This window comes from Micrococcus sp. MS-ASIII-49 (assembly GCF_000946635.1).
Lineage (GTDB): Bacteria > Actinomycetota > Actinomycetes > Actinomycetales > Micrococcaceae > Micrococcus > Micrococcus luteus.
The window spans coordinates 1-55,717 of record NZ_JXSP01000112.1 but is presented as its reverse complement, the minus strand read 5'-3'; the positions used below and the strand labels follow the sequence as shown (position 1 = coordinate 55,717).

Below are 55,717 nucleotides of genomic sequence, written 5' to 3'. Positions count from 1 at the left end.
CCCACCCTTCTCGTCCTTGGACGCGACGACCACGGTCACGTGGCTCGTGCGCTTGTTGATGCGGTACGCGCGGCCCTGAGCACGGGGCTGGAACCGCTTCATGGTCGGGCCCTCGTCCACGAAGGCCTCGGTGATGTAGAGGGCGTCCTCGTCGAAGGCCTGGCCCTCGCGGTCCGCCTTGACGCGGGCGTTCGCCACCGCGGAGGCCACCAGCTTGTACACCGGCTCCGAAGCGCCCTGCTGGGCGAACTTCAGGATGGCCAGTGCTTCGGTGGCCTGCTTGCCACGGACCAGGTCGACGACGCGCCGGGCCTTCATCGGCGTCACGCGCAGGTGGCGCGCAATTGCCTTGGCTTCCATTGCTTCTCTCTTTCGATTCTCGAGAAGGTCAAGCGTGCTGTGCCCTCAGGCTCAGCGGCGCTTGCCCTTCTTGTCGTCCTTCACGTGGCCGCGGTAGGTCCGGGTCGGGGCGAACTCGCCCAGCTTGTGACCCACCATGGACTCGGTGACGAACACCGGGACGTGCTTGCGTCCGTCGTGGACCGCGATGGTGTGACCCAGCATGTCCGGGATGATCATCGACCGGCGGGACCAGGTCTTGATGACGTTCTTGCTGCCCTTCTCGTTCTCGGCCAGAACCTTCAGGTAGAGGTGCTGATCGACGAAGGGGCCCTTCTTCAGGCTGCGAGGCATGTCTTCCCTGCTCCCTTATCGCTTGTTCTTGCCGGTACGACGGCGACGCACGATGAGCTTGTCGCTTTCCTTGTTCGGACGACGCGTGCGGCCCTCGGGCTTGCCGTTCCGGTTGACGGGGTGACGACCGCCGGAGGTCTTGCCCTCGCCACCGCCGTGCGGGTGGTCGACCGGGTTCATGACGACGCCGCGGACGGTCGGGCGGACGCCCTTCCAGCGCATGCGGCCGGCCTTGCCCCAGTTGATGTTCGACTGCTCGGCGTTGCCGACCTCGCCGATCGTGGCGCGGCAGCGCACGTCGACGTTGCGGATCTCACCGGAGGGCAGGCGCAGCTGGGCGTACTTGCCCTCGCGGGCGACCAGCTGCACGGACGCGCCGGCGGAGCGGGCCATCTTGGCGCCGCCGCCGGGGCGCAGCTCCACCGCGTGGATGGTGGTGCCCACGGGGATGTTGCGCATCGGCAGGTTGTTGCCGGGCTTGATGTCGGCGTTCGGGCCGGCCTCGACCACGTCGCCCTGCTTCAGCTTGGCCGGGGCCAGGATGTAGCGCTTGGCGCCGTCCGCGTAGTGCAGCAGCGCGATGCGGGCGGTGCGGTTCGGGTCGTACTCGATGTGCGCGACGGTGGCGGGCACGCCGTCCTTGTCGTGGCGACGGAAGTCGACCAGGCGGTACTGGCGCTTGTGGCCGCCGCCCTTGTGACGGGTGGTGATGCGACCGGTGTTGTTGCGGCCGCCGGTCTTGTGCAGCGGACGGAGAAGGGACTTCTCCGGCGTGGACCGGGTGATCTCTGCGAAGTCGGCCACGGACGAGCCACGCAGGCCCGGGGTGGTCGGCTTGTACTTACGGATAGCCATGTGTCAGTTCCTCGATTAAGTGGTCTCCGCACGCCGATCAGGCGAGCGGACCTCCGAAGATGTCGATGGTCCCGTCCTTGAGCGTGACGATGGCACGCTTGGTGGACTTGCGCTGGCCCCACCCGAAGCGGGTGCGACGGCGCTTGCCGGAACGGTTCAGGGTGTTGACCGAGGCCACGTCGACGTTGAAGATGCGCTCCACCGCCTGCTTGATCTCGGACTTGTTGGAGCGCGGGTCGACCAGGAAGGTGTACTTGCCCTCGTCGATCAGACCGTAGCTCTTCTCCGACACGACGGGAGCGATGATCACGTCGCGGGGATCCTTGTTGATGGAGCCGCTCACTGGGCATCCTCCTTCTTGGCGCCGGAAGCCTGGGCCACGTACGCCTCGTAGGCCGCCTGGGTGAACACGACGTCGTCGGAGACGAGCACGTCGTAGGTGTTCAGCTGGTCGGCGTACAGGGTGTGGACCGCGGGCAGGTTGCGGGCGGACAGGGCGGCGACGTCGTCGGCCCGGTCGATCACCAGCAGCACGTTCTTGCGGCCGGTGTTCAGGGACGCGAGGCCCGCCTTGGCGGCCTTGGTGGACGGGGTGGTCCCGGACACGAGGGCCTCGATGACGTGGACGCGGCCGTTGCGGGCGCGGTCCGACAGGGCACCGCGCAGGGCGGCGGCCTTCATCTTCTTGGGGGTGCGCTGCGAGTAGTCACGCGGGGTCGGGCCGTGGACGACGCCACCACCGGTCATGTGCGGGGCGCGGATGGAGCCCTGACGTGCGCGGCCGGTGCCCTTCTGCTTGAACGGCTTGCGACCGGCACCGGACACCTCGCCGCGGCGCTTCGTCTTGTGCGTGCCCTGACGGGCGGCGGCGAGCTGGGCGACGACGACCTGGTGCATGAGCGGCACGTTGGACTGCACGTCGAAGAGCTCGGCGGGCAGATCGACCTGGACGGTCTTCACGGAGTTCTCAGCCATGGTCTCAGGCTCCCTTCACGGCGCTGCGGACGAGCACGACCTGGCCCTTGGAGCCGGGCACCGCGCCCTTGATCAGCAGGAGGTTGTTCTCCACGTCGATGCCGTGGAGGGTCAGGTTCATGGTGGTCTGGCGCACGGCGCCCATGCGACCGGGCATGCGCTGGCCCTTGAACACGCGGCCGGGGGTGGACGCGCCGCCCACGGAGCCGGGCTTGCGGTGGTTCTTGTGCTGGCCGTGCGAGGCGCCCACACCGGCGAAGCCGTGGCGCTTCATGGCGCCGGCGAAGCCCTTGCCCTTGGTGGTGCCCACGACGTCGACCTTCTGGCCGGCCTCGAAGACCTCCACGGTCACGTCCTGGCCGAGCGAGTACTCGGCGGCGTCGGCGGTGCGCAGCTCGACGAGGTGGCGACGCGGGGTCACGCCGGCCTTCTCGAAGTGACCGGCCAGGGGCTTGGTCACGCGGCGGGGATCGATCTGGCCGTAGGCGATCTGCACGGCGGTGTAGCCGTCGGTCTCCTCGGAGCGCAGCTGGGTGACGACGTTCGGGTCTGCCTTGACCACGGTCACAGGGATGAGCTTGTTGTCCTCATCCCAGACCTGGGTCATGCCGAGCTTCGTGCCCAGCAGGCCCTTGATGTTCTGGGTGTTGGTCATAGTCTCTCAGCACCTCCCTCTCAGAGCTTGATCTCGATGTTGACGTCCGCGGGCAGGTCCAGTCGCATGAGCGAGTCGACGGCCTTCGGGGTCGGGTCGATGATGTCGATGAGCCGCTTGTGGGTGCGCATCTCGAAATGCTCGCGGCTGTCCTTGTACTTGTGGGGAGAACGGATAACGCAGTACACGTTCTTCTCCGTCGGCAGCGGCACGGGGCCGACCACCGTCGCGCCTGCGCGCGTGACCGTGTCAACGATCTTGCGGGCCGAGACGTCGATGACCTCGTGGTCGTACGACTTCAGCCGGATGCGGATCTTCTGTCCCGCCATGGCGTCACGCCTCTCTCGTCGGGTGTGCTGTTCCTGTCCCTGTGCGGCGGATCGTGCCCGCCTTCTTGTCCTCCACCCGCGCGGGGCGAATCCGGTCGGACCGGGTTCCTCGCCGCCGCCGGACTCCGGTCCACGCGGTCGGGCGTGTCGCATTCCTGGGAGGGCACACGCCTGTGGCGGGTCGGAGTGGTGACGTCACATCTGGGCCGAGCTGCCGCCGCGAGACACACGACGACAGCGCAATGGCGCTTGAGCAACCGAATCAGTATAGACAGAAGCGGGCCCAGTCCGCCAATCGGCGGGCCGGGCCCGGCGGTCCCCCGGGCTCAGCGGCCCCACTCGGTGGGCGGGCCGGCATTGAGTAGCAGGGTGAAGACGACGGCGACCACGGCGACCGCCAGGAGCGCGCTGACCACCGGATGGCGCAGCACCACGACGAGAAGCCGTTCGAGGGGCCCCCGCTCCCCCGGCGCGCGGTCCACGACCTGCCACCGCGACGCCGGCTCGCCGCGCCGCCGCTGGGCCCGCTCGAACGGGACCGTCATGAACGGGACGATCGTCGAACCGAGGCCGAGGAGTCCGCGGGCCACGGGCCACCGCCCATCGATCCACACGGCGACCGTCACCACGAGGTAGCAGAGGAACACGAAGCCGTGGACGCCGCCGGCGATCGGCACCATCCGCTCCGTGACTCCGCCGTACTTGAGGCCCATGGCGATCAGCAGACCGGCCCAGGTGAACATCTCGGCCATCGCCGTGACGGCGAAGAGGCGGCGCGGGCCGGGCAGGCTCATCGCTCCAGCTCCCCGCCGCGGTTCGCGCGCCGGATGCGCCGGGCACGGTCGATCTCGGGACGGAAGGTCCGCAGCGCCCAGCGCACGGCCACGACGGCCACGGCGAGCACCACGATGAGGATGAGCAGTTCAGGCATGCTCCCCAGCCTAGCCGCCGCCGCCGCGCCGTCGTCGGACACGGCGACGCCCCCGCCTCCGGGGGACCCGGAGACGGGGGCGTCGCGCGTCAGCGGCTCAACGGAGCCACGAGACGGGATGCGTCAGATCACTTGGTGATCTTGGTGACGCGGCCGGAGCCCACGGTGCGGCCACCCTCGCGGATGGCGAAGCCGAGGCCCTCCTCCATGGCGATCGGCTGGATGAGCTCGACCGACATCTCGGTGGTGTCGCCGGGCATGACCATCTCGGTGCCCTCGGGCAGCGTGATGACGCCGGTGACGTCGGTGGTGCGGAAGTAGAACTGCGGGCGGTAGTTCGAGTAGAACGGGTTGTGACGGCCACCCTCGTCCTTGGACAGGATGTAGACGTTCGCCTCGAAGTTGGTGTGCGGGGTGATGGAGCCCGGCTCCACCACGACCTGGCCGCGCTCCACGTCGTCGCGCTTCAGGCCGCGCAGCAGCAGACCGCAGTTCTCGCCGGCCCAGGCCTCGTCGAGCTGCTTGTGGAACATCTCGATGCCGGTGACGGTGGTCTTCTGCACGTCGCGGATGCCGACGATCTCGACCTCGGAGTTGATCTTCAGGGTGCCGCGCTCGGCGCGACCGGTCACCACGGTGCCACGACCGGTGATGGTGAAGACGTCCTCGATCGGCATCAGGAACGGCTTGTCCTTGTCGCGGACCGGGTCCGGGATGAACTCGTCCACGGCCTCCATGAGGTCCTCGACGGACTTGACCCACTGGGGGTCGCCCTCGAGGGCCTTCAGACCGGAGGTGCGGATGACCGGGGCCTCGTCGCCGTCGAAGTCCTGGGAGGACAGCAGCTCGCGGACCTCCATCTCGACGAGCTCGAGGAGCTCCTCGTCCTCGACCATGTCCGACTTGTTCAGGGCCACGAGCAGGGCCGGCACGCCGACCTGGCGGGCCAGGAGCACGTGCTCACGGGTCTGGGCCATCGGGCCGTCGGTGGCGGCGACCACGAGGATCGCGCCGTCCATCTGAGCGGCGCCGGTGATCATGTTCTTGATGTAGTCGGCGTGACCGGGGGCGTCCACGTGGGCGTAGTGACGCTTCTCGGTCTGGTACTCCACGTGGGAGATGTTGATGGTGATGCCGCGCTGACGCTCCTCGGGGGCGGAGTCGATCGTCGCGAAGTCACGGGCCTCGTTCAGGTCCGGGTACTTGTCGTACAGGACCTTCGAGATGGCGGCGGTCAGCGTGGTCTTGCCGTGGTCAACGTGGCCGATGGTGCCGATGTTGACGTGCGGCTTCGTCCGCTCGAACTTTGCCTTTGCCACTAGTTCCTCCTAAGAACTGGTTCATCGTCAAGAAGACTGCTCAGCCGCCTGCGACGTGCTGACAACTTGACTGAGTCTACTCGGATGGTGCGGGGTTGGGGAAATCCCGGCCTCACGAGGGCCAGTCCGGTTCCAGGCCGTCGGGACCGCCGGAAGCGGACCGGACCTGACCCGTCCTGATCGCGGACCGCCGCGCCGGGGAGGGCGGTCCGGTCGCCCCGGGCCGGCCGCGGCTGCGGCGGCCGACCCGGGGCAGGTCGTTCAGAGCAGGTGACCTGCGGTCACTCGCCCTGGGACTTCTGGATGATCTCGTCCGCCACGGCCTTGGGGACCTCGGCGTAGGAGTGGAAGGTCATCGAGTACACCGCGCGGCCCTGCGTCTTGGAGCGCAGGTCGCCGATGTAGCCGAACATCTCCGACAGCGGCACGAGGGCGTTGACCACCTTCACGCCGGTGGCGTCCTCCATGGACTGGATCTGGCCGCGGCGGGAGTTCAGGTCGCCGATGACGTCGCCCATGAACTCCTCGGGGGTGCGGACCTCCACGGCCATCAGCGGCTCGAGGATGATCGGGTTGGCCTTGCGGACACCCTCCTTGAAGGCCTGGGAGCCGGCGATCTTGAACGCCATCTCCGAGGAGTCGACGTCGTGGTACGCGCCGTCGAGCAGGGTGGCCTTCACGCCGACCATCGGGTAGCCGGCCAGCACGCCGAACTGCATGGCGTCCTGGATGCCCGCGTCCACCGAGGGGATGTACTCGCGGGGCACGCGACCGCCGGTGACGGCGTTCTCGAACTCGTAGACCTCGCCCTCGGCGGTGTCCAGGGGCTCGAAGGACAGCTGCACCTTGGCGAACTGGCCGGAGCCGCCGGTCTGCTTCTTGTGCGTGTAGTCGACCTTGTCGACCTTGCGCTTGATGGTCTCGCGGTACGCGACCTGGGGCTTGCCCACGTTGGCCTCGACCTTGAACTCGCGCTTCATACGGTCCACGAACACGTCCAGGTGGAGCTCGCCCATGCCGCCGATCTCGGTCTGGCCGGTCTCCTCGTTGAGGTTCACGCGGAACGTGGGGTCCTCGGCGACGAGCTTCTGGATGGCGGTGGAGAGCTTCTCCTGGTCACCCTTGGTCTTCGGCTCGATGGCCACGGAGATCACGGGCTCCGGGAAGGTCATCGACTCGAGGATGATCGGGTTCGCGGGATCGCACAGGGTGTCGCCCGTGGTGGTGTCCTTGAGGCCGATCACGGCGTAGATGTGGCCGGCGACCACCTCGTCCACCGGGTTCTCCTTGTTGGCGTGCATCTGGAACAGCTTGCCGATGCGCTCCTTCTTGCCCTTGGTGGCGTTGAGGATCTGCGCACCGGACTCCAGGCGGCCGGAGTACACGCGGATGAAGGTCAGCGTGCCGAAGAAGGGGTGCGTGGCGATCTTGAAGGCGAGCGCCGAGAACGGGGCCTCCTTCGACGCCTCGCGCTCCAGCACCTCCTCCTCGTCGTTCACGGCGTGGCCCTTGACGGAGCCGGCGTCCAGCGGGTTCGGCAGGTAGGCGACCACGGCGTCCAGCATCGGCTGCACGCCACGGTTCTTGAACGCGGAGCCGCAGAACACCGGGTAGGCCTCGGCGTTCACGGTCAGCTGGCGCACGCCGGCCTGGATCTCCTCGACGGTGAGCTCCTCGCCCTCGAGGTACTTCTCCATGAGCTCCTCGGAGGTCTCGGCGACGGCCTCGACGAGCTCGTTGCGGTACTCCTCGGCCTTCTCCTGGAGCTCGGCGGGGATCTCGCGGGTCTCATAGGAGGCGCCCATGGTGACGTCGCCCTTGGCGTCACCCGGCCACACGAAGGCCTTCATGGAGAGCAGGTCGACGACGCCCACGAAGTCGTTCTCGGCGCCGATCGGCAGCTGCATCACGAGCGGACGCGCGCCGAGGCGCTTCACGATGGTGTCGACGGTGAAGTAGAAGTCCGCGCCCAGCTTGTCCATCTTGTTGACGAAGCAGATGCGCGGGACGTTGTACTTGTCCGCCTGGCGCCACACGGTCTCCGACTGGGGCTCCACGCCCTCCTTGCCGTCGAACACGGCGACGGCGCCGTCGAGCACGCGCAGCGAGCGCTCCACCTCGACCGTGAAGTCCACGTGGCCGGGGGTGTCGATGATGTTGATCTGGTGGTCGTTCCAGAAGCAGGTCACCGCGGCGGAGGTGATGGTGATGCCGCGCTCCTTCTCCTGCTCCATCCAGTCCGTCGTCGCGCCGCCGTCGTGGGTCTCGCCCAGCTTGTGGTTGACACCCGTGTAGAACAGGATGCGCTCGGTGGTGGTGGTCTTGCCGGCATCGATGTGGGCCATGATGCCGATGTTGCGGACCTTGTGCAGGTCGGTCAGCACGTCCTGTGCCACGGTGTCTCCCTTGGTCGGGTGGAATGGGGGGGCTCGTGAGGTGGATGCGGTGGGTGGCCCGTCCGAGAGGACGCACCTGCGGCCCGAGGCGCGGATCGCGCGCCCCGGGCCACACGGATCACCAGCGGTAGTGGGCGAAGGCCTTGTTGGCCTCGGCCATCTTGTGGGTGTCCTCGCGACGCTTCACGGCGCCGCCCAGGCCGTTCGAGGCGTCCAGGATCTCGTTCATCAGACGCTCGGTCATGGTCTTCTCACGGCGGGCCTTGGAGAAGCCGACCAGCCAGCGCAGGGCCAGGGCCGTGGAGCGGCCCGGCTTGACCTCGACGGGCACCTGGTAGGTGGCGCCGCCGACGCGGCGGGAGCGCACCTCGAGGGCCGGCTTGATGTTGTCCATGGCCTTCTTGAGGGTGGCCACGGGATCGGCGCCGTTCTTGGCACGGGCGCCCTCGAGCGCGCCGTACACGATGCGCTCGGCGGTGGACTTCTTGCCGTCGACGAGCACCTTGTTGATCAGCTGCGTGACCAGCGGGGAGCCGTAGACGGGATCGACGACGAGGGGGCGCTTCGGCGCAGGACCCTTACGAGGCATTACTTCTTCTCCTTCTTGGCGCCGTAGCGGGAGCGGGCCTGGCCGCGGTTCTTCACGCCCTGGGTGTCGAGGGCGCCGCGCACGATCTTGTAGCGCACGCCGGGCAGGTCCTTCACACGACCGCCGCGGACGAGCACGATCGAATGCTCCTGCAGGTTGTGGCCCTCGCCGGGGATGTAGGCCGTGACCTCGATGCCGCCGTTCAGGCGCACACGGGCGACCTTGCGCAGCGCCGAGTTCGGCTTCTTGGGCGTGGTGGTGTACACACGGGTGCACACGCCACGACGCATGGGGTTCCCCTGCAGGGCAGGGGCCTTCGTATTGACGACCTTGGGTGAGCGGCCCTTGCGGACCAGCTGCTGAATCGTAGGCACTCTTCAGCCTTCCTGTGTTTCGGTGATCGCTGACGTGATCGACCGGCGCCCGGGGCGCCGGCTGCTCGTTCCTCTGCTCTGCCTCTCCCTGTGGGGGCTCGCAACGAGCAGACGTCCGCAGGCGTGCAAAAGTGTGGCATCTGCCGCGCAATGACCCCGCGACCCGGACAGCGTCCAATTTGCCACACGAAAAACAATCCTTGACAGCATAGCACGCCCCGGCGCCGTCGACGAGCCGGCCCCGCACGCCAAGGGGCCCGCCGCTCCCCCGCGTGAGCGGCGGAACGGCGGGCCCCCTGGGGGACGGGGATCAGGCGCGGAAGTCGCCCCCGCGGTCGTAGTCGTCCAACGAGACGGCGTGGAAGTCGTTCTCGCCGAGCGACTGGTCCAGACCCGGGTAGTCGAAGTCCGCGAAGCCGGCCGGCGAGGCGAACAGGTTGGCCTTCGCCTCCTCCGTCGGCTCCACGACGGTCTTCGTGTAGCGGTCCAGGCCCGTGCCGGCCGGGATCAGCTTGCCGATGATCACGTTCTCCTTCAGGCCCAGCAGCGGGTCGGACTTGCCCTCCATGGCCGCCTGCGTCAGGACGCGGGTCGTCTCCTGGAAGGACGCGGCCGACAGCCACGAGTCCGTGGCCAGCGAGGCCTTCGTGATGCCCATCAGCTCGTCGCGGCCGGAGGCCGGCTGGCGGCCCTCAGCGACGGCGGCGCGGTTGGCGGCCACGAAGCGCGCCCGGTCCGTGAGCTCGCCCGGCAGCAGGTCGGTGTCACCGGACTCGATGACGGTGATGCGACGCAGCATCTGCCGGACGATGACCTCCACGTGCTTGTCGTGGATGCCCACGCCCTGGGACTGGTACACGTTCTGCACCTCGTCCACGAGGAACCGCTGCGCGGCCCGCGGGCCGAGCACGCGCAGGACCTGCTTCGGGTCCACGGCGCCGGCCACGAGCTGCGTGCCCACCGGCACGTGCTCGCCGTCGGCCACGAGGATGCGCGCACGGCGCAGCACCGGGTAGGCGATCTCCTCGGAGCCGTCGTCCGGCGTGAGCAGCAGGCGCACGGACGCCTCGGTGTCCTCGATGGTCACGCGGCCGGCGACCTCGGAGATCGGGGCCACGCCCTTCGGGGTGCGGGCCTCGAAGAGCTCCTGGATGCGGGGCAGACCCTGCGTGATGTCGTCGGCCGAGGCCACACCGCCGGTGTGGAACGTGCGCATGGTGAGCTGGGTGCCCGGCTCACCGATCGACTGGGCCGCGATGATGCCGACGGCCTCGCCGATGTCCACCAGCTGGCCGGTGGCCATGGAGCGGCCGTAGCACTTCGCGCAGGTGCCCACGGCGGACTCGCAGGTCAGGACCGAGCGGACCTTGATCTCCGTGACGCCGGCGGCCACCAGCTCGCCGATCAGCACGTCGCCCACGTCCGCACCGGCCGAGGCCAGCACCGTGCCGTCCTCGCCCGTGACGTCCTGGGCCAGCGTGCGGGCGAAGGCCGAGTTCTCGACCTGCTCGTGGGCCACCAGCTCGCCGTCGGCGTTCGGGGCGGCGATCGTGACGGACAGGCCGCGCTCGGTGCCGCAGTCGTCCTCGCGGACGATGACGTCCTGGGACACATCGACGAGACGACGGGTCAGGTAGCCCGAGTTCGCGGTCTTCAGCGCGGTGTCCGCGAGGCCCTTGCGGGCGCCGTGGGTGGCGGAGAAGTACTCGAGCACGGACAGGCCCTCGCGGTACGAGGACTTGATCGGACGCGGGATGATCTCACCCTTCGGGTTGGCCACGAGGCCGCGGATGCCCGCGATCTGGCGCACCTGGAGCCAGTTGCCTCGCGCACCGGAGGACACCATGCGGTTGATGGTGTTGAGCTCCGGCAGGCCGTCCTTCATGGCCGCGGCGACCTCGTCGGTGGCCTTGTTCCAGATGTCGATCAGCTCGGAGCGACGCTCGTCGTCCGCGATCAGGCCCTTGTCGTACTGCTGCTGCACGCGCTGGGCCTGCTCCTCGTAGCCCTCCATGATGGCGGCCTTGTCGAAGTCGGAGGTGATGTCCGAGATCGCCACGGTCACACCCGACCAGGTGCCCCAGTGGAAGCCGGCGTCCTTGAGGTTGTCCAGCGTCTGCGCGGTGACGACCATCGGGTAGCGCTCGGCCAGGTCGTTGACCAGCTGACCGAGGGTGCCCTTGGTCGCCTGCTTGTCCAGCCACGGGTAGTCGTCCGGCAGCAGCTCGTTGAACAGCACCTTGCCCAGGGTGGTCTCGATGAGGGCGATCTCGCCCTCGGACCAGCCCTCGGGGGCCGGCACGTCCGCCGACGGCACGAAGCCCTCGACGCCGATCCGCGCGGGCGCGTTCAGGTGCAGGTCGCCGCCGTCGAACGCCATGATGGCCTCGCCGACGGTCGCGTACAGGTTGCCCGCGCCGACCTCGTCCGGACGCACCGTGGTGAGGTGGTTCAGTCCGATGATCATGTCCTGGGCCGGCACGGCGACCGCACGGCCGTCCGAGGGCTTCAGGATGTTGTGGCTCGAGAGCATGAGCAGGCGCGCCTCGGCCTGGGCCTCCGGCGACAGGGGCAGGTGGACCGCCATCTGGTCGCCGTCGAAGTCCGCGTTGAACGCGGAGCAGACCAGCGGGTGCAGCTGCAGGGCCTTGCCTTCCACGAGCTGCGGCTCGAAGGCCTGGATGCCCAGACGGTGCAGGGTGGGGGCGCGGTTCAGCAGGACCGGGTGCTCGGTGATGACCTCCTCGAGCACGTCCCAGACCTGCGGACGGAAGCGCTCCACCATGCGCTTGGCGGACTTGATGTTCTGCGCGTGGTTCAGGTCCACGAGACGCTTCATCACGAACGGCTTGAACAGCTCCAGCGCCATCTGCTTCGGCAGGCCGCACTGGTGCAGCTTGAGCTGGGGACCCACCACGATGACCGAGCGGCCCGAGTAGTCCACGCGCTTGCCGAGCAGGTTCTGACGGAACCGGCCCTGCTTGCCCTTGAGCATGTCGGAGAGTGACTTGAGCGGGCGGTTGCCCGGGCCGGTCACCGGCCGGCCGCGGCGGCCGTTGTCGAACAGCGAGTCCACGGCCTCCTGCAGCATGCGCTTCTCGTTGTTGACGATGATCTCGGGCGCGCCGAGGTCGAGCAGCCGCTTCAGGCGGTTGTTGCGGTTGATCACGCGACGGTACAGGTCGTTGAGGTCGGAGGTCGCGAAGCGGCCGCCGTCCAGCTGCACCATCGGACGCAGCTCCGGCGGGATCACCGGGACGGCGTCCAGGACCATGCCCTCGGGCGAGTTGTCCGTGGTCAGGAACGCGTTGACGACCTTCAGGCGCTTCAGGGCGCGGGTCTTGCGCTGGCCCTTGCCCGTCTTGATGGTCTCACGCAGCATCTCGGACTCGGCCTCGAGGTCGAAGGTCTGCAGGCGACGCTGGATCGCCTCCGCGCCCATCGAGCCCTCGAAGTACTGGCCGTACTTGTCCCGCATGGCGCGGTACAGACCCTCGTCGCCCTCGAGGTCGGCGACCTTGAGGTTCTTGAAGCGGTCCCAGACCTGCTCCTTGCGGTCCAGGTCCGCGTCCGCGCGCTTGCGGATCTGCGCCATGGTCTTGTCCGCGGCGTCGCGGGCCTTCTTCTTCTCGGCGGCCTTGGCGCCCTCGGACTCCAGCTTGGCCAGGTCCTTCTCGAGGTCGGCGGCCACCGCGGCGATGTCGGAGTCACGCTGGTCGGCCAGGACACGGGTCTCCTGGTCGTACTCGGCCTGGAGGTTGGCCAGGTCGCGGTGCCGGGCCTCCTCGTCCACCGAGGTGATCATGTACGCCGCGAAGTAGATGACCTTCTCGAGGTCCTTCGGCGCCAGGTCCAGCAGGTAGCCCAGGCGCGAGGGCACGCCCTTGAAGTACCAGATGTGGGTGACCGGCGCAGCCAGCTCGATGTGGCCCATGCGGTCGCGGCGCACCTTCGAGCGGGTCACCTCGACGCCGCAGCGCTCGCAGATGATGCCCTTGAAGCGCACGCGCTTGTACTTGCCGCACGCGCACTCCCAGTCACGGGTGGGGCCGAAGATCTTCTCGCAGAAGAGTCCGTCCTTCTCCGGCTTCAGGGTGCGGTAGTTGATGGTCTCCGGCTTCTTGACCTCGCCGTAGGACCAGCGGCGGATGTCCTCCGCCGTGGCCAGGCCGATGCGCATCAGGCCGAAAGAGTTGTCAGTGGACATGCTGTTCACGCTCATGCTCCGGTGAACTCCCTTGGTTCAGTGGTTCTCAGGTGACGTCTTGTGGATGCGGGATCGGGCCCGGCTCAGACTTCCTCCACCGAGCTGGGCTCGGCGTGGGAGAGGTCGATGCCCAGCTCCTCGGCGGCGCGGTAGACCTCGTCCTCCGCGTCGCGCATCTCGATGGCCTGGCCGTCGGCGGAGAGGACCTCCACGTTCAGGCAGAGGGACTGCATCTCCTTGATGAGCACCTTGAAGGACTCGGGAACACCCGGCTCCGGGATGTTCTCGCCCTTGACGATGGCCTCGTAGACCTTCACGCGGCCGTGGATGTCGTCGGACTTGATGGTCAGCAGCTCCTGGAGGGTGAACGCCGCGCCGTACGCCTCGAGCGCCCACACCTCCATCTCGCCGAAGCGCTGGCCGCCGAACTGGGCCTTACCGCCCAGCGGCTGCTGCGTGATCATCGAGTACGGGCCCGTGGAACGGGCGTGGATCTTGTCGTCCACCAGGTGGTGCAGCTTGAGCATGTACATGTAGCCCACGGACACCGGGTCCGGGAACGGCTCGCCGGTGCGGCCGTCGAACAGCTGCGCCTTGCCGCTGTCGCTCATGAGACGGTCGCCGTCGCGGGTCACGTTCACGTGGCCGAGCAGGCCCGTGATCTCGTACGCCTCGGCGCCGTCGAACACCGGGGTGGCCACGTTGACCGGACCGGACTGCCGCGGGAAGTTCGGCAGGTCCTTGATCCACTCCGGCTCGCCCTGGATGTCCCAGCCGCGCGAGGCGGCCCAGCCCAGGTGCAGCTCCATGACCTGGCCGAGGTTCATGCGGCCGGGGACGCCGAGCGGGTTCAGCACGATGTCCACCGGGGTGCCGTCCGCCAGGAACGGCATGTCCTCGAGCGGCAGGATCTTCGAGATGACGCCCTTGTTGCCGTGGCGGCCGGCCATCTTGTCGCCGTCGGTGATCTTGCGCTTCTGCGCCACGTAGACGCGCACCAGCTGGTTCACGCCCGGGGGCAGGTCGTCGTCCTCGTCGCGGTCGAAGATGCGCACGCCGATGACGGTGCCGGACTCGCCGTGCGGCACCTTCAGGGACGTGTCGCGGACCTCGCGGGACTTCTCGCCGAAGATCGCGCGCAGCAGGCGCTCCTCCGGGGTCAGCTCGGTCTCGCCCTTCGGGGTCACGCGGCCGACCAGGATGTCGCCGGCCTCCACCTCGGCGCCGATGTGGATGATGCCGCGCTCGTCGAGCTGCGAGAGCACCTCCTCGGACACGTTGGGGATGTCGCGCGTGATCTCCTCGGCGCCCAGCTTGGTGTCGCGGGCGTCGACCTCGTGCTCCTCGATGTGGATCGAGGTGAGGACGTCCTCCGAGACCATGCGCTGGGACAGGATGATCGCGTCCTCGTAGTTCAGGCCCTCCCAGGGCATGAACGCGACGAGGAGGTTCTTGCCGAGCGCGAGCTCGCCGTTGTCCGTGGCGGGACCGTCGGCGATGATGCTCAGCGGCTCCACCCGCTCGCCCTCGGAGACGCGCACCCGCTGGTTGTAGGCGTTGCCCTGGTTCGAGCGGGCGAACTTCATGATCGGGTAGTGCGTGGTGGTGCCGTCGTCGTTCATGACGGTCACCAGGTCCGCGGCCACCTCGGTCACGACGCCGCCCTGGGTGGCCGTCACGGAGTCGCCCGCGTCCACGGCCACGTACTTCTCCATGCCGGTGCCCACGTAGGGGGCCTCGGAGCGGAGCAGCGGCACGGCCTGACGCTGCATGTTCGCGCCCATGAGCGCGCGGTTGGCGTCGTCGTGCTCGAGGAACGGGATCAGGGCGGTGGCCGCCGACACCATCTGGCGCGGGGACACGTCCATGTAGTCGATCTCGTCCACGGTCGAGAGCACGGGCTCGCCGTCGCCGCCGCGCTGGCGGCAGAGCACGAACTCCTCCTCGAACCGGCCGTCCTCATCCACCGGGGCGTTCGCCTGGGCGATCTGGAAGGCCAGCTCGTCGTCGGCGGTCAGGTAGTCCACGGTGTCCGTGACCCGGCCGTCGACCACGCGGCGGTACGGGGTCTCGATGAAGCCGAAGGAGTTGATCCGGCCGAAGGTCGCCAGCGACCCGATGAGGCCGATGTTCGGGCCTTCCGGGGTCTCGATGGGGCACATGCGGCCGTAGTGCGACGGGTGGACGTCACGGACCTCCATGCCGGCACGGTCGCGGGACAGGCCGCCCGGGCCGAGCGCGGACAGGCGACGCTTGTGCGTCAGGCCGGCCAGCGGGTTGTTCTGGTCCATGAACTGGGACAGCTGCGAGGTGCCGAAGAACTCCTTGATCGCCGCCACCACGGGGCGGATGTTGATCAGGGTCTGCGGGGTGATCGCCTCGACGTCCTGGGTGGTCATGCGCTCGCGCACGACGCGCTCCATGCGGGACAGGCCGGTGCGGATCTGGTTCTCGATCAGCTCGCCCACCGCACGGATGCGACGGTTGCCGAAGTGGTCGATGTCGTCGATCTCCACGCGCACATCCACCGGCTCGCCGTCGCGCGTGCCCTTGATGACGGTCTCGCCGGCGTGCAGCGCGGCGATGAAGTGCACCATCTGGACGATGTCGTCCTCGGTGAGCACAGACGCGTTGGGGTCGCCGAGGTGCACGTCCACGCCGAGCTTGCGGTTGAGCTTGTAGCGGCCCACCTTGGCGAGGTCGTAGCGCTTCGGGGTGAAGTACAGGTTGTTCAGCAGCGTCTGCGCGGCGTCGACGGCGGCCGGCTCGCCCGGGCGCAGCTTGCGGTAGATGTCGAGCAGGGCCTCGTCCTGGTCCGCGGTGCCGTCCTTCTCGAGGGTGGCGCGGATGGAGTCGTAGTGGCCGAACTCCTCCAGGATGCGGGACTCGGTCCAGCCCATGGCCTTGAGCAGCACCGTCACGGGCTGCTTGCGCTTGCGGTCGAGGCGGACGCCGACCTGGTCACGCTTGTCCACCTCGAGCTCGAACCAGGCGCCGCGCGAGGGGATGATCTTCGCGGAGAAGATCTCCTTGTCCGAGGTCTTGTCCGGGGTGCGCTCGAAGTAGGCGCCCGGGGAGCGGACCAGCTGGGAGACGACGACGCGCTCGGTGCCGTTGATGATGAACGTGCCGTTGCGGGTCATCAGCGGGAAGTCGCCCATGAAGACGGTCTGCTGCTTGATCTCGCCGGTCGTGTTGTTCATGAACTCGGCCTTGACGTACAGCGGGGCGGAGAAGGTCGCGTCGCGATCCTTGCACTCCTCCTCCGTCATCTTCGCGTCGGCGAACTCGGGCTCGGCGAAGGACAGGGACATGGTGCCCTGGAAGTCCTCGATCGGGGAGATCTCCTCGAAGATGTCCGTCAGTCCCGAGGTGACGGGCACGGAGTGGTCGTCGGCGGCCAGGGCGGCGTCCACGCGCGCGGCCCACCGCTCATTGCCGATCAGGCGGTCGAACGACTCGGTCTGCAGCGCCAGCAGGTCCGGCACGTCCAGCGGCTCGGAGATCTTGGCGAAGGAGACGCGTCCGGCGGAGGCGCCGGATCGCGGGGAGACGGTAGCGGTTTCGTTGGAGGTGCTCGAGGCGACCACGTAGGATCCTTCCACAGGCCTTCTGGGTTCCGTTCGCTCCCCTGCCGCGAGACGGCGGCGCCGGCCCACCGCTATATGAAGGCCGTGCGGAACCGTGCGGGCCACGGCGGGACGCGAGGTCCTGCGGGCGGCACGGAACAGGGGAGATGCAAAGATCCATCCTATCCGCGCCCGTCGCCCCTGTCCAGCCGGGGGTGCGTGACCCGGGACGCCACGAGGCCCCCGGTCCGCAGCGCGGGTCCGGGGGCCTCGTGAGGAGGCGTGATGCGGCTCAGGCCGCGATCATCACTTGAGGGTGACGGTGGCGCCGGCGCCCTCGAGCTGCTCCTTGGCCTTCTCGGCGGTCTCCTTGTTGACGCCCTCGAGGATGGGCTTGGGAGCGCCGTCCACCAGGTCCTTGGCCTCCTTCAGGCCGAGGGAGGTGAGGGCGCGCACCTCCTTGATGACGCCGATCTTCTTGTCGCCGGCGGCCTCGAGGACGACGTCGAACTCGTCCTTCTCCTCGGCGGCGGCGGCCTCGGCACCGCCGGCGGCACCGCCGGCGGCGGCCACGGCCACGGGGGCGGCGGCGGTGACGTCGAACTTCTCCTCGAACGCCTTGATGAACTCGGACAGCTCGATGAGGGTCAGCTCCTCGAACGCGGCGAGCAGCTCTTCGGTGGTCAGCTTGGCCATGATGGCTCCTTTACGGGTACGTCTTGACTACGTGTGAAGTGGTGGGCCGTGCAGCCCGGGGCGGACTGCTCAGGCAGCCTCGCCCTGCGCGGCGCGCAGCGCCTCGACCGTGCGGACGGTCTTGGACAGCGGCGCCTGGAACAGGGCGGCAGCCTTGGACATGCTGCCCTTCATCGCGCCGGCGAACTTGGCCAGCAGCACCTCGCGGGACTCGAGGTCCGCGAGCTTCTTGATGCCGGCCTCGTCCAGGGGCTGGCCATCCATGTAGCCGCCCTTGAGCACGAGCTTCTCGTGATCCTTGGCAAAGTCACGCAGGGCCTTCGCGACGTTGACCGGGTCCCCGGTCACGAACGCGATCGCGGTGGGACCGGACAGGTGAGCCTCGAGGCCCTCCAGACCGGCGTCCTTGGCCGCGATCTCGGCCAGCGTGTTCTTCGCCACGGCGTAGGTCGCGTCCTGACGGATGGAGTCGCGCAGCTGCTTGAGCTCCGTCACCGTCAGGCCACGGTATTCCGTCAGAACAGCGGCGCTGGACTCACGGAACAGGTCCGTGAGCTCAGCCACCGCCGACTCCTTCGCGGACGTCGCCATGGCACTCCTCTCGATGATGCGTGGGAACCGCCACCCCGAGACGAGAAAGCGCCCCGTGCAGATGCACGGGGCGCAGCAGGAGCATCGACGCGGCCGGACCCGGAGGGTCGACGTGCGGATGCGAGCGTGGCTCACGTTCACCTGCGCGGGCCGTCTCCGTCAGGGAGATCCTTCGGTGGGCTCTGCCCGGAGGCAGGGCACCACGACCGGCGGTCTTCGGTAGGCACCAGCGTACACGTCCGGGGCGGGCCCGCAAAATCGACCCGGGACGACGCCGGCCGGTCGTCCCCGCTGCGGGGACGACCGGCCGACGTCGTGGGCCCCGATCACCGGGGCCGCGTGGCTCAGAGCTCGGAGGAGTCCACCGAGGTCACGTTCGGGTCCATGGGCACGCCCGGGCCGAAGGTGGTGGCCACGGTGGCCTTGGAGATGTAGCGGCCCTTGGAGGAGGACGGCTTCAGACGCAGGACCTCCTCGAGGGCTGCGGCGTAGTTCTCCACCAGGGCCTTGGCCTCGAAGGAGGTCTTGCCGATGATGAAGTGCAGGTTGGAGTGCTTGTCGACGCGGAAGTCGATCTTGCCGCCCTTGATGTCGGCCACGGCCTTGGCCACGTCCGGGGTCACGGTGCCGGTCTTGGGGTTCGGCATCAGGTTGCGGGGGCCGAGCACCTTGCCCAGACGGCCGACCTTGCCCATGAGCTCCGGGGAGGCCACGGCGGCGTCGAAGTCCACCCAGCCCTCGGAGATCCGGGCGATCAGGTCGTCGTCGCCCACGACGTCCGCGCCGGCGGCGCGGGCGGCCTCGGCGCGGTCACCGGTGGCGAACACGACGACGCGGGCGGTCTTGCCGGTGCCGTGGGGCAGGCTCACGGAGCCGCGGACCATCTGGTCGGCCTTGCGGGGGTCGACCGAGAGGCGGAGGGCCACCTCCACGGTGGCGTCGGTCTTGGAGGGGTTGGTCTCCTTGGCGAGGCGGATCGCCTCCACCGGCGAGTACAGATCCTCGCCGATCGCGGCCTTGGCCGCCTTGTATGCCTTGCTGCGCTGTGCCATCTGCGTTCTTCTCCTTGTGCAGTCGTGGTCTGCGGGCCGCGCTCGGCCCTGCCACTGGAAGGGGGTGGGGGTGGGCGTCAGCCCTCGACGGTGATGCCCATCGAGCGGGCGGTGCCCGCGATGATCTTGGCGGCGGCCTGGACGTCGTTGGCGTTCAGGTCCTCCATCTTGGTCTGGGCGATCTCCTCGCACTGGGCCTGGGTCAGCGTGCCGACCTTGGCCGTGTGCGGGGTGGCGGAGCCCTTGGCGACGCCGGCGGCCTTCTTGATGAGCTCGGCGGCCGGCGGGGTCTTGGTCACGAAGGTGAACGAGCGGTCCTCGTACACGGTGATCTCGACCGGGACCACGTTGCCGCGCTGCGACTCGGTGGCGGCGTTGTACGCCTTGCAGAACTCCATGATGTTCACGCCGTGCTGGCCCAGGGCGGGGCCGATGGGCGGGGCCGGGTTGGCGGCGCCGGCCTGGATCTGAAGCTTGATCAGACCGGTGACCTTCTTCTTGGGAGCCATGAGTGGATCCTTCTCTCACTGGGGGACCCTCGGCGCAGGAGCGCACCGGGGGCGGTGGCCGCCGTGGCGCGGCGGCCGGTGCCGCGTCCGGGCCGGCAGGCGGCCGGCCCGGTGCGGAAGCGTCGGGTGTCCTCAGATGGCCTTGGTCACCTGGTTGAAGGACAGCGTCACGGGGGTCTCGCGCTCGAAGATCGAGACGAGCACCACGAGCTGCTGGGCCTCCGGCTTGATCTCGGAGATCGTGGCCGGGAGGGTCTCGAACGGGCCGTCGTTGACGGTGACCGACTCGCCGACCTCGAAGTCCACGTGGATCGCGGGGGCGGCGGGCGCGCCGGACTCGGCCGCGGCGGGGACGGCCAGGCCGGCCTTCTCGGCGGCGCGGGCGGCCTCCTGGATCACGGACGGGGCGAGCATGTCGTACACCTCGTCCAGGCTGAGCGGCTGCGGGTGGTGGGCGTCGTTGCCCACGAAGCCCGTGACGCCCGGGGTGTGCCGTACGACGCCCCACGAGGCGTCGTCGAGGTCCATGCGGACGAGCACGTAGCCCGGGATGCGCACGCGCGAGACGATCTTGCGCGTGGTGTTCTTGATCTCCACGACCTCCTCCATGGGGACCTCGATCTCGTAGATCGAGTCCTCCATGTCCTGGGTCAGGATGCGGGCCTCGAGGTTCGTCTTCACGCGCTTCTCGTAGCCGGCGTAGGTGTGGACGACGTACCAGTCGCCGGGCTGGCGGCGCAGGCGGGTGCGCAGCTCCTCGGCGGGGTCCACGGCGGGCTCGTCGTCGGACTGCTCCTCGACGGGGGTCGGTGCGTCCTCGCCCTCGGCGACGGCCAGGTCGGCCTCCTGCACGGTGGCCTCGGCGGTCTCGTCACCGCTGCCGGCGACCTCGTCCAGGGCGTCCTCGACGGGCGTGCCGGCGTCCTGCGCGGTCTCGGCGGTCTCCTCGGCCACGGCGTCCTCCGACATCGGGACGGACTCCTCGGCGGGCTGACGATCCAGTTCCTGCTCGGACACGGTTCCTGCTTTCTGCTGACGGACGGCGGGCCCTGCCGTCGGGGAGGGCCCTCACGGGCGTGCGGGGGACGCGTCCTGCGACGTCGGGACCGTCCGCGCCGGGCTCAGAGGCCGCCGGCGCCGAACAGGAGACCCGCCACGGTGCCGAACACCCAGTCCAGCCCCATGACCAGCAGGATCATGAACGCCACGAAGGCGAGCACCACTCCGGTCGTGCGCAGCAGCTCCTCGCTCGTGGGGGTGACGACCTTGCGGAGCTCGTCCACCACCTGGCGCAGGAACAGCGCGATCCGCGCGAACAGCCCGCGACGCTGCCTGCTCGGCGTGGGGGCGGGCCCCCCGCCGTTCGCCGCCATCTCAGTCACGTGGCCTCACTCGTCGGATCGCCGAATCGCTTTCTACACGTCCGATGCCGAGCACGAGGCCCGGCATCGAGCAGGGCAGACAGGACTCGAACCTGCAACCTGCGGTTTTGGAGACCGCTGCGCTACCAATTGCGCCACTACCCTTCGAACCGACGGAGCCGACCGAACCCTCGCGGGATCGACCGCGAACGCGGTACCGGAGATCCAGGATACGCCATCGGGCGGCGGGAGTCGAACGGGCCCCGGGCAGTCAGTACCCTGGCAGGACGGAGCCCCGCTCCGCCCCGCCCTCCCCGTCGAGCTCGAAGAAGGTCCTCATGGCCGCGCCCGCCCGCCGCGTCTCCGCCCGTCTGTCCGCCATCGCGCCCTCCGCCACCCTCGCCGTCGACGCCCGCGCCAAGGAGCTCAAGGCCGCCGGGCGCCCGGTGATCGGCTTCGGCGCCGGCGAGCCCGACTTCCCCACCCCGGACTACATCGTGGAGGCCGCCGTCGCCGCGGCCCGGGACCCGAAGAACCACCGCTACTCCCCCGCCGCCGGCCTGCCCGAGCTGCGCGAGGCGATCGCGGCCAAGACGCTGCGCGACTCCGGCGTGTCCCTCGAGGCCGCCCAGGTGCTCGTGACCAACGGCGGGAAGCAGGCCGTGTACAACGCCTTCGCCGCCCTGCTGGACCCGCAGGACGAGGTGCTCGTCCCCGCCCCCTACTGGACCACCTACCCGGAGGCGATCCGCCTGGCCGGCGGCGTGCCGGTCGAGGTGTTCGCCGGCCCCGAGCAGGGCTACAAGGTCACCGTGGACCAGCTCGACGAGGCCGTCACGGACCGCACCAAGGTGCTCCTGTTCGTCTCCCCCTCCAACCCCACCGGCGCCGTGTACTCCCCCGAGGAGACGGCGGCGATCGGCCGGTGGGCACGGGAGCGGGGGCTGTGGGTGGTCACCGACGAGATCTACGAGCACCTGACCTACGACGGCATGCCGTTCACCTCGATCGTCCGCGCCGTGCCCGAGCTGGCGGAGCAGTCCGTGATCCTCAACGGCGTCGCCAAGACCTACGCCATGACGGGCTGGCGCGTCGGGTGGATGGCCGGCCCGCTGGACGTGGTCAAGGCCGCCACGAACCTGCAGTCCCACGCCACCTCGAACGTGGCCAACGTGTCGCAGCGGGCCGCGCTGGCCGCCATCGCCGGCCCGTTGGACGCCGTGGCGGAGATGAAGACGGCGTTCGACCGCCGGCGCCGGGCCATGGTCGAAGCCATGGACGCCGTGCCGGGCTTCCACTGTCCCACCCCGCAGGGTGCGTTCTACGCGTACGTGGACGTGCGGGAGGCGCTCGGGAAGACCTACCGCGGCGGCGTCACCCCCACGACGTCGGCCGAGCTGGCCGCCTTCATCCTCGACGAGGCGGAGGTCGCCGTGGTCCCCGGCGAGGCGTTCGGCCCGTCCGGCTACCTGCGACTGTCCTACGCGCTGGGCGATGCGGACCTCGCCGAGGGCGTCGAGCGCATCCGCGCCCTGCTCAGCGCCTGAGCCGCACACCCCGCCCCTGAGCCCCGCGACGCCGCGTGCCGCGGGGCTCAGGCGTATCCGCGGCGCGCGGCCCAGCGGGTCAGCTCGTGGCGGTTGGAGAGCTGGAGCTTGCGCAGCACGGAGGACACGTGGGTCTCGACCGTGCGGTCCGAGATGAACAGCTCCGCCCCGGCCTCCCGGTAGGTGTAGCCGCGGGCAATCAGCCGCATGACCTCCCGCTCCCGTGCCGAGAGCCGGTCGAGGTCCTCGTCGGGGGCCGCAGCCCCGCTCGCCGCCGCGGCGGGGACGAGCGGGGGCGCGGGCGCCGTGCCGCGGAAGGCGTCGAGGACGAACCCGGCCAGCCGGGGCGAGAACACCGCGTCGCCGTCGGCCACGCGGACCGCCGCGTCCGCCACCTCCGCGCCGGAGGCCGTCTTGGTGATGTAGCCGCGGGCCCCCGCACGGATCACGGCGACGACGTCCTCGGCCGCATCCGAGACGGACAGGGCCAGGAACCGCTGCGCGGGTCGGCGCGCGAGGACGCGCTCGGCCACCTCCGCTCCCCCGCCGCCGGCCCCGCCGGGCAGGTGCACGTCCAGCAGCACCACATCCGGCGCCAGGTCCAGCACGGTGCGGACGGCCTCGTCCACGTCCCCGGCCTCGCCGACGATGGCCAGTCGGTCCGGGTCCAGGTCGGCGCGCAGGCCGGAGCGGAAGATCGCGTGGTCGTCCACGATGACGGCCGTGCGCGGGGCGGGGTCGGTCATGGGTGCTCCTGTCCGGTGCGCGCTCGCGCACCCTCGGGCTCGGCCAGCGTCAGGTGGACCTCGGTGCCGCCCGGGCCGGACCGGATGCGGGCGGTCCCGCCGGCACGCTCCATGCGGCCGAGGATCGACTCCCGCACGCCGAGCCGGTCGGCCGGGACCGTGGGCAGGTCGAAGCCGGGGCCGCGGTCCCGGACGAACACCTCCGCGACGGTGCGGCCGCGGTCGTCCTCACCGGCCTCCGCGAAGACCTGCGCGTCGCCGGCGTGCCGGGCCGCGTTCTGCATGGCCTCGCGCGCCGCGGCCGCGAGCGGCTCGAGCCACGCCCCCGCGGCCCGCCCCACGGCCACGACCTCCACCCGGGCCCCGTGGGCGTCCTCGACGGCGGCGGCGTGCTGGTCGAGCGCCTCCGCCAGGGAGTGCGGGCCGCCGCGGGAGTCCAGGGCGAGGAACTGACGCAGCTCACGCTCCTGGGCGCGGGCCACCCGGGCCACCACGTCCGCGTCCTGGGCGCGCCGCTGGATGAGGGCGAGGGACTGCAGCACCGAGTCGTGCAGGTGCGCCGCGATCTCGGCGCGCTGGGCCTGCACCGCGAACGCGGTCCGCTCCGCGTCGCGTCGGCGCAGCCAGGCCAGGGCGTAGGGCATGGCCACCAGCGCCGCGCCGGCGAGCATCGCGACGGCGGCCAGCAGAGCCCGCCACAGCTCGCCCGAGCTCACGGCGCCCAGGACGATGGCCAGCACCGCCAGCAGCACGAGGGCCGTGCCGAGCACGAGGCGGACCAGTCGTCCGCTCCGCCCGGCCCGGGGCCCGCCCGCCAGGTCGAGCTGCATCCAGGCCAGGCCGAGGCCGATCACGAGGACGGCCACCGGGCCCACGAGCGCCCAGTCGACGGTGAGGCCGAGGCCGTCCGCGACGGTCAGCACGCCCACGCCGAGCACCACGGCGGCCAGCAGCACCGGCCAGCCGCCCTCGCGCACCCGCTCGAGCACCTCGGGGGCGCGACCACGCAGGGTGGGGGCGTCGGCGGCGGGGGCGCCGTCCGGACCCTCCTCCGGCATGAGCAGCCAGAGCCACACGTACAGGGCCAGGCCCGCGCCGCCCAGCAGGCTCAGCAGCGCCAGGGCCGCGCGGACGCGGCCGGCGGGCATCCCGAGGTGCCGGGCGAGCCCCGCGGCGACGCCGGACACCGGACGGTCGGCCCCGTGCCGCATCAACGGCGGACGCGGGGCCGGCGCGGGCGCGGACGGGGTGGGCATGCCCCCATCCTGCCGTGTCGGACGGGGCGGCACATCCGGGGAGGATTCCGGGAGTTCCCGGATGGGCGGGGGCCGCAGGCGGACGAGGATGGAGACATGACGAGCACACACGACCCGTTCACCGGCCCCGGCCCCCACGTCGCCCCCGACGGAGCCGCCTCGGGCGAGACCGGCCCCGACGGACTGGACGCCCTGCCGGGCTGGCTGCGCCGCGCCGTCCTGAGCTGGGGCGTGCGCCGCTCGCCGGCCTCGTGGGTCGGCGGGGTGCTCGGCGGGGTGGCCGAGCGCTACCGCATCGACCCGCTGCTCGCCCGCGGCGTGTTCGTCGCCGTGTGCATGGTCTCCGCGGGCCTGGGCCTGCTGGCCTACGCGGCCGCCTGGGCCGTGCTCCCCGACGCCGACGGACGCGTGCAGTTCGGCCGCCTGCGCCGCAGGGAGTGGCAGGACGCCACCGTGGCCATCGGCGTGATCGGGGCGATCGGCGCCCTCAACCTGCTGCTCGGCGCCGGGTTCACCCTCATCGCCCCGGCCGTGGGCGGCCCCGGCTCCCTCCTGGGCCTGGGCGCGCTGGCCGTGCTCGTCTGGTGGCTCGTGACCCGCTGGGACGGCCGGGCGCAGGCCCGCGTGGCCCCGGGCCGGGTCCCCGACGCCGACCAGCCCGCCCACGCCGTGCCGCGCCCGGCCTGGTACGTCGGCGGAGGTCCGCGCGAGCGGGCGGCCGAGGTCACCGACCCGCACGGCTTCCGCCCCGAGTGGATCGACCCCGCGACCGGCACCTGGCGCGACCACGTCCACTCCCGCGAGCGGCGAGCCGCGACGCGCCTGGCCGAGGAGGCCCCCCGGGCGGCCACCGCCCCGACCGGCTCGGGGTCCGCAGCCACGGCCGCGAAGCCGCGCCTCGGGCCGATCGCGCAGGCCGCCACCTACGCCGGGGCCGTCCTCGCCGCGCTCGCCGCCCTCGGGATCAGCCTGCTGCTCGGCGTCGGTCCGACCCCCACGCTGCTGGCGGTGCCCATGCTCGTCGCCGCGCTCGCGGTGATCGCCCCCGTCCTGCTGGGCGCTCTGCTCAGCGGCCGTCGTCCCGGCACCCTCGGCCCGGCGAGCGGCATCCTCGTGGGTGCGACGGCCCTCCAGGTCGCCGTCCTCGTGGCCCTCGGCTGACCCGCCGCCCGTCGCCCGTCCCCTGACGCGACGCGGCGGGCACGCCTAGGGTGGTGCCGACCCCCACGAGAACGCCCGAGAGGACCCCCATGCGCGTCGGAATGCTCACCTCCGGAGGCGACTGCCCCGGCCTCAACGCCGTCATCCGCTCCGCCGTCCTGCACGGCATCAAGTCGTACGACATGGAGATGGTGGGCATCCGCAACGGGTGGTCCGGCCTGATCGAGAAGGACGTCGAGGACCTGCCCCGCTCCCGCGTGCGCGGCCTGGCCCGCACCGGCGGCACCATCCTCGGCACCTCCCGCACGCACCCCTACAACGCGGAGGGCGGCGGCCCGGAGAACATGCTCCGCAACCTGCGCGAGCTGGACATCGACGCCGTCATCGCCATCGGCGGCGAGGGCACCCTGGCCGGCGCGAACCGCCTGGCCGCGGACGGGCTGCCGATCGTGGGCGTGCCCAAGACGATCGACAACGACCTGCAGGGCACCGACTACACGTTCGGCTTCGACACGGCCGTGCAGATCGCCACGGACGCCATGGACCGGCTGCGCACCACGGGCGAGTCCCACCACCGCTGCATGGTCGCCGAGGTCATGGGCCGCCACGTCGGCTGGATCGCCCTGCACTCGGGCATGGCCGCCGGCGCCCACGCGATCCTCATCCCCGAGGTCCGCACCCCGATGTCCCAGGTCGCCGAGTGGGTGCAGCAGGTCCACGACCGCGGTCGCTCCCCGCTGGTCGTGGTGGCGGAGGGCTTCGTCCCCGAGGGCCACGACGACCCGCTGGCCGAGGCCGGCGTCGAGGCGTCCGGCCGGCCGCGTCTGGGCGGCATCGGCGAGTGGGTGACCCGCGAGATCGAGGAGATGACGGGCATCGAGACGCGCAGCACCATCCTGGGCCACATCCAGCGCGGCGGCGCCCCCACCGCCACGGACCGCGTGCTCTCCACGCGCTTCGGCATGGGCGCCGTCGACCTCGTCGCGCAGCGCCGCTGGGGACAGATGGTGGCGGCCAACGGCACGGAGATCATCTCCATCCCCATGAGCGCCGCCCTCAAGGGCCTCAAGAAGGTGCCGGTCTCGCGCTACGACGAGGCGAAGATCCTGTTCGGCCGGTGAGACCCGACCACCCCGCCGTCGGCGTGCTGGCCCTCGGGCTGGCGCGTCGGCTCGGCCTGCCCGACACCGCGCTGCTGCCCGGCGACGCCCCGGCGGCGGGCGCCGAGCCGCGCCGCATCGAGGTGGTCCGGCCGGATGGGGCCGAGGCGGAGGTGCTGGCCCTGCCCTGGGCCACCGTCGTGGCGGGGCCGGCGTGGTTCACGCGTGCCTGCCGCGGCGTGCCCGCCGAGGCGCTGGGCGTGGAGTCGGCCCTGCTGCGGACGGCGGTGCGGGCCGCCGCCGGGGAGGCGGTGCGCTCGCGTGGCGAGTTCACGCTCTACGCGACCGAGGAACCGCCGCCGGTCGACCCCTCGCGCACCGTCGCCGTGTCCGACGACCCCGCCCACGTCCACGCCGTGGTCGCGCAGGCCCCCGCAGACGACATGGCCGAGGCGGGTGTCCCCTCCTGGGAGTCCTCGGTCGCGCTCGTTCCCGACGACGGCGCGGGACGGGCGATCGAAGCCGCGGTGGCGGCGGCGGGGCATCGCGTGACGGGCGGCGTGCTGGCCTCGCTGGGCACCCTCACCCCACCGCGGCTGCGCGGTCGTGGGCTCGGCCGCTACGCGGTGGCCGTGGCGATGGACCGGGCGGCGCTGGAGGGGCTGCTGCCGTTCGCCGAGGTGCTGGCGGGCCACACAGCCGCGCACCACGTGGCGATCGCCGTCGGGCTGGAGGCGGCGGGCACGCGGACCGTCCTCGCGCTGGACTGAGCCGGCGAGTCGGTCAGCGCAGGCGGCCCACGCCGCGCGGTCGGCCGACGACCTGCCCGGCGTCCGGGGACACGAGCGGCTCCTGGCTCGCGGCGATCCAGCCGCCCTCGGCGGCACCGTCCTCGCCGGGAGCGTCCTCGCGGACCAGCAGCTCGGCGTCCACGGGCACCGTGCGCTTGAGCAGCGCCAGGGCGACGGCGCCCGCCTCATGGTGCTGGGCCGCGGCGGTGACCGTCCCCACCGGACGGGCGGCGGCGCGGGCCTCGGGCGTGTCCTCGGCCGGCCGGAGGATCACGGGGGCACCGTGCTCGGGGAGCGCGTGGACGGAGCCGTCCAGGAGCAGGCGGGTGAGGCGGCGGGGCGGGCGGCCCAGGTTGTGCACGCGCGCCACGGTCTCCTGACCGCGGTAGCAGCCCTTCTCGAGGTGCACGGCGGTGCGCAGCAGGTCCAGCTCGTGCGGGATCGCGCGGTCGTCCACGTCGAGGGCCCGGCGGGGGCGGCCGGCCTCGATGCGCAGCGCCTCGGCCGCCGTCGTGCCCGCCAGGGACCAGCCCGCGAGCACGCCCGTGCCGAGCGCGCGGACGGTGGCCTCGAGGTCGGCCCGGGTGATGAGGTACTCGCGCCAGGACCAGTCCGCACCCGGGTGGGTCGCCGGATCCGGATCGGCCGTGTAGGCCCAGCCGCCCGCCCCGACGCGCGGCCACGGGTCCAGCCACACGGTGCGGTCCTCCCAGCCGGGCACGGGCGCGGTGGCGCCCACGACGGCGACCGCCCCGGTGTGGTCCCGCAGCGTGACGTCGTGGGAGAAGCGCATCGAGGTGAGCCACGCGGCCAGGCCCGGGCCGTCCTCGCGGTCCGTGACGAGCCAGGCCGCGGTACCGTCCTCGAGCAGGTGGGCGGCGTGCTCGATCCGCCCCTGCACGTCGAGGAAGAGGATCTCGGTGCTCGTGCCGGGGGGCAGCGTCTCGACGTGCTGCGTGCCGAGCGTGTGCAGCCAGCTCAGCCGGTCCGGGCCGGACACGGAGAGCACGGCCCGGTGGGAGAGGTCGACCAGGGCGCGGCCCCGGGCGAGGGCGCGCTGCTCTGGCAGGGGGCGACCGTAGTGCGCGGCGACGCCGGCGTCCGGGCCGCGGCCCTCGACGGCGCCGCCGGCCGGCCCCTGCGGCTCGGCCACGGCCAGGTCCAGCAGCGGGCTGCGGGAGGTCGTCACGACTGCTCCCCGCGAGCCCCGCGAGGACGCTCGGCCCCCGGAGCGAGCCGACCCTCGGCCGCGCTCGGCATGCGGTCCAGGATGGCGGAGGCGTGCGCCTCGAGCTCGGCGCCCGCGGCGTCCGCGACGTCCCAGCGCCAGAACAGCTGCCCGTTCACGAGACCGGCCATGCGGGTGGCCCGGTGGTACGGGCCGGCGGCGGAGCCACGCAGGACCGCGTCCGTGGCCAGCTGCAGCTGCGGGCCCTTGATGCGGCCGTAGTACAGCTCGGACAGCGAGCCCGGATGCGTGATGGTGGCGGTCAGGCCGAAGCCCTCGTCACCGGCGCGCAGCCGCTCGACGTCCTCGGCGGAGCGGAACGCGGGGACGATGTCCGCCGGGCGCATGCCGGGGCCGACGTCGCCGTCGCGCCGCGCCCGGTCCACCTGCCAGAAGCCGGACTCCACGGTCAGCGGACGCAGCAGCGTGCCGTCCGCCTCGCACAGCCACGACTCGGCGCGGTACTCCACGAACGGCAGACCGTGCTCGGTGAAGTCCACCCGCTGATAGAAGATCTCGGTCCCGGCGGAGCCGTCGCCGAGGCGGCCCTGGCCCTCCCAGCTGCCGATGAGCCAGGACAGGGGCGCGAGCTCGGGGGTGAGGTCGTACGGGAGTTCAGTCGCCATGGCAGATCACGGCGCGGCCCGACAGCGGGCCGCGCGTCCTCAGCGCTGGCCCTTGAAGAGGCCGCTGATGACGACCGCGGCGACGGCGGCCATGCCCAGGCCGGCCAGGACCACGAGGGCCAGGAAGAAGATCTCGAGCGCAAGAAGGGTATCCATGCGGGACATCCTACCGAGCGGGCCCGACCTGTCAGGCCAGGAAGCCCACCATGACGTGCGCCACCACGCCGGCCGCGCCCACGGGCGCCAACGCGAGGGCGTAACCCGCCCGGCGCGGGCGCAGGGTGGTGCCCACCGGCCGGTCCTCGGGTCGCGGCCGCGACGACGGCGCCGTGGCGGCGGTCAGGGACACCAGCACGGCCACCGCGAGCGCCGCGGCCGTGACGGCCGGCCGGTCCCGGGCGCCCACGCCGGCCAGCGCCGAGACGGGCCAGGCGAGCACCGTGCCGAGGGGGATGACGACGAGCGCCAGGACTCCCGGCCGGCCCTGCATCCACGGGGTGAGGCCGACGAGGGAGACCGCGGCCACCGTGACCGCCAGCGTGATGACCAGCCCGGCGACCGCAGGGGTGTCGCTCCAGCGTGAGACGGCCACCCAGCACGCCGTCACGACGGCCATGAACGCCCCGCCCATCGTGGCGACGGTGGACTCGAGGCGCAGCGGCCGGCCGGTCCCGCGCACCAGCTGGACGACGAACGAGGCCATGGTGCTCCAGGCGACGACGACGGCGAGCGGCTCGAAGAGCGTCCAGGCCCCGCTGTGGCCGTCCTCGAGCGGCGGCCACAGCAGCATGAGCAGCACCGCGATGCCCCCGGCGACGGCCAGGGTGACGCTGAGCGAGAGGCGCGCGGGCGCCCCCATCTGCCGCGGCCAGCCCCAGGCGATGACCAGGATCACGACGGCGGCGGCGAGGGCGGCGGGGACCGGGCCCAGCAACGCGGCACCGCCCAGGACGAGGGCGGCGACGGCCGCACTCAGGGCCATGGACAAGCGCATCACCTGCCCCATCCTGCCAGGTGCGCACCGGCTGGGCCCTGGGCGGGCGACGGCGGGGCGCACCTCGCGGGCCACCGTCCTCCTTCCGTAGGGTGGCCGGCATGGCCGAACACCCCACCCCCACGACCTCCGACGCCGACGGCATGCCGCGCGTCGTCACCCCGCGCCCGGAGGAGGCGAGCGCCGTCCTGGACCTGGCCGACCGTGCCGGGGCGGCGGACGGCCATCCCCCGCTCTCGGACCAGACGCGCGTGCTGCTCGCCCGCGGCGGGCAGCTCTGGTGGGGGGCCACCCGGGGCACGGACGGGGCGATCGACGGGGCGGCCGTGCTCGTGCCGGAGGGCGCGGCGGCCGTGCTCGAGCTCGTCGTCGATCCGACCGCACGCCGCACCGGACGGGGGACCGTCCTGGCCGACGCCGCGGCCGCCGCGGTCCGGGACCTGGCGCGGGAGGCGACCACGAGCGTCTGGGCCCACGGCATGCTCCCGGGGGCGGTCCGGCTCGCCCGGCGGCACGGCCTCGAGCCCGTCCGCGAGCTGCGCCGGATGCGCCTGTCGCACGCGGCGCTCGCCGCCCTGCCGGAGGTGCGGCTCGCCGACGGGGTGGCCCTGCGCGGCTTCGTCCCCGGCCAGGACGAGCAGGCCTGGCTGGACGTGAACGCCGCCGCCTTCGCGGACCACCCCGAACAGGGCAGCCTGACCCGCGCCGACCTCGACGACCGCATGGCGGAGGACTGGTTCGACGCCGACGGCCTCCTGCTCGCCGCCCGCGAGGCGGACGGGCGGCTGCTCGGCTTCCACTGGACGAAGGTGGAGCCGGATGCCGGAGCCGACGGCCCGCGCGTCGGGGAGGTGTACGCCGTGGGCGTCTCCCCCGACGCCCAGGGCCTCGGCCTCGGTCGGGCCCTGACGCTGGCGGGGCTGCACCGGATGGCGGAACAGGGAGTCGACGTCGTGGACCTGTACGTGGACGCGGACAACACGGCCGCCGTCGCGCTCTACGCGTCCCTCGGCTTCGAGCTGTTCGCCGCCGACGCCCAGTACCGCCGCCCCTGAGACCCTCGGGCGGGGGCCGGCCGGGCACATCCCGGCGGCCTCGTATCCTGGTGTGGCCGGCCCCCGCGGGGTCGGCCACGCCCCGTGCCCTGCCCCAGCAGTCGTCGCGGCCGCCGCACCCCGAGAGGAACCCGCCCCATGCCCTCGTCCCACGCCGACCGCGTCGCCCGCTGGTCCACGGAGGACCGTGTCTCGGAAGGCCCCCGCGCCGAGGTGCTGGCCGCCGGCATGCTGCCGTGGCGCCGCGTGCCCGGCGGCCTCGAGGTGATGGTGATCCACCGGCCCCGCTACGACGACTGGTCGTGGCCCAAGGGCAAGCTCGATCCGGGTGAGACCCTGCCGGAGTGCGCGGTGCGCGAGCTGCGCGAGGAGGTCGGCCTCGAGCTGCGGCCGGGCATCCCGCTGTGCGTGACGGCGTACGAGGTGCCCGGCAAGCGGGGCGCACGTCAGAGCAAGGAGGTCTGGTACTGGGCCGCCGAGGTCGACGGCCAGCGCGCCCTCCCCGACGGCGACGAGGTGGACGAGGTCCGCTGGGTCGGGCCGGACGAGGCCCGGCGGCTGCTGACGAACGACTCGGATCACGAACCGCTCGACCTGCTGCTGCGTGCCGCCTCCCGGGGGCGCCTGCGGACCGTGCCGCTGCTGGTGCTGCGCCACGCCAAGGCCAAGCCCCGCTCCTCGTGGTCCCGCGCCGAGCAGGAGCGCCCGCTGGCGGCGACGGGCCGGCGGCAGGCGCTCGCCGTCGAGGGCCTCGTGTCGGCCTGGCGGCCGGAGCGGCTGGTCTCCTCCCCGTGGCGCCGCTGCGTGGAGACGCTGGCCCCGCTCGTGAAGTCCAGCCGGCTGCCGCTGAAGACCAAGGGCGCGTTCACGGAGACCACGGCCCGGGAGAAGCCCAAGAAGACCCGCAAGGTGATGGCCGAGCTCATGGGCCGCTCCCGGCCGCTGGTCGTGTGCACGCACCGGCCGGTGCTGCCGACCCTGTTCGAGGTGGTCGAGGACGCGGCCGCCGGCCAGGCGGACCGCGTGCTGCGGGCCCTGCCGACCGAGGATCCGTGGCTGCGGCCCGGCGCTGTGCTGGTGGCGCACCGCGCGCTCGACCTCGACGGCGACGTGGTGGCCGTCGAGGTCTACGACCCCTGGGACGACTGAGCCGCCCGCGCCGGCCTCGGCCCGCACGACCGGGCCACCGTTGAGCGGGCCCGCCCCCGGCCCTAGGCTCGGGTCATGGAGAACACCGCCGCCCAGAGCCAGCCCGAGAAGATCGTCCACGAGCGCCTCACGGTGACCCGGGACCCGGACCGTCAGCGCTTCGAGCTGCGCCAGGACGGGACCTTCATCGGGTTCCTCGGCTACGACCAGGAGACCGTGCGCGGCGCGGACGGCGAGGACACCGTGGTCCTGCGCCTGCAGCACACCATCATCGACGAGCAGTTCGGCCGCCGCGGTTATGCCCGCGCCCTCGTGACCATGGTCCTGGACCGGCTGCGCGCGGAGGGTGACCGGATCGTGCCCGAGTGCTCCTACGTGGAGGACTACCTGCGCCGCTACCCCGAGTACCAGGACATGGTCTTCCACGGCTGACCGGGGGCGGGGCCCTGCCCTGCCGGTACCCGCCTCCGCCGGGCCGTCGACGACGCTCAGCGCGTCCGCTCGGATCGCTAGAGTGGGCCGGGTGAGCATCCCCACCCCCTACGAGGACCTCCTCGCCGACGTGATGGCCCACGGGGCCGTCAAGACGGACCGGACCGGCACGGGCACGCGCAGCGTGTTCGGCCGCCAGCTGCGCTTCGACCTGGCCGAGTCCTTCCCGCTGATCACGACCAAGCGCGTGCACTTCAAGTCGGTCGCGCTCGAGCTGCTGTGGTTCCTGCGCGGGGACTCGAACGTGCGGTGGCTCCAGGAGCGCGGCGTGCGGATCTGGAACGAGTGGGCGGACGAGGACGGCGAGCTCGGCCCCGTCTACGGCGTGCAGTGGCGCTCGTGGCCCACCCCGGACGGGGGCCACATCGACCAGATCGCCAAGGTCGTGGAGCAGATCCGGACGAACCCCGACTCGCGCCGGCACATCGTCACCGCGTGGAACCCCGCCGAGGTGGACGAGATGGCGTTGCCGCCGTGCCACGCGCTGTTCCAGTTCTACGTCTCCCCCGGTCAGGACGGCGCCCCCGGGCGGCTCTCATGCCAGCTCTACCAGCGCTCGGCGGACCTGTTCCTCGGCGTGCCGTTCAACATCGCCTCGTACGCGCTGCTCACGGTGATGGTCGCGCAGCAGACCGGGCTGACTCCCGGCGAGTTCGTGTGGACCGGCGGGGACGTGCACATCTACGCGAACCACGAGGAGCAGGTGCGCGAGCAGCTCTCCCGCGAGCCGTACCCGTACCCGCGGCTGCGGCTGCGGCGCACCCCCGCGTCGATCTTCGACTACGACTACGAGGACTTCGAGGTCCTCGACTACCGTCACCACCCCACCATCACGGCGCCGATCGCCGTCTGAGCCGAGGATGCGCAGCGACCCCATGAGCCGGGCCACCCGTCCCACCGAGCCCGTGATCGCCATGATCTGGGCCCAGACCCCCGAGCGCGTCATCGGTCGCGACGGCACCATGCCGTGGCACGTCCCGGAGGACCTCGCGCACTTCCGGGCCCACACGCACGGCCACCCCGTGATCATGGGCCGGCGCACGTGGGAGTCGTTCCCGGCGCGCTTCCGCCCGCTGCCCGGGCGCACGAACATCGTGGTCTCCCGCACCCTGACGGCCACCGAGGAGGCCGGCGCGGAGCTGCGGGCCGCGGGCGCCGTCGTCGTGCCGGACTTCGGGGCGGCCCTGGCCGCCGCGGCCGAGGCCGACGGCTGTGACACCGTGTGGGTGATCGGCGGGGCGACGCTCTACGAGCAGGCCCTCGACGTGGCCTCGCGCGCCGAGGTGACCGTGATCGACGCCGACGTCGACGGCGACACGCACGCCCCGCTGCTCGACGCCCGCTGGCGGCGCACCGCCGTCGAGCCCGCCCCCGACGCGTGGCTGGACTCCGCCTCCGGCCCGCGCCACCGCTTCGAACGATGGGAACGCGACTGACATGGCCCCGACCGACTCCGACCAGCGTCTGCTCTCCCCGCAGGCGGTCTCGTTCCTCGCGCTCGTCGTCCTGCCCGTGCTGGCGTTCGTGTGCGCCGTGTTCGGGCTGATCCTCGTGCTGCAGGGCAAGACCATCGCCGGGCTGGTGTTCCTGCTCGTGCTGACCCAGGTGTTCGCCGTGGGCGGTTTCATCGCGTGGAACAAGCGGAAGCGCGCGCAGCAGGGCCGCTAGCCTGGAGGGCATGACTTCCGCTGCCCCCGCATCTGTGAACGCCCCCGACGCGGCCGCCGTGCCCACCGTGGGCCTGGTCGGCTGGCGCGGCATGGTGGGGTCCGTCCTCCTGCAGCGCATGGCCGAGGAGGGCGACTTCGCCCGTATCCATCCCGTCTTCTTCTCCACGTCCAACGCCGGCGGTCCCGCGCCCGTGCTCGAGGGCATGGCCGGTGACCCGGGCGTGCTCCAGGACGCGTACGACGTGGACGCGCTCAAGGCCCTGCCCGTGATCCTCACCGCGCAGGGCGGGGACTACACGCAGGCCGTGTACCCGAAGCTGCGCGCCGCCGGCTGGGACGGCATCTGGATCGACGCCGCCTCCACCCTGCGCATGGCGGACACCTCCGTGATCGCACTGGACCCCGTGAACCGCGGCGTGATCGACGCCGCCCTGGCGAACGGGACGAAGGACTTCATCGGCGGCAACTGCACCGTCTCCTGCATGCTCATGGGCCTCGGTGGCCTGTTCAAGGCGGGCCTGGTCGAGTGGGGCACCGCCATGACCTACCAGGCGGCCTCCGGCGGCGGTGCCCGGCACATGCGCGAGCTGCTCATCCAGTACGCCGAGCTGGGCGGCGCGGTGCGGGCCGAGCTGGCCGATCCGGCGTCGGCGATCCTCGAGATCGACCGCAAGGTGATCGAGCTGCAGCGCGACGGCCTGGACTCGACGCAGTTCGGCGTGCCGCTGGGCGGCTCGCTGATCCCCTGGATCGACTCCGACCTGGGCGACGGCGTCTCCCGCGAGGAGCGCAAGGCCTACGACGAGACCAACAAGGTGCTCGGACTGACCGGGGCGGACCGGATCCCGTTCGACTCGCTGTGCGTGCGGATCGGCGCCATGCGCTCCCACTCGCAGGCCCTCACCCTCAAGCTCACCCGGGACGTGCCGCTGGACGAGGTCGAGCAGATCATCGCCGCGGACAACGAGTGGGTGCAGGTGGTGCCGAACACCAAGGAGGCCACGGTCACCGACCTGACCCCGATCGCCGCGACCGGCACCCTGCAGATCCCCGTCGGCCGGCTGCGCAAGCTCAACATGGGTCCCGAGTACCTGTCGGCGTTCACCGTCGGCGACCAGCTGCTGTGGGGTGCGGCCGAGCCCGTGCGCCGCATGCTGATGATCGCCACCGGCAACCTCTGAGCCGCGACGCCGGCGCGGCGGCGCGCACCCGGCCCAGCCCCGGCCCCCGTACCCGGCCCCCCGCCCCCGGCCCCCGTTTTCGTTCGGGAAACGGCGGGTGTTCGGTCGTTGTCGTTCGGGAAACGGCGCCCGCCCCGCCAAGGGGCGCCGTTTCCCGAACGAAAGCACTCCTGAGGGCGCCGTTTCCCGAACGAAAGTGAGGGGTCAGAGGCTGGTGCCGATGATCATCGGCTCGGGGTGCAGCTCGACGCCGAAGCGTTCGCGCACGCCGTCGCGCACGGTGCGCGCGACCGTCAGGACGTCCTCGGTGGTCGCGTCGCCGCGGTTGGTCATGGCGAGGGTGTGCTTCGTGGACACCGACGCGCGGCCCCCGGCCAGGCCGGTGCCGTCGGCTCCGCGGCCGTCCGGCCCGCCCTCGCGGGGGGCGACCTCGGGCAGCCCGAAGCCCTTCGCGAAGCCCGCGCGATCGATCAGCCAGGCCGCCGAGAGCTTCACGAGCGGCGTCCCGTCCTCGGCCTGGCCGGCGGCGAACGCCGGGGCGCCGTCGGGCAGGGAGGCCCGCACGGACGCGGGCACGATCGGGTTTGTGAAGTAGCTGCCCGTGGACCACGTGTCCGGGTCCGCCGGATCGGACACCATCCCCTTGGCGGCGCGCAGGGCCAGCACCTCGCGGCGGACCACCGCGAGCGGGGCATGGGCGCCCTCCTCGACGTCGAGCGCGGCCGCCAGCTGCCCGTAGCGGACCGGCGCCGTCGGCTCGGCGTCGGAGGAGGCGCGACGCAGCCGCAGGTCGATCGAGAGCACGATCCACCGGGGACTCGGCGCGCCGGTCTCCAGCATGGAGCGCTTGATCACGGAGTCGCGGTAGCCGAAGCGCAGGTCCGCGGGCGTCAGCTCGACGACGTCGCCCGCCTCCCGGTCCCACGCGCGCAGGGCGACGAGCACCTGCGAGACGTCCGCGCCGTACGCGCCGACGTTCTGCACGGGCGTCGCGCCGGCCGAGCCCGGGATGCCCGAGAGCGCCTCGATCCCGCCGAGCCCGTGCGCCACGGTCCATGCGACGGCGTCGTCCCACGGATGGCCCGCCGCGACCCGCACGACGACGGCCTCCCCCTCGTGGTCCGCGAGCCGGGCCCCGTCGCCGACGGGCGGCGCCTCACCCTCGCCGGGCACCGGCCCGTCCAGCACCCCGATGCCCTCGAAGGCCAGCCGCACGACGGTGCCGGGGAAGCCGGAGTCCGCCATGAGGGTGTTGGAACCGCCGCCGAGGACGAACAGGGGCTCGCCCGCCGCGTCGGCGGCGCGCACGGCCTCGATCGCCTCAGCCTCGGTGCGCGCGGTGACCCACGCGCGCGCGGGCCCGCCGACGCGGGTGGTGGTGTGGTCCGCCAGCCGCTCGCTCACGCGCTCTCCCCCGCGGGGTCGGCCAGGCGCACCACGGCCTGCGCCTTGGTCAGCACGCGCGGCTTCGCCGCGTCCGGGTTGGTGACGTTCAGGTCGATCCGCACCGTCCCGGCAGCCTCGTCCACGGCGCCGACCGTGCCGACGACCTCGAGCGTGGCACCGGGGACGGGCGCGCCGTCGTCGTCCGTGCGGACCGTGGTGTCCGCGACGGGCACCATGCCGGTGAAGCGGGTCTGGTAGTCGACGACGGCGCCCGGGTCGCCCGCCCAGTCCGAGACGAGCTGCACGGCCGCGCCCATGGTGAGCATCCCGTGGGCGATGACGCCGGGCAGGCCGACGTGCTCGGCGAACGTCGGGGACCAGTGGATCGGGTTGCGGTCGCCGGAGGCACCCGCGTAGGCGACGAGGTCAGCGCGGGTGAACGTGACGGTGCGCGTGCCGACCACCTCGCCCCGGGCGAGGTCGGACAGGCGGGGGGCGGTGCTCATCAGGACTCCTCTCCCCGGACCAGCAGGGTGGACGTGACGGTGGAGACGGGTGCGCCGTCCAGATCCGCGATCTCTGTGACGGTGGTGACCATGCGGTTGCCGCCGAGGGACTTCACGGCCTCGACCCGCACGGTCGCCACGACCTCGTCCCCGGCCACCAGCGGGCGGTGGTGGACGAAGCGCTCGTCCGCGTGGACCACGCGCGAGAAGTCGATGCCCAGCTCGGGATCGGCGACGACGGCGGCCTCGGCGCGCTGGGCGATGACGACGGCGAAGGTCGGGGGGGCGACCAGGTCGGCGTGTCCCAGGGCCCGGGCGGCCGCGACGTCGTGGTGCGCGGGATGCTGGGCCTGCACGGCCTCGGCGAAGCCGCGGACCGCCTCACGACCGACCTGGAAGGGGGGCGCGGGCGGATAGCTCCGCCCGGCGACGTCGGGGTTCACGCTCAACTCGGGCCTCCTGCGGGACGGTTCTCGACTGCCGTCCAGCCTAACGGCCGGGGCGCCGCTCCCCCTGCCGGCGGGCGGCCTGGCGGAAGCGCACGAGCTGAGCGGACAGGTGAACGGCGACGCCCGCGCCGAGCACGCCCAGGGCGGTCCCGGAGACGGCGAGGCGTCCGGTGGTGCCGCCGACGACCGCCAGCACGATGCCCACGAGGAACAGCGCGGAGCCGGTCAGCACGAGGGTCCGGTACAGCCGGGAGCCGTGCTCCCACGGGGAGACGAAGCCGCGGGGCGCGGCGGTGCCGCGGGTGGGCTGGTGGGCGGGGCGACGCGTGGACATGCCCGCCAGGCTACCGGGGCGACGGACGGGCCCCGGAACGCGAAAGGACCCGGCCCCTCCGAGGAGGTGACCGGGTCCGTCCGATTCCGTAGCGGCGGGGGGACTCGATCCCCCGACCTCACGATTATGAGTCGTGCGCTCTAACCAGCTGAGCTACGCCGCCACGACACGAGAACGCCCGCACTCACGGTTTTCACGCCGCGAGGGCGGGCTCTCATGTCAGAGCCCCGACCGGGAATCGATCCCGGGACCTCCATCTTACCAAGATGGCGCTCTACCACTGAGCTATCGGGGCAACGAGGTGAGACTCTACCAGGGCCCCGGGGCCGATGCAAAATCGGCCCCGGTCACGGCCTCCGGCGGGGTCGGCACCCCGGCGGAATCAGCGGCGGGCGCCCCGATCCGAGCGCTCCTGGGCGCCCCAGCGGGGCTTGCGGCCGCCGGGGCGTCCCCTGCGGTCGCCACGGAAGCTGCGGTCGTCCCGGTCCTTGCGGAAGCCGCCACGATCCTCGCGGGAGCCGCGGTCGTCCCGGTCCTTGCGGTACCCGCCGCGCTGGCCGCCGTCGCGGTCCCCGCGGAAGCCGCCGCGCTCGCCGCGCTCGCCGCGGTCCTTGCGGAAGCCGCCGCGGTCCTCGCCGTCGCGCTCGGCGCGGGTCGGGCGACCGGTGTCCTTGCGCAGGCCGAGGCGACGGCCGTTGATCTCCGCGTTGGCCGCGGCCTCGAGCTGGGCCGAGGTCAGGTCCGCCGGCAGCTCGACGAGCGAGTGGTTGCCGCGCAGGTCGATCGCGCCGATGGCGGAGGCGGGCAGGCCCACCTCGTTCGCCAGCGCGCCCACGATGTTGCCCGGCCGCACGCGGTCCTGGTGGCCGACGGCGATCCAGTACGTCGCGTTGCCGGCCGCGGGCTCCCGGGCCGGGCCACGCGAGCCGCGGCCGTCACTCGTGCCGCGCTCACGGCCGCCGTCGCGCCCACCCTCGCGGCCGCCGTCGCGGTCCTTGCGGCCGCGGGCGCCGCCGAACGGGATCTCCTGCTCGCGGGCCAGCAGCGGGCGGCCGCCCTGGGCCATCATGCCCAGTGCGGCGGCCACGCGCGCCGGCTCGGCCTCGTGCTCGTCGACGTACGCGGCGACGATCTCACCGAACACCGCCAGCTCCTCCTCCGAGGCGCGCTCGAGGGTGCGGGTGATGCCGTCGGCGAAGCGGCGCTTGCGGGCCGCGTTGACGTCGGCGACGGAGGGCACGGCCATCTCCTCGACCTGCTGGCGGGTGGTCCGCTCGATCTGCTTGAGCAGGAAGCGCTCACGCGGGGTCATGAAGAGCACGGCGTCGCCCTGTCGGCCGGCGCGGCCGGTGCGGCCGATGCGGTGCACGTAGGACTCGGCGTCCTGCGGGATGTCGTAGTTGACCACGTGCGAGATGCGCTCGACGTCCAGGCCGCGGGCGGCGACGTCGGTGGCCACGAGGATGTCCACGCGGCCGGCCTTCAGGTCCTCGACGGTCTTCTCGCGCTGCTTCTGGGCGATGTCGCCGGAGATGGCCACGGCCTTGAACCCGGCGCGCGTGAGCTTCTGGGCGAGCTCCTCGGTGCCGGCACGGGTGCGCACGAAGGCGATGACGCCGTCGTGCTCCTCGGTCTCGAGGATCCGGCTCAGGGCCTCGAACTTCCACTGGTGGCCCACCTGGAGGTAGCGCTGGCGGATGGTGGCGGACGTCGTCGACTGACGGGCGACGGCCACCTCCTCCGGGGCGTTCAGGTACTGGGCGGAGATGCGGCGGATGGCCGGGGGCATGGTGGCGGAGAACAGGGCGGTCTGCTTCGTGTCCGGGGTGGAGGCGAGGATGCGGTCCACCTCCTCCGCGAAGCCCATGCGCAGCATCTCGTCCGCCTCGTCCAGCACGAGGGTCTGCAGGTCGGAGAGGTCCAGCGAGCCGCGCTCGAGATGGTCGATCACGCGGCCCGGCGTGCCGACGACGACCTGCGCGCCCCGGCGCAGTCCGGCCAGCTGCGGGCCGTACGGGGAGCCACCGTAGACGGCGAGCACGGAGACGTCGTCGAGGTGCTTGGCGTAGCTGTCGAAGGCGTCGGCCACCTGGAGGGCGAGCTCGCGGGTCGGGGCGAGCGCGAGCACCTGCGGGGTGTCCGCGCGCCCGGTCACGTCCGTGGTCTCGGCGAGGCGGGACAGGGCCGGCAGCGCGAACGCGCCGGTCTTGCCGGTGCCGGTCTGGGCCAGGCCCACGACGTCGCGGCCGTCCAGCAGCAGCGGGATGGTCGCCTCCTGGATCGGCGAGGGGCGGGTGTAGCCCAGGTCCTCGACGGCGGCCAGCACGCGGGCGTCCAGGCCGAGGTCCAGGAAGGTGGGGCCGGCGGGCCCGGCCGGGGCCTCGGGGGCGGCGGGCTCGGCGGCGTCGACCTGCGGGACGGTCCCGGTGGCCTCCTGCTCCGCCTCGGCGAGCTCGGGGGCGACCTCGGCGGTGGTCTGGGGATCGAGGATGTCGGACATGGGTCCTCCTGTGGGGATGCGCGGGCGCACGCCGGAGGACGTCGGTCGCGGGTCGACGTCGTGGGGCGCAGGGGCCAGCTGGGTCAGATGATTCCGTCCACCCGGCAGCCCCCGAGGGCCACGACGTTCGTGACCCGCACACACATCTGCACAGACATCTGCAGTCCGGCGTGGCACACGCGTCCACGCTCATTCATCACAGGGGGAGAGACCGGATCCGGTCCGCCCAGTCTACGCCACCGGATCCCGGGCCGGGCTGTGCCCTCGGACACCCCGGCCGCGCACCGGCCGGGGCGATAGGCTCGGCAGGTGCCCCAGAACAGCGAAGACCGCCCCCTCGCCCGCGGGCTCGGCCGGGCCGCCGGCCGTGCCGCCCAGTCCTTCCGGGAGAATCAGCGGGCCGACGACGCACGGCTGCGCGCCGAGCGCGCCCGCCTCACCGCCGAGGACGAGGAGCGCCTGGAACGGCGCCGCGCGGACCGCGAGCGCGACCTGGTCGCGCGGGACGCGGCCGAGTCCGATGCCGGCCTCGTCCACCCGCTCCTGAAGGTCGCGCGCCTCTACTGGCTCGCGGTCACCGTGGTGCTGGTCGGCATCGCGGGCGCGTTCCTCTGGAACGGGGCCCGCGCACAGGACAGCGGCGAGCCCGTCATCGATCCGCTCACCGGCATGGAGTCGGTGGGCGTGCTGGGCGGCGCGACGGGGCAGTTCACGATGGGCACCGCCGTCGCCCTGCTGGCCGCGGCGTCCCTGTGGGGCTGGATCGGTCTGCTGCGCCGCCGTCGTTCGGCGATCGGGACCCTGACGTTCATCGCCGTCCTGCTGGCCGCCCCCGCGTTCCTGCGGGCCAACGGCCTGCTGATCATCCTCGCCGTCGTGATGCTCCTGGGCGCCGCGCTCGTCTGGCTGCCGCCCGTGCGCTCGCGCGTGCGGCGCTGAGCCCGCGCGTCCCGCCCCCGCCGCCGGGCGGCGGCGCCGCTCAGTCCTCCACGGGACGGGCGGAGGCGACGACGGGCCGGGCCGTGGCGAGGTCGTACTCCATGACCTGACGGCCGCCGATCCACACGCGCAGGGCCCGCTGCATGACATCGAGCGGGTCGCCGGACCAGAGCACCAGGTCGGCATCCTTGCCCACCTCGAGGGAGCCGATGCGGTCGTCCAGCCCGAGCACGCGCGCGGGATGCAGGGTGATGGCGCGCAGGGCGGTCTCCCGGTCCAGGCCCTCCTTCACCGACAGCGCCGCCTGGTAGACGAGGAAGTCGATGGGCACCACCGGGTGGTCGGTGATGATGCTGATCTCGACGCCGGCCCGCGCCAGACGGCCCGGGTTGCGCATCGAGCGGCCCCGCAGCTCCGGCTTGGACTTGGTGGTGAACAGCGGGCCGATCAGCACCGGCACGCCGCGGGCCGCGAGCTGGTCGGCCAGCGGGTGCGCCTCGGTGCCGTGGTCCAGGACGAGGTCGTAGCCGAACTCGTCGGCCAGGCGCAGGGCGGTGGCGACGTCGTCGGTGCGGTGGCAGTGCTGGCGCCAGGGGATCGTGCGCTCCAGGACGAGGGCGAGGGCGTCGAGGTGGGGGTCGCGGGTGAAGGGCTTGTCCTCGCGCTCGGCCTCCGCGCGGCGGGCCATGTAGCCCTGCGCCCGCAGGAACGCCTCGCGGATCACGAGGGCGGTGCCCAGCCGCGTGGACGGGGTGCGGCCCTTCTCCTTGTAGACGTTCTTGGGGTTCTCGCCGAGGGCGGACTTCACGCCCGAGGGACTGCGCAGCACCATCTCGTCCACGGTGCGTCCGTGGGTGTGCAGCGCCACCGCCTGGCCGCCGATCGGGTTGCCCGAGCCGGGGTTCACGTTCACGGTGGTCACCCCGCCGGCCAGGGCGTCCTTCCAGCCCGGCTCGTTCGGGTCGACGGCGTCGATCGCCCGCACCCCGGCCATCACCGGGTCCGTCATCTCGTTGACGTCCGCGGTCGCACCGACCTCGCCCTCGGCGTGCATGCCGAGGTGGACGTGGGCGTCCACGAAGCCGGGCAGCAGCCAGCGCCCCTCGCAGTCCACCACCTCGGCGCCGTCGGGCGCCTCGACGTCGGGGCCGAGCGCGGTGATGCGGCCGTCCTCGACGAGCAGGGTGCCGTCGAACGGCTCGGCGGCGATGGGGACGACATGGGCGTTGACGAAGGCGGTGAGGGTCATGCCCGTCACACTACGCCGCCGGGTGCTCCCCACCCGTGCGCTAGACCTCTGGCGGACGTCGGCGGGTCAGAGGCTGCCCAGAGCCCGCTCCAGGTCCGCCACGAGGTCCTCGGCGTCCTCGATGCCCACCGACAGGCGCAGCAGGTCGTCCGGCACGGCCAGCTCGGTGCCGGCCACGGAGGCGTGGGTCATCTCCGCCGGGTAGTTCATCAGCGACTCGATGCCGCCCAGGGACTCGGCGAGCTGGAACAGGCGGGTCGACTCGGCCACGCGGCGGGCCGCCGCGGCGCCGCCGGACAGGCGCAGCGAGACCATGCCGCCGAAACCGCGCATCTGGCGCTGCGCGAGGTCATGGCCGGGGTGGTCCGGCAGCCCCGGGTAGAGCACCTGGGAGACCTCGGCGCGGCCGGTGAGCCACTCGGCGACGGCCTGGGCGTTGGCCTGGTGGCGGTCCATGCGCACCCCGAGCGTCTTGAGGCCGCGCGTGGTCAGGTACGCGTCCATGGGCCCGTTCACGGCCCCCGCCGCGAACTGCTGGAACTTCACCTGTTCGGCGAGTGCGGCGTCCGGGATCACGAGCGCCCCGCCGATCACGTCCGAGTGGCCGCCGATGTACTTCGTGGTGGAGTGCACCACCACGTCCGCGCCGAGGGCGATCGGGGACTGCAGGTACGGCGTCGCGAAGGTGTTGTCCACCACGAGCAGGGCGCCGTGCGCGTGGGCCGCCTCGGCGACCGCGGCGACGTCGGAGATCTTCATCATCGGGTTCGACGGGGTCTCCAGCCACACCATGACCGGTCCCGTGGCGGCGGCGCGCTCGACGGCGGCGGCGACCTGCTCGGCGTCCCCCATGTCCACGACGACGTGCTCCACGCCCCACGGGGCGAGCACGCGGGAGATGAGGCGGTAGGAGCCGCCGTACACGTCGTTGCCGAGCACGATCGTCATGCCCGGCCGGCCCGCGCCCATGATCAGCGCGGTCTCCGCGGCCAGGCCGGAGGCGAACGTGAGGCCGGTGGCCCGGGGGGCGCCGGACTCGTCGACGCCGGCCTCGAGCGCGGCCAGCTGCTCCTGCAGCGCGTCCCGGGTGGGGTTGGTGCCGCGGCCGTAGTCGTAGCCGCGCCGCAGCTCGCCGACGGCCGTGGGCGCGTAGGTGCTCGAGAGGTGGATCGGCGGGACGACGGCGCCGAACACCTCGTCCAGGTGCTGGCCCGCGTGCACGGCGCGCGTGCCGAAGCCTCCCCCCTGGGGGTGGGCGGCGGCGTCTTCGGCGCCGGTGTCGGGGGTGGTGGCGTGCGGGTCCTCGTGGACGTTCTGCTCGGTCATCTCGGGAGCCTCCTCGGAGAGATCGGGTCGGGTGGGGCGGGCGCGGCCGGTGCGGCCGGCCTCAGGCGGTGACGTGGGCGAGGACGTCGTGCAGGGTGACGACGCCCTGGACGCGGCCGGCCTCGAGCACCAGCAGCACGGGGTCCTGGGCGAGGCGCCGGGCCACGGCGCGCAGCGGGGTGCGCGCCCCCAGGCAGGGCAGCACGGGGCCCATGACGTCGGCCACGGGGGTCTGCGCGGTGGCCCGCCCCTCAGCGAGGGCGTCCGCGAGCGCGGCGGAGGAGACGGTGCCGCGGACCTCGCCGATCCGCAGGTCGTGCCGGGGCTCGAGGATCACGGGCAGGGCGTCGACGCCGTACCGGTTCATGGTCGCCACGGCGTCCGCCACCGAGGTGGTCGGGGCCGCGGTGACGAGGGTGGGCACGGAGCCCGGGAACAGGTCGGCCTTCTCGGTCAGCAGCTCCCCCGCCGTCGCGGACCAGCGGTCGGCCTCGGCGGGGGCGCCCGCGCGGGTCGCCGGCTCGGCGTCGGCGTGCTCGAGCACCTCGACGGGCGTGCCGGCCCCGCCGGCGGCCCCCGTGGCGCCGTCGTCGTCCATCTGCGGGACCGCCGAGCGGGTGCGCCCGCGCGCCCACGCCGGCAGCACGGTCTCGCGGACGTCGTAGTCGAAGCCGCGCTCGTCCATCCACGGGTCGTTGAAGATCTTGGCGAGGTAGCCGCGGCCCGAGTCGGGCAGCACGATCACCATGACGTCCTCCGGGCCGAGCTCGCGGGCGGCGCGCAGGCCGGCGACGACGGCCAGACCGGAGGAGCCGCCCACGAGCAGGCCCTCCTCGGCGGCGAGGCGGCGGGTCATGGCCAGGGCCTCGGCGTCCTCGACGGCGATGACCTCGTCCGGGACCGCGGGGTCGTAGTTGTCCACCCACATGTCCTCGCCGACACCCTCGACGAAGTAGGGCCGGCCGGCGCCGCCGGAGTACACCGAGCCGCTGGGGTCCGCGCCGATCACGCGGACCGGACCGGACGGGCGGTCCGCCGAGACCTCCTTGAGGTAGCGGCCGGTGCCCGTGATGGTGCCGCCCGTGCCGGCGCCCATCACGACGTGGGTGACGCGGCCGGCCGTGTCCTCCCAGATCTCGGGGCCGGTGGTCTCGTAGTGGGAGGCCGGGGCGGCGGGGTTGAAGAACTGGTTGGGCTGATAGGCCCCGGGGATCTCCCGCACGAGGCGGTCGGCGACCCCGTAGTAGGACTCCTCGGACGTCGGGTCCACGGCGGTGGGCGTGACGACGAGCTCGGCGCCGTACGCGCTGAGCACGTCCCGCTTCTCCTGACCCACCTTGTCCGGGGTGACGAACACGGTGCGGTAGCCCTTGAGCTGCGAGACCAGGGCCAGCCCCACGCCCGTGTTGCCCGAGGTGGGCTCCACGACGGTGCCGCCCGGGCCGAGCAGGCCCTCGCGCTCGGCCTCCTCGATCATCTTCAGCGCGATGCGGTCCTTCACGGAGCCGCCGGGGTTCAGGTACTCGACCTTCACCAGGACGGTGGCCTCGATGCCCTCCGTCACGGAGTGCAGCTTCACGAGCGGGGTGTGCCCGATCAGCTCGAGGACGTTCTCGGCGTACTGCATGGGCTGCGCAGGGGTGGGCGCGGGGGTCTTTTCACTCACGCACCCCACGCTACGCCAGGGGCCGGACGCCGAAGGAGGGCTCCGGACACGCGGGGCAACGCCCGGCGTGCGCGCCGTCACGGCCGACGTCGTCCTGTCCGGGCCCGGGTGTACGGTGCGGGCATGACCGCCCCGGACGCCGAGCGCCGCGTGCGCGTGCCCGTCCCCGTGGACGTCGCGCTCACCCTGCGCCCCCTGCAGCGCGGTGCGGCCGACCCCACGGTCCGCGCCACACCGCAGGGCGTCTGGCTCACTCTGCGCTCCCCCGCCCCGGACGTGGCGTCGGGCGGCCCGGGCCGGCCGACGTCGTTGCTGGTCTCCGGCGTCCGGGAGGCCGCAGGGGGCGGCACCGCGGTGACGGCCCGCGCGTGGGGCGCGGGCGCGAGCGCCGCCGTCGCCGGCGTGGAACGCCTGCTCGGCCTGCACGACGACGGCTGGGACGCCTTCGACGCCCTGCTGCGGCCGGACTCCGGCGCGCCCGCGCTGCCGCCGCACGTGCGCGAGGCGCGGCGGATGCGGGCCGGGCTGCGGCTGCCGGCGGCGGGCGCGCTGTCCCGGCAGCTGCTCACCGCCGTGCTCGAGCAGAAGGTCACCCACGACCAGGCGCGGCACGGCTGGCGCACCCTCGTGCGGCTGGCCGCCCGGATCGACGACGACGGGCCCGCCCCCGGCCCGGTGCCGCCGGGGATGCTGCCGCCGCCGACCCCGGCCGCCGTCCTGCGGATCCCCTCGTGGGACTGGCATGCGCGGGCCTGGGTGCAGCCCTCCCAGTCGCGGACCATGCTGGAGGTCGCCCGGCGGGCCGCGAGCATCGACCGGCTCGGCGACGCGGTCGCCCCCGGGGACACGGCCGGGGTGGCCGCGCTGGCCCGGCGCCTGGAGTCGGTGCCCGGGATCGGGCCGTGGACCACGGCCGAGGCGCTGCAGCGCAGCCACGGGGCGGCGGACCTCGTCTCCGTGGGCGACTACCACCTGGCGCAGTACGTGGGGCAGGTCCTCACGGGACGCCGGACCGACGACGCCGGGATGCTCCGCCTGCTCGCGCCATGGGCCGGGCACCGGCAGCGGGTGGTGCGGATGATCGGGCTCTCCGGAGAGCGCAAGCAGGCGTTCGGGCCCAAGCTCGCCCCGGCCGACCACCGCGCCCACTGACGCGACGCCGGGCCGGCCGAGGCCGTGCCGGCGCGTCCGCGCGACCCCTCCGCTCCTGCACAGGCCGCTGCTCCCGGCGTGTCCTCCCCAGCCCCGGCCGGGTCCGGCCGGCCGCCCGCCCCGGGTTCCTAGCGTGGGCGATGCCGCTCCGACCGGTGCGGCGCCGCCGGGACCCTGATGAGTCCCCACCCGGGAGGAGACCGCCATGACCACCGCCTTCGAGCCCCGCCCGCACACCGCCGCCGCCCCGCGCGAACCCGACCCGCACGGCCCCGGCACGCCCGGCTCCCTGCGTCCGGGCGAGCGCGGCTCCGTGCTCATCGTGACCCGCCACCCCGACCCGGACGAGGCCATGCGGCACGCGATGGCCTGGATCACCGCCTTCGAGGAGGACTGCGGCCTCGTGCTGGACACGGACGAGACCGCGCTCTACGCCGTCGGCCGAGCGGGCGACCTGGGTGAAGCCCTGCGTCGCGGCCCCCTGGTCCACGAGGACGGCAGCCCCGCCGACACCTCCGCGTTCGTGGACGCGGTGCTCGCGGACGGCACGTGGCGCCTGCGCGACGCCGACCCGCGGGCGTGGTCGACCACGTACCGTGCCACGATCCTGGGCGCCGCCCCCGAGGCGGTCTGCACCATCTGGGACGTGTTCCCGCTGCCCGCCGCCTGAGGGTGACGGTCGTCGTCAGCCCGCACCCTGGGCGTGGGCCTGGGCCTGGACGACCTTCGCGCCCTCTTCGCGCAGCTCGACCTTGCGGACCTTGCCGGAGACGGTCATGGGGAAGGCGTCGAGCACGCGGACGTAGGCCGGGATCTTGAAGTGCGCGATCCGGCCCGTGGCGAACTCGCGGACGGCGTCCACGGTGAGCGGCTCGACGCCGTCCTTCATGATCACGCAGGCCATGAGCTGCTCGCCGTACTTCTCGTCCGGCACGCCCACCACCTGGACGTCCTGGATGTCCGGGTGGGTGTAGAGGAACTCCTCCACCTCGCGCGGGGAGATGTTCTCGCCGCCGCGGATCACGAGGTCCTTGATGCGGCCCTCGATGCGCACGGAGCCGTCCTCGTCCATGGAGGCGAGGTCGCCGGAGTGCATCCAGCCGTCGGCGTCCAGCACCTCGGCGGTCTTCTCGGGGGCGTCCCAGTAGCCGAGCATCACGGAGTAGCCGCGGGTGCACAGCTCGCCCGTGGCCCCGCGCGGGACGACCTCACCGGTGGCGGGGTCCACGATCTTCGTCTCCACGTGGGGCATGGTGCGGCCGACGGTCTGGGTGCGCACCTCCAGGGAGTCGTCGCGGCGGGTCATGGTGGACACGGGCGCGGTCTCCGTCATGCCGTAGCAGATGGCGACCTCGGACATGTGGAACCGGTCGATGACCTTCTTCATCACCTCGACGGGGCACGTGGAGCCGGCCATCACGCCGGTGCGCAGCGTCGTCAGGTCCAGCTCGTCCGCCTCGGGCCGGGCGAGCATGGCGATGAACATCGCCGGCACGCCGTACAGGCTCGTCGCGCCGGTGGCGGCGACGGCCCGCAGCGCCGAGACCGGCTCGAAGCTGCGCGCCGGGATGACGGCGAGCGAGCCATGGGAGACGGTGGCGATCACGCCGATCACCATGCCGAAGCAGTGGAAGAACGGCACCGGGATCACCACGGTGTCCTCCTCCGTGTAGCCCAGCAGCTCGCCGATGTGGAAGCCGTTGTTCAGCACGTTGCGATGCGTCAGCGTGACGCCCTTGGGGAAGCCGGTGGTGCCCGAGGTGTACTGCAGGTTCACGGGGTCCGCCGGCCGGGTGGCGGCCTCGCGCGCGGCCAGGTCCTCGTCCGAGACCCGCGCGGCCCCGGCCAGGAAGGCGGCCCACGTGCCCTCGGCCACGGGATCGGCGGCGTGCCGGCCGGCCACGTCACCGTCCTGCACGTGGGCGTAGGCGTCCTCGCCGCTCCCGGCCGGCAGCATGATCAGCTGCCGCAGGTGCGGCGCCGACTCACGGGCCACGGCCCGCGCGGTGGCGGGCGGGTCCATGCGTGCGTCCGCGCAGGCCACCACCAGCCCGCGCATGTCGCACTGCTCGACCACGTACGTCAGCTCGTGGGCGCGGTACGCCGGGTTGAGGTTCACGAGGATGACGCCGGCGCGTGCCGCGCCGTAGAGCAGCGAGACCCACTCGGCGACGTTGGGGCTCCACATCCCGATCCGGTCCCCCGCCTCGTAGCCCGCAGCCATGAGCGCCTTGGCCACCGTCACGGACTCCTCCCGCAGCTGCCCGTAGGTCCAGGTGCGTCCGGTGGCAGGGTCCCCGTCCGGTCCACACTCCAGGAGGGCGGCGCGGTCGGCGAACCGGCGGGCGGTGTCGTCGAGGTTCTGGGCCAGGGTCTGCTCGAGCAGCTCGACGTCGGTCGGTCCCTGGGTGAAGGACTCGGGGGCGGTGGACTCGGTCATCGGGCGCTCCTCGCGGACGGTCGGGCGACGCCGCACGGCGTCACGATGCACGGCCGTGCCGCCGCCGGACCGCGGAGGGCATCGGGTGTGACACGGACCACAGGCAGGCTACGTCGCCTGGCGGGAGGCCGCCACCTCCCGGGGCGGGGACGCGGGGTGTGCCACGGCCCCGGACGGCAGAAGACCCCGGGACCGTACGGTCCCGGGGTCTTCGTTCCGGTGGCAGATACTGGATTCGAACCAGTGAAGGCAGTGCCAGCTGATTTACAGTCAGCCCCCTTTGGCCGCTCGGGAAATCTGCCGTGCCACCCGGCGGCTGCCGGACGTCTCGAGGACGACCGCACCGGTCGGGCGAGAGTCCACTGTACAGCATCTCCGCGCCACGCCGCCAATCGGCCCGGGACCGCGTCCGTCGTCCCCGGTAGGCTGGCCCGCAGAGCGCTCCGCGCGGCCCCGCAGTGGCCGTCGACGACGGGCGCGCCCCGTCCGCAGACCCTGAAGGAGAGCACCCGTGGCCAGCGATTCCACGTTCGACGTCGTCAGCAAGGTGGACAGCCAGGAGGTGTCCAACGCCCTGAACCAGGCGCAGAAGGAGATCGCCCAGCGCTACGACTTCAAGGGCGTCGGCGCCGAGATCGACTTCTCCGGCGAGAAGATCCTCATGAAGGCCTCCTCCGAGGAGCGCGTCAAGGCCGTCAAGGACGTGTTCGAGTCCAAGCTCGTCAAGCGCGGCATCTCCCTCAAGTCCCTCGACGCCGGCGCCCCGTTCGCCTCCGGCAAGGAGTACCGCATCGAGGCGACCATGAAGGAGGGCATCGACCAGCCCACCGCGAAGAAGATCACCAAGCTGATCCGCGACGAGGGCCCCAAGTCCGTCAAGGCCCAGATCCAGGGGGACGAGCTGCGCGTGTCCTCCAAGTCCCGCGACGACCTGCAGTCGGTCATCGCGATGCTCAAGGACTTCGAGGACGCGGACCTGCAGTTCGTGAACTTCCGCTGATCCGCACGCCGTCTCCCCTCCGAGCCCACCAGGAGTCCCCATGCTGTACCTGATCGACCCTCGCGGGGCCGTGTGGTCCGCCGACACCACGATCGGCCGGGCGCGGGCCCGGGCCCGCGTGGACGGCCGCCCGGTCGACGACCTGAAGTTCACCAAGGCCGCCATGCTCCTGACCTTCGAGGACCATGTGGACCTCGCGCTGCGTCACGGCATCGCCGCCCCGCGCGGCCTCCTCCTCGACCACGGGTTCGTGGCCCAGGTGCTCGCCCCCGCGAACCTGAAGGCCCAGCGCGCCAACCAGGACGCGATCGCCGAGCAGCTCGCGGTGGTGGAGCGTCGCACGGAGGACGTCGGATCGCTGCGCTCCCACCGGCACGCGGCCGCCTACGAGGGCGCGGACCAGGATCTGGAGCGCCGCATCAAGAAGGCGGAGGAGGCGGCCCGCGAGACGCTCCAGGCGGCCCCGGACGAGGACCTCGTCCGCCACTGGACGCGCCTGGGCGGCGCGGTGCCGGCCACGCTCCAGGCCGACCGCGACCGCTGACCCGCCGGCCGCCGTCGTCGTGGTGGCTCCCGTGGACGGCGGCTCAGGCTGCCGCGAGCCAGACGTTTCGGCGGTTTCGCGGCCCGATCTGCAGCAGAATCATCTGGCTCACGGGCAGAAACGTCTGGCTCGGCGCTCCTCGGCGGTCGCGGGCTCGCAGCCTCCCGCCACGGAACCCCGCGCCCGCTCAGGGTGTGGGGTTCCGCGCGTCGTAGCGCAGGAAGCCGGGCTCCCACCGCATCAGCGCGGTCACGCCGAGCATGCACAGCACACCGCCGGCCAGCAGGGTCGGCCCCTCCCCCAGGCCCACGGAGGCGCCGCCGGTGAGCAGCTCGCCCAGGCGCGGCCCGCCCGCCACCACGACGACGAACACGCCCTGCAGCCGGCCGCGCAGGTGGTCCGGGGTCGCGGACTGCAGGATCGAGCCGCGGAAGACGCCGGAGAGCGAATCCGCGGCCCCGCCCACCGCCATGCACAGCGCGGCGAGGGCGAACGCGAGCGTGAGGCGGGGATCGCCGTCGGGCAGGGACTGCGCCCACCACACCACGCCGCCGAACGCGGCCACCGCCGCGCCCCACACGAGGATCGAGACGTACACGCCCCAGCCCTGCGCATGCAGGCGTGTGAACGGCGCGGAGAACAGCCCCGCGAGGAACGCGCCCGCCGCCATCGCGGCCAGCAGCACGCCGACGGCGGCCTCACCGCCGCCGAGCACCACGGCGCCGATGGCGGGCAGCAGGGCGCGCGGGAACGCCGTCGTCATGGCCACGATGTCCGCGAGGAAGGTCATCCGCAGGTTCGGTCGCGAGCCGAGGAAGCGCAGGCCCTCGACCACCGAGGCCAGGCCCCCGCGCGTCCCCGAGGCGGCCGCGGCCTCGCCCCGCTGCGGCGGCAGGGACGGCAGCCGCCACACGGCGTACAGGGCGGCGAGGAAGGTGACGACGTCGATCGAGTAGGTCCACGCGTAGCCGACCGCCGCCACGAGCACGCCGCCCAGCACGGGGCCGACCATCAGGGCCACGGAGAACGTCATCATGTTCAGCGCGTTCGCCGCCGGCACGAGCGGCAGGCCCACGAGCGCGGGGATGATCGCGCCGCGGGTGGGCTGGTTGATGCCGGACGCGCCGGAGTGCAGGGCCACGAGGGCGTACAGCACCGGCACCGACTCGAGCCCGGCCCAGGCCTGCGCGGCGATGCCGACCGTGGTCAGCCACATGACGGCCGACGAGGTCAGTGCGACGCGGCGGCGGTCGTGCCGGTCCGCGATCGCGCCGCCGTACAGGCCCGCGACCACGAGCGGCACGAGCGCGGCGAGGCCGAGCAGGCCCACCGCGAACGAGGAGCCGGTCAGGGCGAACACCTCGAGGGACACCGCCACGAGCGTGAGCTGCGTGCCCACGTACGCGAGCGTGTTGCCGAGCCACAGCCGCCGGTAGGCGGGTGAGACCCGCAGCGGGGTGATGTCGACGAGGAGGCGGGCCACCCCGGAAGCCTAGCGCCGGGGCGGCCAGGGCCCGCCCCGGATCAGGCGGTCGGGACGGAGGCCCCGTCGCGGGAGATGCGGGTCATCTCCTCCCGGTCCACGACCTTCACCCGCTCCCGCGCCACCGGACCGGCCTCCGTCGCCTGCGCACCCAAGGACTTCTCGTGGTCATCCAGAGCATGCCAGCCGGCCCACGTGGTGTACGGCACCTCACGGGACTCGAGCAGCTCGATCACCGACTCCTCGGAGGGCTCCTGGGCCGTCCACAGCCCCGGCTCGTCCTCGATCAGATGCTTGATCGTCTCCAGGGAGTCACCCTTGGTGTGCCCGATCAGGCCCACCGGGCCCCGCTTGATCCACCCCGAGGCGTACAGGCCCGGCACGGGGGCACCGTCCGCGTCGAGCACCCGGCCCTGCGCGTTCGGGATCACCCCGCGCACCTCATCGAACTCCACCCCCTCCACGGGCGAACCGAAGTAGCCCACCGCCCGGTAGATCGCCTGCACCGGGTAGTCCACGGTCTCGTCCGTCGGGCGGACCCCACCGGAACCGTCCAGCTCCATTCGGCGCATCCGCAGGCCGTCCACCCGGCCGTCGCCGTCCTCGTCCAGGAACTCCTCGGGGGCCTGGAGGAAATGCAGGTGCAGCCGACGCGAGGCGCTCTGCTGACGGTCCTCCTGCTCCATGAGCCAGTTCGTCAGCGTGCCCACCATGGTGCGGACCTGGTTGTTCTCCTCGATCGCCTTCTCCGAGGCCTCATCGAAGTCGAAGTCCTCCTCGTACAACACGATGTCCACATCCCGGGAGTGCGCCAGCTCCCGCAGCTCCAGCGGGGTGAACTTCACCTGCGCCGGCCCGCGCCGACCGAACACGTGCACGTCCGTGACCGGGGAGGCGGCCAGGTCCCGGTACACGTTGTCCGGGATCTCGGTGGGCAGCAGGTCCTCGGCATGCTTGGACAGGATCCGGGCCACATCCAGGGCCACGTTCCCGTTGCCGATCACCGCCACCTGCGTGGCCTCCAACGGCCAGTGCCGCGGCACATCCGGGTGCCCGTCATACCAGGACGCGAAGTCGGCGCCACCGAACGAGCCGGCCAACTCCACCCCGGGAACGTCCAGGGCCGCGTCCCGCACGGCCCCGGTGGAGAACACGATCGCGTCGTAATGCCGACGCAGATCCGCCAGGCTCAGGTCCGTGCCGTAGTCCACGTTCCCGAGGAAACGGATGTCCCCGCGGTCCATGACCTTGTGCAGGGCGGTGACGATGCCCTTGATGCGCGGGTGGTCCGGGGCCACCCCGTAGCGGATGAGGCCGAACGGGGCCGGGTACCGGTCGAACAGGTCGATGCTGACCCGGAAGTCCCGTTCCTCCTTGGTCAGGATGTCCGCCGTGTACACCCCGGCGGGTCCGGCACCGATGATGGCGATGCGCAACGGGCGGTCAGGGCGAACGGTCACGGTGGGTGGGTCCTTTTCGACGACGGCGGGGCACGCCGGCGGAGCGCGGGGCAAGGCCCGGCACCGGCGCGCGGGATCGACCCCCCAGTCTACCGCCGTGACCGGGAGGAACCTGGGTGAGAGTGCTCACCCGGACCGTACAGTGGTCCGCGTGAGCCCCTCCTCCCCCGCTGTCCGGCCCGGCGTGACCCCCGACGGCGCCGCCCCCGACACCGGCGCCCTGCCCACCGTCTCCCCCGCCCCGGCCGATGACCCGCGTGGGCTGGCCCTCGGCTTCACCGCCTACTTCGTGTGGGGCCTGCTGCCGCTCTACATGGCGGTGCTCGCGCCCGCCGGGGCCCTGGAGATCGTGGTGGTGCGCATCGGCTTCGCCCTGATCTTCTGCCTGCTGCTGCTGACCGTGATGCGCCGCCTGCGCGAGCTGGGGACGGCGCTGGCCACGCCCGGCCGCTGGGGCACCACGGGTCTGGCCGCCGGGATCATCGCGGTGAACTGGCTGCTGTACGCGGTCTCGGTCACCACGGGCAACGTGCTCCAGGCGTCGCTGGGCTACTTCATGAACCCGCTGGTGAATGTCCTGCTCGGCGTGCTCTTCCTCGGGGAGCGGCTGCGGCGGGGCCAGTGGGTGGCCGTCGGGATCGCGGTGGCCGCCGTCGTCGTGATGTCCGCGGCGATGGGGCAGGTGCCGTGGATCGCGCTCGGGCTGGCCACCTCGTTCGGGCTCTACGGCTTCGTGAAGAAGCGCTTCCCCTCCCCCGTGCACGCGGTGACCGCGATGACCGCCGAGACCGTGGTGCTGATCCCCGTGTTCGTGGTGGGCAGCGTGCTGCTGGCGCAGGCCGGGCTGCTCACCACCGTCACCGAGGGGCCCGGCCACTTCTGGCTCATGGCCGGGCTCGGCGTGCTCACCGCCGTTCCGCTCATCCTGTTCTCGGCGGCGGCCCGCTCCCTGACGCTGACCACGCTCGGGATGCTGCAGTACACGGCGCCCATCCTGCAGTTCCTCGTGGCGGTCACGGTCCTCGGCGAGCAGATGCCCGCGGCCCGCTGGGCGGGCTTCGGGCTCATCTGGCTCTCGCTGGCGGTCTTCACCCTCGACCAGCTGAACGCCTCCCGCCTGCAGCGTCGGGCGGTCCGGGCCGGGCAGGGCGCGCACGCCTAGATGTAGGAGGGCATGACGTTGTTG

Annotated in this window: 54 protein-coding genes and 4 tRNA genes (1 of these 58 cut by a window edge); 17 read left to right on the top strand and 41 right to left on the bottom strand. The window is 72.5% G+C overall.

What is annotated here, in order from left to right; all coding sequences use genetic code 11:
- The 22 genes from rplV to SJ20_RS08005 all read right to left on the bottom strand — a co-directional run.
- Nucleotides 1–360: the 5' portion of a 50S ribosomal protein L22 gene (rplV, locus tag SJ20_RS08105; RefSeq protein ID WP_017487837.1), read on the bottom strand. 6 nt of this gene lie to the left of the window's left edge; 360 of the gene's 366 nt are visible here — the first part of the coding sequence; its start codon is at nt 358–360; its stop codon lies off the left edge, out of view.
- Between the two features lie 51 nt (nt 361–411).
- Nucleotides 412–693, bottom strand: coding sequence for a 30S ribosomal protein S19 (gene rpsS / locus SJ20_RS08100; protein WP_002857475.1), 282 nt, complete (start codon nt 691–693; stop codon nt 412–414).
- 15 nt (nt 694–708) lie between these two features.
- Nucleotides 709–1,548: a 50S ribosomal protein L2 gene (gene rplB / locus SJ20_RS08095; protein ID WP_010080386.1), complete on the bottom strand. Its 840-nt coding sequence runs from the start codon at nt 1,546–1,548 to the stop codon at nt 709–711.
- Nucleotides 1,549–1,585: 37 nt separating this feature from the next.
- The gene (rplW, locus tag SJ20_RS08090) at nt 1,586–1,891 is read right to left on the bottom strand and encodes a 50S ribosomal protein L23 (RefSeq protein WP_002857471.1); all 306 of its coding nucleotides are present in this window, start codon (nt 1,889–1,891) and stop codon (nt 1,586–1,588) included.
- Nucleotides 1,888–2,523 (bottom strand): 50S ribosomal protein L4, encoded by a 636-nt coding sequence (gene rplD, locus SJ20_RS08085; RefSeq protein ID WP_041103272.1) that lies wholly within the window; start codon nt 2,521–2,523, stop codon nt 1,888–1,890. Before rplD ends, rplW begins: the two co-directional genes overlap by 4 nt.
- A gap of 4 nt (nt 2,524–2,527) precedes the next feature.
- Nucleotides 2,528–3,178, bottom strand: a complete 651-nt coding sequence (gene rplC, locus SJ20_RS08080) for a 50S ribosomal protein L3 (protein WP_036317759.1) — start codon at nt 3,176–3,178, stop codon at nt 2,528–2,530.
- A 20-nt stretch (nt 3,179–3,198) separates the two neighbouring features.
- Nucleotides 3,199–3,507, bottom strand: a complete 309-nt coding sequence (gene rpsJ, locus SJ20_RS08075; protein ID WP_002857463.1) for a 30S ribosomal protein S10 — start codon at nt 3,505–3,507, stop codon at nt 3,199–3,201.
- A gap of 326 nt (nt 3,508–3,833) precedes the next feature.
- Nucleotides 3,834–4,301, bottom strand: a complete 468-nt coding sequence (locus SJ20_RS08070; RefSeq protein ID WP_041103558.1) for a DUF3817 domain-containing protein — start codon at nt 4,299–4,301, stop codon at nt 3,834–3,836.
- Nucleotides 4,298–4,438 carry a hypothetical protein gene (locus SJ20_RS12020; protein ID WP_162833779.1) on the bottom strand — a complete coding sequence of 47 codons (141 nt, stop codon included), beginning with the start codon at nt 4,436–4,438 and terminating at the stop codon, nt 4,298–4,300. The genes SJ20_RS08070 and SJ20_RS12020 overlap by 4 nt, the downstream gene beginning before the upstream one ends.
- A gap of 128 nt (nt 4,439–4,566) precedes the next feature.
- The gene (gene tuf, locus SJ20_RS08065; RefSeq protein ID WP_036317754.1) at nt 4,567–5,757 is read right to left on the bottom strand and encodes an elongation factor Tu; all 1,191 of its coding nucleotides are present in this window, start codon (nt 5,755–5,757) and stop codon (nt 4,567–4,569) included.
- 281 nt (nt 5,758–6,038) lie between these two features.
- Nucleotides 6,039–8,153, bottom strand: coding sequence for an elongation factor G (gene fusA, locus SJ20_RS08060; protein ID WP_036381535.1), 2,115 nt, complete (start codon nt 8,151–8,153; stop codon nt 6,039–6,041).
- 118 nt (nt 8,154–8,271) lie between these two features.
- Nucleotides 8,272–8,742 carry a 30S ribosomal protein S7 gene (gene rpsG / locus SJ20_RS08055; protein ID WP_010080379.1) on the bottom strand — a complete coding sequence of 157 codons (471 nt, stop codon included), beginning with the start codon at nt 8,740–8,742 and terminating at the stop codon, nt 8,272–8,274.
- The gene (gene rpsL / locus SJ20_RS08050) at nt 8,742–9,116 is read right to left on the bottom strand and encodes a 30S ribosomal protein S12 (protein WP_002854787.1); all 375 of its coding nucleotides are present in this window, start codon (nt 9,114–9,116) and stop codon (nt 8,742–8,744) included. Before rpsL ends, rpsG begins: the two co-directional genes overlap by 1 nt.
- Nucleotides 9,117–9,426: 310 nt before the next feature.
- The gene (locus SJ20_RS08045) at nt 9,427–13,323 is read right to left on the bottom strand and encodes a DNA-directed RNA polymerase subunit beta' (protein ID WP_036317751.1); all 3,897 of its coding nucleotides are present in this window, start codon (nt 13,321–13,323) and stop codon (nt 9,427–9,429) included.
- Between the two features lie 83 nt (nt 13,324–13,406).
- Nucleotides 13,407–16,913: a DNA-directed RNA polymerase subunit beta gene (gene rpoB, locus SJ20_RS08040; RefSeq protein ID WP_036317750.1), complete on the bottom strand. Its 3,507-nt coding sequence runs from the start codon at nt 16,911–16,913 to the stop codon at nt 13,407–13,409.
- 285 nt (nt 16,914–17,198) lie between these two features.
- A complete protein-coding gene (gene rplL, locus SJ20_RS08035) occupies nt 17,199–17,588 on the bottom strand; it encodes a 50S ribosomal protein L7/L12 (RefSeq protein ID WP_036317747.1) in 390 nt (129 codons plus the stop codon).
- A gap of 69 nt (nt 17,589–17,657) precedes the next feature.
- The gene (gene rplJ / locus SJ20_RS08030) at nt 17,658–18,179 is read right to left on the bottom strand and encodes a 50S ribosomal protein L10 (protein WP_002854782.1); all 522 of its coding nucleotides are present in this window, start codon (nt 18,177–18,179) and stop codon (nt 17,658–17,660) included.
- Nucleotides 18,180–18,523: 344 nt separating this feature from the next.
- Nucleotides 18,524–19,231, bottom strand: coding sequence for a 50S ribosomal protein L1 (rplA, locus tag SJ20_RS08025; RefSeq protein ID WP_036317746.1), 708 nt, complete (start codon nt 19,229–19,231; stop codon nt 18,524–18,526).
- A 77-nt stretch (nt 19,232–19,308) separates the two neighbouring features.
- On the bottom strand, nt 19,309–19,740 hold the full coding sequence (gene rplK / locus SJ20_RS08020; RefSeq protein WP_010080374.1) for a 50S ribosomal protein L11: 432 nt from the start codon (nt 19,738–19,740) through the stop codon (nt 19,309–19,311).
- Between the two features lie 132 nt (nt 19,741–19,872).
- On the bottom strand, nt 19,873–20,757 hold the full coding sequence (nusG, locus tag SJ20_RS08015; RefSeq protein WP_036317744.1) for a transcription termination/antitermination protein NusG: 885 nt from the start codon (nt 20,755–20,757) through the stop codon (nt 19,873–19,875).
- A 104-nt stretch (nt 20,758–20,861) separates the two neighbouring features.
- On the bottom strand, nt 20,862–21,113 hold the full coding sequence (gene secE, locus SJ20_RS08010) for a preprotein translocase subunit SecE (RefSeq protein WP_036317743.1): 252 nt from the start codon (nt 21,111–21,113) through the stop codon (nt 20,862–20,864).
- A gap of 80 nt (nt 21,114–21,193) precedes the next feature.
- Nucleotides 21,194–21,266: transfer RNA gene (locus tag SJ20_RS08005), tRNA-Trp, on the bottom strand.
- Between the two features lie 173 nt (nt 21,267–21,439).
- Between SJ20_RS08005 and SJ20_RS08000 the strand changes: the two genes are divergently transcribed.
- Complete coding sequence (locus SJ20_RS08000; RefSeq protein WP_041103561.1) at nt 21,440–22,648, top strand: pyridoxal phosphate-dependent aminotransferase; 1,209 nt, start codon at nt 21,440–21,442, stop codon at nt 22,646–22,648.
- A 47-nt stretch (nt 22,649–22,695) separates the two neighbouring features.
- Here the strand turns inward: SJ20_RS08000 and SJ20_RS07995 are convergent, their stop codons facing one another.
- On the bottom strand, nt 22,696–23,394 hold the full coding sequence (locus SJ20_RS07995) for a response regulator transcription factor (RefSeq protein ID WP_041103562.1): 699 nt from the start codon (nt 23,392–23,394) through the stop codon (nt 22,696–22,698).
- Nucleotides 23,391–24,650, bottom strand: coding sequence for an ATP-binding protein (locus tag SJ20_RS07990; protein ID WP_036317738.1), 1,260 nt, complete (start codon nt 24,648–24,650; stop codon nt 23,391–23,393). Before SJ20_RS07990 ends, SJ20_RS07995 begins: the two co-directional genes overlap by 4 nt.
- 96 nt (nt 24,651–24,746) lie before the next feature.
- On the opposite strand from SJ20_RS07990, the gene SJ20_RS07985 reads away from it, so the two are divergent.
- The 3 genes from SJ20_RS07985 (at nt 24,747) to SJ20_RS07975 (ending at nt 27,681) form a co-directional block, all read left to right on the top strand.
- Nucleotides 24,747–25,811, top strand: coding sequence for a PspC domain-containing protein (locus tag SJ20_RS07985; protein WP_041103563.1), 1,065 nt, complete (start codon nt 24,747–24,749; stop codon nt 25,809–25,811).
- 89 nt (nt 25,812–25,900) lie between these two features.
- A complete protein-coding gene (locus tag SJ20_RS07980) occupies nt 25,901–26,932 on the top strand; it encodes a 6-phosphofructokinase (RefSeq protein ID WP_036317733.1) in 1,032 nt (343 codons plus the stop codon).
- Nucleotides 26,929–27,681 (top strand): hypothetical protein, encoded by a 753-nt coding sequence (locus tag SJ20_RS07975; RefSeq protein ID WP_041103564.1) that lies wholly within the window; start codon nt 26,929–26,931, stop codon nt 27,679–27,681. Before SJ20_RS07980 ends, SJ20_RS07975 begins: the two co-directional genes overlap by 4 nt.
- Nucleotides 27,682–27,694: 13 nt before the next feature.
- Here SJ20_RS07975 and SJ20_RS07970 read toward each other — a convergent pair whose 3' ends face one another.
- The 3 genes from SJ20_RS07970 to SJ20_RS07960 form a co-directional block, all read right to left on the bottom strand.
- Entirely contained in the window at nt 27,695–28,891 is a 1,197-nt protein-coding gene (locus tag SJ20_RS07970; protein ID WP_041103565.1) for a folate-binding protein YgfZ, read from the bottom strand.
- The gene (locus SJ20_RS07965; RefSeq protein WP_036337900.1) at nt 28,888–29,556 is read right to left on the bottom strand and encodes an FABP family protein; all 669 of its coding nucleotides are present in this window, start codon (nt 29,554–29,556) and stop codon (nt 28,888–28,890) included. Before SJ20_RS07965 ends, SJ20_RS07970 begins: the two co-directional genes overlap by 4 nt.
- A gap of 187 nt (nt 29,557–29,743) precedes the next feature.
- The gene (locus tag SJ20_RS07960; RefSeq protein ID WP_230594474.1) at nt 29,744–30,550 is read right to left on the bottom strand and encodes a hypothetical protein; all 807 of its coding nucleotides are present in this window, start codon (nt 30,548–30,550) and stop codon (nt 29,744–29,746) included.
- Between the two features lie 101 nt (nt 30,551–30,651).
- Between SJ20_RS07960 and mshD the strand changes: the two genes are divergently transcribed.
- The 7 genes from mshD to asd all read left to right on the top strand — a co-directional run bounded on the left by mshD (nt 30,652) and on the right by asd (nt 36,097).
- Nucleotides 30,652–31,605, top strand: coding sequence for a mycothiol synthase (gene mshD / locus SJ20_RS07955; protein ID WP_041103567.1), 954 nt, complete (start codon nt 30,652–30,654; stop codon nt 31,603–31,605).
- 138 nt (nt 31,606–31,743) lie between these two features.
- On the top strand, nt 31,744–32,754 hold the full coding sequence (locus tag SJ20_RS07950; RefSeq protein WP_041103568.1) for an NUDIX hydrolase: 1,011 nt from the start codon (nt 31,744–31,746) through the stop codon (nt 32,752–32,754).
- Between the two features lie 75 nt (nt 32,755–32,829).
- On the top strand, nt 32,830–33,186 hold the full coding sequence (locus SJ20_RS07945) for a GNAT family N-acetyltransferase (protein WP_041103569.1): 357 nt from the start codon (nt 32,830–32,832) through the stop codon (nt 33,184–33,186).
- Between the two features lie 82 nt (nt 33,187–33,268).
- A complete protein-coding gene (locus SJ20_RS07940; RefSeq protein WP_002854751.1) occupies nt 33,269–34,099 on the top strand; it encodes a thymidylate synthase in 831 nt (276 codons plus the stop codon).
- A 22-nt stretch (nt 34,100–34,121) separates the two neighbouring features.
- Nucleotides 34,122–34,682, top strand: coding sequence for a dihydrofolate reductase (locus SJ20_RS07935; protein WP_044659551.1), 561 nt, complete (start codon nt 34,122–34,124; stop codon nt 34,680–34,682).
- A 1-nt stretch (nt 34,683) separates the two neighbouring features.
- Complete coding sequence (locus SJ20_RS07930; RefSeq protein ID WP_044659550.1) at nt 34,684–34,914, top strand: NF038396 family protein; 231 nt, start codon at nt 34,684–34,686, stop codon at nt 34,912–34,914.
- A gap of 10 nt (nt 34,915–34,924) precedes the next feature.
- Nucleotides 34,925–36,097 (top strand): aspartate-semialdehyde dehydrogenase, encoded by a 1,173-nt coding sequence (gene asd / locus SJ20_RS07925; protein ID WP_044659549.1) that lies wholly within the window; start codon nt 34,925–34,927, stop codon nt 36,095–36,097.
- Nucleotides 36,098–36,301: 204 nt separating this feature from the next.
- Here asd and SJ20_RS07920 read toward each other — a convergent pair whose 3' ends face one another.
- From SJ20_RS07920 to SJ20_RS07890, 7 genes are all read right to left on the bottom strand, one after another.
- The gene (locus SJ20_RS07920) at nt 36,302–37,501 is read right to left on the bottom strand and encodes a UDP-N-acetylmuramate dehydrogenase (protein WP_044659548.1); all 1,200 of its coding nucleotides are present in this window, start codon (nt 37,499–37,501) and stop codon (nt 36,302–36,304) included.
- Entirely contained in the window at nt 37,498–37,989 is a 492-nt protein-coding gene (locus tag SJ20_RS07915; RefSeq protein ID WP_044659547.1) for a MaoC/PaaZ C-terminal domain-containing protein, read from the bottom strand. The genes SJ20_RS07920 and SJ20_RS07915 overlap by 4 nt, the downstream gene beginning before the upstream one ends.
- The gene (locus SJ20_RS07910; protein ID WP_002854745.1) at nt 37,989–38,438 is read right to left on the bottom strand and encodes a MaoC family dehydratase N-terminal domain-containing protein; all 450 of its coding nucleotides are present in this window, start codon (nt 38,436–38,438) and stop codon (nt 37,989–37,991) included. The genes SJ20_RS07915 and SJ20_RS07910 overlap by 1 nt, the downstream gene beginning before the upstream one ends.
- A 40-nt stretch (nt 38,439–38,478) precedes the next feature.
- On the bottom strand, nt 38,479–38,772 hold the full coding sequence (locus SJ20_RS07905) for a hypothetical protein (protein ID WP_041103577.1): 294 nt from the start codon (nt 38,770–38,772) through the stop codon (nt 38,479–38,481).
- Nucleotides 38,773–38,861: 89 nt separating this feature from the next.
- Nucleotides 38,862–38,935: transfer RNA gene (locus SJ20_RS07900), tRNA-Met, on the bottom strand.
- A gap of 60 nt (nt 38,936–38,995) precedes the next feature.
- Nucleotides 38,996–39,067 (bottom strand) — tRNA-Thr (locus SJ20_RS07895).
- An 87-nt stretch (nt 39,068–39,154) separates the two neighbouring features.
- Nucleotides 39,155–41,272, bottom strand: coding sequence for a DEAD/DEAH box helicase (locus SJ20_RS07890; protein WP_044659546.1), 2,118 nt, complete (start codon nt 41,270–41,272; stop codon nt 39,155–39,157).
- A 309-nt stretch (nt 41,273–41,581) separates the two neighbouring features.
- Here SJ20_RS07890 and SJ20_RS07885 point away from each other — a divergent pair, with 309 nt between their 5' ends.
- Entirely contained in the window at nt 41,582–42,211 is a 630-nt protein-coding gene (locus SJ20_RS07885; RefSeq protein ID WP_044659545.1) for a hypothetical protein, read from the top strand.
- Between the two features lie 40 nt (nt 42,212–42,251).
- On the opposite strand, the gene SJ20_RS07880 is transcribed toward SJ20_RS07885, so the two are convergent.
- From SJ20_RS07880 to SJ20_RS07870, 3 genes are all read right to left on the bottom strand, one after another.
- The gene (locus SJ20_RS07880; RefSeq protein WP_044659544.1) at nt 42,252–43,460 is read right to left on the bottom strand and encodes an amidohydrolase; all 1,209 of its coding nucleotides are present in this window, start codon (nt 43,458–43,460) and stop codon (nt 42,252–42,254) included.
- Nucleotides 43,461–43,526: 66 nt separating this feature from the next.
- The gene (locus tag SJ20_RS07875; protein WP_082067610.1) at nt 43,527–44,786 is read right to left on the bottom strand and encodes a cystathionine gamma-synthase; all 1,260 of its coding nucleotides are present in this window, start codon (nt 44,784–44,786) and stop codon (nt 43,527–43,529) included.
- Nucleotides 44,787–44,847: 61 nt separating this feature from the next.
- Nucleotides 44,848–46,413: a pyridoxal-phosphate dependent enzyme gene (locus SJ20_RS07870; protein ID WP_036317690.1), complete on the bottom strand. Its 1,566-nt coding sequence runs from the start codon at nt 46,411–46,413 to the stop codon at nt 44,848–44,850.
- A 162-nt stretch (nt 46,414–46,575) separates the two neighbouring features.
- Here SJ20_RS07870 and SJ20_RS07865 point away from each other — a divergent pair, with 162 nt between their 5' ends.
- Together SJ20_RS07865 and SJ20_RS07860 are read left to right on the top strand one after the other, a co-directional pair.
- A complete protein-coding gene (locus SJ20_RS07865) occupies nt 46,576–47,604 on the top strand; it encodes a DNA-3-methyladenine glycosylase (RefSeq protein WP_044659543.1) in 1,029 nt (342 codons plus the stop codon).
- A 205-nt stretch (nt 47,605–47,809) separates the two neighbouring features.
- Nucleotides 47,810–48,274: a hypothetical protein gene (locus SJ20_RS07860; protein WP_041103583.1), complete on the top strand. Its 465-nt coding sequence runs from the start codon at nt 47,810–47,812 to the stop codon at nt 48,272–48,274.
- A 15-nt stretch (nt 48,275–48,289) separates the two neighbouring features.
- On the opposite strand, the gene SJ20_RS07855 is transcribed toward SJ20_RS07860, so the two are convergent.
- Nucleotides 48,290–50,044: an AMP-binding protein gene (locus tag SJ20_RS07855; RefSeq protein ID WP_044659542.1), complete on the bottom strand. Its 1,755-nt coding sequence runs from the start codon at nt 50,042–50,044 to the stop codon at nt 48,290–48,292.
- Nucleotides 50,045–50,264: 220 nt separating this feature from the next.
- Nucleotides 50,265–50,346 (bottom strand) — tRNA-Tyr (locus SJ20_RS07850).
- Nucleotides 50,347–50,555: 209 nt separating this feature from the next.
- Here SJ20_RS07850 and SJ20_RS07845 point away from each other — a divergent pair.
- Complete coding sequence (locus SJ20_RS07845) at nt 50,556–51,044, top strand: YajQ family cyclic di-GMP-binding protein (protein ID WP_002856881.1); 489 nt, start codon at nt 50,556–50,558, stop codon at nt 51,042–51,044.
- A 40-nt stretch (nt 51,045–51,084) separates the two neighbouring features.
- A complete protein-coding gene (locus tag SJ20_RS07840; protein ID WP_036317679.1) occupies nt 51,085–51,588 on the top strand; it encodes a hypothetical protein in 504 nt (167 codons plus the stop codon).
- A 187-nt stretch (nt 51,589–51,775) separates the two neighbouring features.
- Here the strand turns inward: SJ20_RS07840 and SJ20_RS07835 are convergent, their stop codons facing one another.
- Nucleotides 51,776–53,071 carry an MFS transporter gene (locus SJ20_RS07835; RefSeq protein WP_044659541.1) on the bottom strand — a complete coding sequence of 432 codons (1,296 nt, stop codon included), beginning with the start codon at nt 53,069–53,071 and terminating at the stop codon, nt 51,776–51,778.
- 41 nt (nt 53,072–53,112) lie between these two features.
- Entirely contained in the window at nt 53,113–54,531 is a 1,419-nt protein-coding gene (locus tag SJ20_RS07830) for an FAD-dependent oxidoreductase (RefSeq protein WP_044659540.1), read from the bottom strand.
- 142 nt (nt 54,532–54,673) lie between these two features.
- Between SJ20_RS07830 and rarD the strand changes: the two genes are divergently transcribed.
- Nucleotides 54,674–55,693: an EamA family transporter RarD gene (gene rarD, locus SJ20_RS07825; protein WP_044659539.1), complete on the top strand. Its 1,020-nt coding sequence runs from the start codon at nt 54,674–54,676 to the stop codon at nt 55,691–55,693.
- The last annotated feature ends 24 nt before the right edge of the window (nt 55,694–55,717 follow it).

Coding starts and splice junctions, on each gene's coding strand:
- rpsS (WP_002857475.1), bottom strand. CDS start 693: ATGCCTCGCAGCCTGAAGAAGGGCCCCTTCGTCGATCAGCACCTCTAC.
- rplB (WP_010080386.1), bottom strand. CDS start 1,548: ATGGCTATCCGTAAGTACAAGCCGACCACCCCGGGCCTGCGTGGCTCG.
- rplD (WP_041103272.1), bottom strand. CDS start 2,523: ATGGCTGAGAACTCCGTGAAGACCGTCCAGGTCGATCTGCCCGCCGAG.
- rplC (WP_036317759.1), bottom strand. CDS start 3,178: ATGACCAACACCCAGAACATCAAGGGCCTGCTGGGCACGAAGCTCGGC.
- rpsJ (WP_002857463.1), bottom strand. CDS start 3,507: ATGGCGGGACAGAAGATCCGCATCCGGCTGAAGTCGTACGACCACGAG.
- SJ20_RS08070 (WP_041103558.1), bottom strand. CDS start 4,301: ATGAGCCTGCCCGGCCCGCGCCGCCTCTTCGCCGTCACGGCGATGGCC.
- SJ20_RS12020 (WP_162833779.1), bottom strand. CDS start 4,438: ATGCCTGAACTGCTCATCCTCATCGTGGTGCTCGCCGTGGCCGTCGTG.
- rpsG (WP_010080379.1), bottom strand. CDS start 8,742: ATGCCTCGTAAGGGTCCTGCGCCGAAGCGCCCCCTCGTCGTCGATCCC.
- SJ20_RS08045 (WP_036317751.1), bottom strand. CDS start 13,323: ATGTCCACTGACAACTCTTTCGGCCTGATGCGCATCGGCCTGGCCACG.
- rplL (WP_036317747.1), bottom strand. CDS start 17,588: ATGGCCAAGCTGACCACCGAAGAGCTGCTCGCCGCGTTCGAGGAGCTG.
- rplJ (WP_002854782.1), bottom strand. CDS start 18,179: ATGGCGACGTCCGCGAAGGAGTCGGCGGTGGCTGAGCTCACGGACCTG.
- rplA (WP_036317746.1), bottom strand. CDS start 19,231: ATGGCACAGCGCAGCAAGGCATACAAGGCGGCCAAGGCCGCGATCGGC.
- rplK (WP_010080374.1), bottom strand. CDS start 19,740: ATGGCTCCCAAGAAGAAGGTCACCGGTCTGATCAAGCTTCAGATCCAG.
- secE (WP_036317743.1), bottom strand. CDS start 21,113: ATGGCGGCGAACGGCGGGGGGCCCGCCCCCACGCCGAGCAGGCAGCGT.
- SJ20_RS08000 (WP_041103561.1), top strand. CDS start 21,440: ATGGCCGCGCCCGCCCGCCGCGTCTCCGCCCGTCTGTCCGCCATCGCG.
- SJ20_RS07995 (WP_041103562.1), bottom strand. CDS start 23,394: ATGACCGACCCCGCCCCGCGCACGGCCGTCATCGTGGACGACCACGCG.
- SJ20_RS07990 (WP_036317738.1), bottom strand. CDS start 24,650: ATGCCCACCCCGTCCGCGCCCGCGCCGGCCCCGCGTCCGCCGTTGATG.
- SJ20_RS07985 (WP_041103563.1), top strand. CDS start 24,747: ATGACGAGCACACACGACCCGTTCACCGGCCCCGGCCCCCACGTCGCC.
- SJ20_RS07980 (WP_036317733.1), top strand. CDS start 25,901: ATGCGCGTCGGAATGCTCACCTCCGGAGGCGACTGCCCCGGCCTCAAC.
- SJ20_RS07965 (WP_036337900.1), bottom strand. CDS start 29,556: ATGGCGACTGAACTCCCGTACGACCTCACCCCCGAGCTCGCGCCCCTG.
- SJ20_RS07960 (WP_230594474.1), bottom strand. CDS start 30,550: ATGCGCTTGTCCATGGCCCTGAGTGCGGCCGTCGCCGCCCTCGTCCTG.
- mshD (WP_041103567.1), top strand. CDS start 30,652: ATGGCCGAACACCCCACCCCCACGACCTCCGACGCCGACGGCATGCCG.
- SJ20_RS07950 (WP_041103568.1), top strand. CDS start 31,744: ATGCCCTCGTCCCACGCCGACCGCGTCGCCCGCTGGTCCACGGAGGAC.
- SJ20_RS07945 (WP_041103569.1), top strand. CDS start 32,830: ATGGAGAACACCGCCGCCCAGAGCCAGCCCGAGAAGATCGTCCACGAG.
- SJ20_RS07935 (WP_044659551.1), top strand. CDS start 34,122: ATGAGCCGGGCCACCCGTCCCACCGAGCCCGTGATCGCCATGATCTGG.
- SJ20_RS07930 (WP_044659550.1), top strand. CDS start 34,684: ATGGCCCCGACCGACTCCGACCAGCGTCTGCTCTCCCCGCAGGCGGTC.
- asd (WP_044659549.1), top strand. CDS start 34,925: ATGACTTCCGCTGCCCCCGCATCTGTGAACGCCCCCGACGCGGCCGCC.
- SJ20_RS07915 (WP_044659547.1), bottom strand. CDS start 37,989: ATGAGCACCGCCCCCCGCCTGTCCGACCTCGCCCGGGGCGAGGTGGTC.
- SJ20_RS07905 (WP_041103577.1), bottom strand. CDS start 38,772: ATGTCCACGCGTCGCCCCGCCCACCAGCCCACCCGCGGCACCGCCGCG.
- SJ20_RS07890 (WP_044659546.1), bottom strand. CDS start 41,272: ATGTCCGACATCCTCGATCCCCAGACCACCGCCGAGGTCGCCCCCGAG.
- SJ20_RS07880 (WP_044659544.1), bottom strand. CDS start 43,460: ATGACCCTCACCGCCTTCGTCAACGCCCATGTCGTCCCCATCGCCGCC.
- SJ20_RS07875 (WP_082067610.1), bottom strand. CDS start 44,786: ATGACCGAGCAGAACGTCCACGAGGACCCGCACGCCACCACCCCCGAC.
- SJ20_RS07870 (WP_036317690.1), bottom strand. CDS start 46,413: ATGCAGTACGCCGAGAACGTCCTCGAGCTGATCGGGCACACCCCGCTC.
- SJ20_RS07865 (WP_044659543.1), top strand. CDS start 46,576: ATGACCGCCCCGGACGCCGAGCGCCGCGTGCGCGTGCCCGTCCCCGTG.
- SJ20_RS07860 (WP_041103583.1), top strand. CDS start 47,810: ATGACCACCGCCTTCGAGCCCCGCCCGCACACCGCCGCCGCCCCGCGC.
- SJ20_RS07855 (WP_044659542.1), bottom strand. CDS start 50,044: ATGACCGAGTCCACCGCCCCCGAGTCCTTCACCCAGGGACCGACCGAC.
- SJ20_RS07840 (WP_036317679.1), top strand. CDS start 51,085: ATGCTGTACCTGATCGACCCTCGCGGGGCCGTGTGGTCCGCCGACACC.